Annotated in this window: 43 protein-coding genes (1 of these 43 running past the window's edge); 28 read left to right on the forward strand and 15 right to left on the reverse strand. The window is 32.6% G+C overall.

Annotated features, from left to right (window positions below; genetic code table 11):
- Positions 1 to 156, forward strand: the end of a protein-coding gene (locus tag JBL43_RS18460; protein WP_198842842.1) for a precorrin-2 dehydrogenase/sirohydrochlorin ferrochelatase family protein. 432 nt of this gene lie to the left of the window's left edge; only the last 156 of its 588 coding nucleotides appear in the window; its start codon lies beyond the left edge, outside the window; the stop codon is at positions 154 to 156.
- On the opposite strand, the gene JBL43_RS18465 is transcribed toward JBL43_RS18460, so the two are convergent.
- From JBL43_RS18465 to cobA, 6 genes are all read right to left on the reverse strand, one after another.
- The gene (locus tag JBL43_RS18465; protein WP_198842843.1) at positions 153 to 1,574 is read right to left on the reverse strand and encodes a rubredoxin; all 1,422 of its coding nucleotides are present in this window, start codon (positions 1,572 to 1,574) and stop codon (positions 153 to 155) included. The two genes, JBL43_RS18460 and JBL43_RS18465, sit on opposite strands and share 4 nt — an antisense overlap.
- Before the next feature lie 53 nt (positions 1,575 to 1,627).
- Positions 1,628 to 5,164, reverse strand: coding sequence for a nitrate reductase (locus JBL43_RS18470; protein ID WP_198842844.1), 3,537 nt, complete (start codon positions 5,162 to 5,164; stop codon positions 1,628 to 1,630).
- Between the two features lie 157 nt (positions 5,165 to 5,321).
- Positions 5,322 to 6,002, reverse strand: a complete 681-nt coding sequence (locus tag JBL43_RS18475; protein ID WP_198842845.1) for a response regulator transcription factor — start codon at positions 6,000 to 6,002, stop codon at positions 5,322 to 5,324.
- 149 nt (positions 6,003 to 6,151) lie between these two features.
- A complete protein-coding gene (locus JBL43_RS18480) occupies positions 6,152 to 7,417 on the reverse strand; it encodes an alginate export family protein (protein ID WP_198842846.1) in 1,266 nt (421 codons plus the stop codon).
- 5 nt (positions 7,418 to 7,422) lie between these two features.
- A complete protein-coding gene (locus tag JBL43_RS18485) occupies positions 7,423 to 8,829 on the reverse strand; it encodes an MFS transporter (RefSeq protein ID WP_198842847.1) in 1,407 nt (468 codons plus the stop codon).
- Between the two features lie 187 nt (positions 8,830 to 9,016).
- A complete protein-coding gene (gene cobA / locus JBL43_RS18490) occupies positions 9,017 to 9,793 on the reverse strand; it encodes a uroporphyrinogen-III C-methyltransferase (RefSeq protein WP_198842848.1) in 777 nt (258 codons plus the stop codon).
- 136 nt (positions 9,794 to 9,929) lie between these two features.
- Here cobA and nirB point away from each other — a divergent pair, with 136 nt between their 5' ends.
- Genes nirB through JBL43_RS18510 form a run of 4 tightly spaced genes read left to right on the forward strand, consistent with a single transcriptional unit; the run spans position 9,930 to position 15,294 of the window.
- Positions 9,930 to 12,440, forward strand: a complete 2,511-nt coding sequence (gene nirB, locus JBL43_RS18495; protein WP_198842849.1) for a nitrite reductase large subunit NirB — start codon at positions 9,930 to 9,932, stop codon at positions 12,438 to 12,440.
- Between the two features lie 23 nt (positions 12,441 to 12,463).
- Positions 12,464 to 12,844, forward strand: coding sequence for a nitrite reductase small subunit NirD (gene nirD / locus JBL43_RS18500; protein WP_198842850.1), 381 nt, complete (start codon positions 12,464 to 12,466; stop codon positions 12,842 to 12,844).
- A gap of 30 nt (positions 12,845 to 12,874) precedes the next feature.
- Positions 12,875 to 13,456, forward strand: coding sequence for a DUF4202 domain-containing protein (locus tag JBL43_RS18505; protein ID WP_198842851.1), 582 nt, complete (start codon positions 12,875 to 12,877; stop codon positions 13,454 to 13,456).
- Between the two features lie 20 nt (positions 13,457 to 13,476).
- Positions 13,477 to 15,294, forward strand: a complete 1,818-nt coding sequence (locus tag JBL43_RS18510; protein WP_198842852.1) for a sensor histidine kinase — start codon at positions 13,477 to 13,479, stop codon at positions 15,292 to 15,294.
- A gap of 73 nt (positions 15,295 to 15,367) precedes the next feature.
- On the opposite strand, the gene JBL43_RS18515 is transcribed toward JBL43_RS18510, so the two are convergent.
- Positions 15,368 to 16,555, reverse strand: a complete 1,188-nt coding sequence (locus JBL43_RS18515) for a CynX/NimT family MFS transporter (RefSeq protein WP_233098830.1) — start codon at positions 16,553 to 16,555, stop codon at positions 15,368 to 15,370.
- A 183-nt stretch (positions 16,556 to 16,738) separates the two neighbouring features.
- On the opposite strand from JBL43_RS18515, the gene JBL43_RS18520 reads away from it, so the two are divergent.
- The gene (locus JBL43_RS18520; RefSeq protein ID WP_198842853.1) at positions 16,739 to 19,525 is read left to right on the forward strand and encodes an outer membrane beta-barrel protein; all 2,787 of its coding nucleotides are present in this window, start codon (positions 16,739 to 16,741) and stop codon (positions 19,523 to 19,525) included.
- 7 nt (positions 19,526 to 19,532) lie between these two features.
- Here JBL43_RS18520 and JBL43_RS18525 read toward each other — a convergent pair whose 3' ends face one another.
- The 3 genes from JBL43_RS18525 to JBL43_RS18535 all read right to left on the reverse strand — a co-directional run bounded on the left by JBL43_RS18525 (position 19,533) and on the right by JBL43_RS18535 (position 23,817).
- The gene (locus tag JBL43_RS18525) at positions 19,533 to 21,749 is read right to left on the reverse strand and encodes a DUF7133 domain-containing protein (RefSeq protein ID WP_198842854.1); all 2,217 of its coding nucleotides are present in this window, start codon (positions 21,747 to 21,749) and stop codon (positions 19,533 to 19,535) included.
- A gap of 276 nt (positions 21,750 to 22,025) precedes the next feature.
- Positions 22,026 to 22,976: an MBL fold metallo-hydrolase gene (locus JBL43_RS18530; protein ID WP_198842855.1), complete on the reverse strand. Its 951-nt coding sequence runs from the start codon at positions 22,974 to 22,976 to the stop codon at positions 22,026 to 22,028.
- A 25-nt stretch (positions 22,977 to 23,001) separates the two neighbouring features.
- A complete protein-coding gene (locus tag JBL43_RS18535) occupies positions 23,002 to 23,817 on the reverse strand; it encodes a TPM domain-containing protein (protein WP_198842856.1) in 816 nt (271 codons plus the stop codon).
- Between the two features lie 150 nt (positions 23,818 to 23,967).
- Here JBL43_RS18535 and JBL43_RS18540 point away from each other — a divergent pair, with 150 nt between their 5' ends.
- On the forward strand, positions 23,968 to 27,111 hold the full coding sequence (locus JBL43_RS18540; RefSeq protein WP_198842857.1) for a WD40/YVTN/BNR-like repeat-containing protein: 3,144 nt from the start codon (positions 23,968 to 23,970) through the stop codon (positions 27,109 to 27,111).
- A gap of 99 nt (positions 27,112 to 27,210) precedes the next feature.
- A complete protein-coding gene (locus tag JBL43_RS18545) occupies positions 27,211 to 27,705 on the forward strand; it encodes a mechanosensitive ion channel domain-containing protein (protein WP_198842858.1) in 495 nt (164 codons plus the stop codon).
- Here the strand turns inward: JBL43_RS18545 and JBL43_RS18550 are convergent.
- The 3 genes from JBL43_RS18550 to JBL43_RS18560 form a co-directional block, all read right to left on the reverse strand.
- Complete coding sequence (locus JBL43_RS18550) at positions 27,702 to 29,684, reverse strand: monovalent cation:proton antiporter family protein (RefSeq protein WP_198842859.1); 1,983 nt, start codon at positions 29,682 to 29,684, stop codon at positions 27,702 to 27,704. The two genes, JBL43_RS18545 and JBL43_RS18550, sit on opposite strands and share 4 nt — an antisense overlap.
- Before the next feature lie 87 nt (positions 29,685 to 29,771).
- The gene (locus JBL43_RS18555) at positions 29,772 to 30,404 is read right to left on the reverse strand and encodes a DUF6973 domain-containing protein (RefSeq protein ID WP_198842860.1); all 633 of its coding nucleotides are present in this window, start codon (positions 30,402 to 30,404) and stop codon (positions 29,772 to 29,774) included.
- Between the two features lies 1 nt (position 30,405).
- Complete coding sequence (locus tag JBL43_RS18560; RefSeq protein ID WP_198842861.1) at positions 30,406 to 32,115, reverse strand: M28 family peptidase; 1,710 nt, start codon at positions 32,113 to 32,115, stop codon at positions 30,406 to 30,408.
- A 103-nt stretch (positions 32,116 to 32,218) separates the two neighbouring features.
- Here JBL43_RS18560 and JBL43_RS18565 point away from each other — a divergent pair, with 103 nt between their 5' ends.
- Positions 32,219 to 33,511 (forward strand): aminopeptidase P family protein, encoded by a 1,293-nt coding sequence (locus tag JBL43_RS18565; protein ID WP_198842862.1) that lies wholly within the window; start codon positions 32,219 to 32,221, stop codon positions 33,509 to 33,511.
- Positions 33,512 to 33,694: 183 nt separating this feature from the next.
- Here the strand turns inward: JBL43_RS18565 and JBL43_RS18570 are convergent, their stop codons facing one another.
- On the reverse strand, positions 33,695 to 34,837 hold the full coding sequence (locus JBL43_RS18570; protein WP_198842863.1) for a saccharopine dehydrogenase family protein: 1,143 nt from the start codon (positions 34,835 to 34,837) through the stop codon (positions 33,695 to 33,697).
- 180 nt (positions 34,838 to 35,017) lie between these two features.
- Here JBL43_RS18570 and JBL43_RS18575 point away from each other — a divergent pair, with 180 nt between their 5' ends.
- From JBL43_RS18575 to JBL43_RS18645, 15 genes are all read left to right on the forward strand, one after another.
- On the forward strand, positions 35,018 to 35,665 hold the full coding sequence (locus tag JBL43_RS18575; RefSeq protein ID WP_198842864.1) for a hypothetical protein: 648 nt from the start codon (positions 35,018 to 35,020) through the stop codon (positions 35,663 to 35,665).
- 126 nt (positions 35,666 to 35,791) lie between these two features.
- Positions 35,792 to 36,121, forward strand: a complete 330-nt coding sequence (locus JBL43_RS18580; protein WP_198842865.1) for an ArsR/SmtB family transcription factor — start codon at positions 35,792 to 35,794, stop codon at positions 36,119 to 36,121.
- A gap of 19 nt (positions 36,122 to 36,140) precedes the next feature.
- The gene (locus tag JBL43_RS18585; RefSeq protein ID WP_198842866.1) at positions 36,141 to 37,025 is read left to right on the forward strand and encodes an arsenite methyltransferase; all 885 of its coding nucleotides are present in this window, start codon (positions 36,141 to 36,143) and stop codon (positions 37,023 to 37,025) included.
- 43 nt (positions 37,026 to 37,068) lie between these two features.
- Complete coding sequence (locus tag JBL43_RS18590; protein ID WP_198842867.1) at positions 37,069 to 37,536, forward strand: DUF6428 family protein; 468 nt, start codon at positions 37,069 to 37,071, stop codon at positions 37,534 to 37,536.
- 7 nt (positions 37,537 to 37,543) lie between these two features.
- A complete protein-coding gene (locus JBL43_RS18595; RefSeq protein WP_198842868.1) occupies positions 37,544 to 38,032 on the forward strand; it encodes a GNAT family N-acetyltransferase in 489 nt (162 codons plus the stop codon).
- 12 nt (positions 38,033 to 38,044) lie between these two features.
- Complete coding sequence (locus JBL43_RS18600; protein WP_198842869.1) at positions 38,045 to 38,656, forward strand: arsenate-mycothiol transferase ArsC; 612 nt, start codon at positions 38,045 to 38,047, stop codon at positions 38,654 to 38,656.
- A gap of 1 nt (position 38,657) precedes the next feature.
- Entirely contained in the window at positions 38,658 to 39,707 is a 1,050-nt protein-coding gene (gene arsB, locus JBL43_RS18605; RefSeq protein WP_198842870.1) for an ACR3 family arsenite efflux transporter, read from the forward strand.
- 214 nt (positions 39,708 to 39,921) lie between these two features.
- On the forward strand, positions 39,922 to 40,680 hold the full coding sequence (locus JBL43_RS18610) for a DUF4488 domain-containing protein (RefSeq protein WP_233098831.1): 759 nt from the start codon (positions 39,922 to 39,924) through the stop codon (positions 40,678 to 40,680).
- A 375-nt stretch (positions 40,681 to 41,055) separates the two neighbouring features.
- Positions 41,056 to 41,403 (forward strand): hypothetical protein, encoded by a 348-nt coding sequence (locus JBL43_RS18615; RefSeq protein WP_198842871.1) that lies wholly within the window; start codon positions 41,056 to 41,058, stop codon positions 41,401 to 41,403.
- A gap of 79 nt (positions 41,404 to 41,482) precedes the next feature.
- Positions 41,483 to 41,980 carry a hypothetical protein gene (locus JBL43_RS18620; protein ID WP_198842872.1) on the forward strand — a complete coding sequence of 166 codons (498 nt, stop codon included), beginning with the start codon at positions 41,483 to 41,485 and terminating at the stop codon, positions 41,978 to 41,980.
- Positions 41,981 to 42,144: 164 nt separating this feature from the next.
- On the forward strand, positions 42,145 to 42,648 hold the full coding sequence (locus tag JBL43_RS18625) for a YybH family protein (protein ID WP_198842873.1): 504 nt from the start codon (positions 42,145 to 42,147) through the stop codon (positions 42,646 to 42,648).
- A gap of 192 nt (positions 42,649 to 42,840) precedes the next feature.
- Positions 42,841 to 43,626: a hypothetical protein gene (locus JBL43_RS18630; RefSeq protein WP_198842874.1), complete on the forward strand. Its 786-nt coding sequence runs from the start codon at positions 42,841 to 42,843 to the stop codon at positions 43,624 to 43,626.
- Between the two features lie 90 nt (positions 43,627 to 43,716).
- Positions 43,717 to 44,508, forward strand: coding sequence for a DUF6985 domain-containing protein (locus JBL43_RS18635; protein ID WP_198842875.1), 792 nt, complete (start codon positions 43,717 to 43,719; stop codon positions 44,506 to 44,508).
- Positions 44,509 to 44,595: 87 nt separating this feature from the next.
- Positions 44,596 to 45,114, forward strand: a complete 519-nt coding sequence (locus JBL43_RS18640; protein ID WP_198842876.1) for a DMP19 family protein — start codon at positions 44,596 to 44,598, stop codon at positions 45,112 to 45,114.
- A 61-nt stretch (positions 45,115 to 45,175) separates the two neighbouring features.
- On the forward strand, positions 45,176 to 45,634 hold the full coding sequence (locus JBL43_RS18645; RefSeq protein WP_198842877.1) for a hypothetical protein: 459 nt from the start codon (positions 45,176 to 45,178) through the stop codon (positions 45,632 to 45,634).
- A gap of 185 nt (positions 45,635 to 45,819) precedes the next feature.
- Here JBL43_RS18645 and JBL43_RS18650 read toward each other — a convergent pair whose 3' ends face one another.
- Positions 45,820 to 47,007, reverse strand: a complete 1,188-nt coding sequence (locus JBL43_RS18650) for a glycoside hydrolase family 5 protein (RefSeq protein WP_198842878.1) — start codon at positions 47,005 to 47,007, stop codon at positions 45,820 to 45,822.
- A gap of 350 nt (positions 47,008 to 47,357) precedes the next feature.
- Here JBL43_RS18650 and JBL43_RS18655 point away from each other — a divergent pair, with 350 nt between their 5' ends.
- From JBL43_RS18655 to JBL43_RS18665, 4 genes are all read left to right on the forward strand, one after another.
- On the forward strand, positions 47,358 to 48,470 hold the full coding sequence (locus JBL43_RS18655) for a Fic family protein (protein WP_233098832.1): 1,113 nt from the start codon (positions 47,358 to 47,360) through the stop codon (positions 48,468 to 48,470).
- Positions 48,471 to 48,874: 404 nt separating this feature from the next.
- Positions 48,875 to 48,997, forward strand: coding sequence for a hypothetical protein (locus JBL43_RS20375; protein ID WP_262896276.1), 123 nt, complete (start codon positions 48,875 to 48,877; stop codon positions 48,995 to 48,997).
- A gap of 78 nt (positions 48,998 to 49,075) precedes the next feature.
- Positions 49,076 to 49,486, forward strand: coding sequence for an energy transducer TonB (locus tag JBL43_RS18660; protein ID WP_198842880.1), 411 nt, complete (start codon positions 49,076 to 49,078; stop codon positions 49,484 to 49,486).
- A gap of 716 nt (positions 49,487 to 50,202) precedes the next feature.
- The gene (locus JBL43_RS18665) at positions 50,203 to 50,865 is read left to right on the forward strand and encodes a DUF4145 domain-containing protein (RefSeq protein WP_198842881.1); all 663 of its coding nucleotides are present in this window, start codon (positions 50,203 to 50,205) and stop codon (positions 50,863 to 50,865) included.
- Positions 50,866 to 50,956: the final 91 nt, after the last annotated feature.

Consider the following 50,956-nt stretch of genomic DNA (forward strand, 5'->3'; position numbering starts at 1 on the left):
CAATTTTTTGAAGAAGTGATACCAGAAGATGTAAACATATTTATTGATAATTTGAACACCTATAGAAAAACTATTAAAGGTGATTTTGAAGAAAAAGTAAATGTACTTAACGAACTTACAAAGTCACTTGTTGAAAAAAAAGATCCTAAAAATTAAATTTCAATCAATTTAAAAGCAGTTTTGGGCGAATCGCATACAGAACACTTATAGGTATTGTTTAAATCTTCAAAAGCTGTTCCAGGATCAACATTAGCCTTTTCATCACCACATACGGCACTATAAACTGAAAGACAATCTATACATTGATATGCGGCTTCCTTCTCTTTTATATCAATTTTTTCATTATCGTCATTTATTATTTCATTACCAAAGCCTTCAAAATACTTCTTACTTAATTCCATAAGCAGACCTGATAACTCAATTTTATCAACATCTTGAGCATATACATTATACTTTTGAGTATTAGGATCAAAATTATCGCAATACAGAACATTATAAGTTGGTCTAATATCAAATGCCTTCACAATACTTGGTAAAATATTTTTCTCAATAACTATTGAAGTAAAATAAATAGTATCAGCACCACGATTTGCTATTGAAAAGGTTAAACCATAGGTACTAATATCATTTTGGTCAAAATCCATTACAATGAACTTTTTAAGCGATAACGCTTCTTCATCATTTACAGGAATATGCCAATTCAGTTCTAACAAAGAATGCCTAACATTAATTCCTGATTTACCTAAAAGCTTCTCCAGCATTAATTTACTTGCTTTTGGTATACCTTTTACAATAATTGATTTCCATGGAGTAATACATAATTTACCCACCTTATTATCTAGACAAAAATCACAAAATTCTCTTAGAAAATCTAAGTAGTATTTATTATTTCTCCAATACAAACCAAGCCAATAGTGCGATGTACCTATTTTATTCATACCTTCATAATAAGGAAAAGGATGAAATTCTAATTCTAATTTAGAGTCAATAGTTCTGCTATTAGTTTCAAGGCTATCATTTACAAGTTCAAAAAGTTCATCTACATTTTCTGCCTTTAAGTACACTTCTTCAATGATTTCAGAAATACTAGGAATATCCCAGCTATTGATTAAAACCTTATAATAAACTGACTCCGTCCAATTTGGCAATTTAAGATTTAGATACCAGTAATCTTCATGTTCAGATGCAATGAAATTTAATTGACCACTAAATAATGGAACTAATTGCTGTTTTGGGTCGGTAATATTAATTTTTAACGATGGCTTATACTTAAATGCCTCTAAAATGTATAGGTAAGTTACCCCACTCAACCATCTTGTTGATGGAAAAATATCTGCAGAAACATAAGAGCAAACAATATTCTGACAAGCATCATCAGAAATAATGGTCGAATTTAAACCTAATGCATCATCATCAAAATTTACATCCGAAACATTTTCTGGAAATATAATATCTTGCCGTGAACCTAAATGTATGGTATCTAACCCTAGAGTTTCAGCATAATTAATAATCTGCTTTAGCTCACTAGGAGATATAATTCCACCTTTTATTGACACTCCTTTTAAATCTTTCATCTCCTAAATTCTATTTTTAAATGCTATAATTTTGATTTTCTTCTTTTTCAGTATCAAACCTTAACTGTATTTAGTTTTAAAGTTTCTGAAAGAAAATGTTTAACCTCTGGCTTACAGCTCCCACATCCCATACCTGCTCCAGTGGTTTTACATAATTCTGCAAAATCTGTACATCCTTCTAAGATGGTATCCTCTAAATTACCTGTTCCTATTTGGCTACATGAACATACTAACTTCCCTTTTACAGGCACAGACGCACTATTTGACCTCAGAATTTCGGATCTTTTATCTGATAATTCTATTTCATCCTCAATTAAAACTTTAAACTCAGCAAATTCGTTTTTATCGCCCATCAATATAACCCCTACTAATTTATCATCTTTAATGATACACTTTTTATAATATCGCTGAGAGATATCCATAAAAATTACTTCTTCATAAGACTGATCATTAACTGGAGCTTTTACCATACCGATACTGCATAAATCTAAATCTTCAAATTTTAGAATATTCATAAGCACTGAGCCTGAATAAATACTACTTAAATCTCCAAGTAAATATTTAACAACAACATCTGCTTGTTGTTCAGCAGCTGATGTTATACCATATAAATTATTGTTAAATTCTGCAATTTCGCCAATGGCATAAATATGTTCATTACTAGTTTGTAAATATTGATTTACAATTACACCTCTTCTAGATTCTAATTTAGCTTGTTTGGCTAATTCTATATTTGGCAACGTACCAATAGCATAAACTAGAGCATTACAATTAATAACCTTACCTGTCTTTAAAGTTACCGACAACCCATCGCCAACTTCATCATCAAAAACAGTACTTACTTCATTATCAAAATAAATTTGAATTCCACGTTCAGAAACGTCATCCGCTAAAAGTCTACTTGCTGTATTATCCAATTGACGTTCCATCAACCTTGAAGCTCTTTGAATTATGGTAACTGGAATATTCTTTTTATTTAAAGTTGCCGCAAGCTCTAGGCCTAATAAACCACCACCAACAACTACGACATGTTTCTCTTCATCAGGAAGCTGTGTTTTATCTAAATGTCGTTTTAAATTATCTGCATCTTGTCTACTTCGTAATGTAAACCTACCTGGCAATCCTAAATTGGCATTCGTTGGAACAAAAGCCCTACTACCAGTTGCCATTATAAGGACATCATAAGAATGCTTATCACCATTGCTATCAGTAATAACTTTATTCTCCTTATCTAGCTTATCAATTAACACACCAGGATACAACTGTAATTTAAGTTTCGCTACTTCTCCCTTTTTTAGCTTTTCTAATTCTTTCCAAGTAAGTTCATCACTTACATATTCTGGAAGCAAAACCCTATTATAAAAAATATCATCTTCCTTTGAAAAAACTAAAATTTCATCATCTAAATTCCTTTCTCTATAACTTTGAATAAACCTGTAGGCCGCTGCTCCCGCCCCAACAATACAAATTTTTTGTTTTTCTTTTTTGTATTTAGAGACCTCAACAGCACTATATTTATAATCGGGTTCTTTTGAGACAGGATCAATTAAATTACTCGTTAAATTATTTGCTCTACCAAAGTCTTCTCCTAGAATACGCCCCCAATGCATTGGCATAAAAACTACACCTTTTCTGATATCAAAACTCAACTTAACTTTAACTCTAACTTCTCCTCTGTTATTTTTTATTATGGCTACATCTCCATCTTTTATCTTTCTCAAATAAGCATCCACATTATTCATTTCTAAGTAAGGTGAAGGAATATGCGTATTCAATCTATTAACTGTACCCGTTTTTGTTCTTGTATGCCATTGATCTCTTATACGACCTGTTGTTAAGATAAGTGGGTGCTCTTCTGATAATTTCTCCGATTGATTTAAGGTATGAACTGGAACATTAAACTGAGCATTACCTGATTGCGTAAAAAACTTCTTATCAATAAAAAGTCTTGGCGTACCATTATGAGTACTGTTAGGAACTGGCCACTGAAAACTACCTTCTCCTTTTAATCTTTGATATGACAGGCCTGAAATATCTATCGCAGTACCCTTTGTCATTAAACTATATTCATCAAAAACCTCACTTGCATTTTCATAATCAAAACCATTAAAGCCCATTTTTTGAGCAAATTTCAATAGAATTTCAAGATCAGGTAATGCTTCTCCGGGCGGATCAATAACTTTATTTAAGTAACTAATTCTTCTCTCCGAATTAGTCATTGTTCCTTCTTTTTCTGCCCAACCAGCTGCTGGCAGCAACAAGTCTGCATATTTTGTGGTATCAGAGTTATGAGAAATATCTTGAACAACCACAAAATTTGCTTTTTTAAGAGCTTCCTCTACTTTTAAAGAGTCAGGTAAACTCACAACGGGATTAGTACATACAATCCAAATCGCCTTCAATTTTCCTGAATTTAACCCATCAAACATTTCTGTTGCTGTTAAACCCGGATTTTCTGAAATCTCTTTACTTCCCCAAAAATTCGAGACTTCTTTTCTATGCACGGGATTTGCCAAATCTTTATGAGCTGCTAACAAGTTAGCCATTCCTCCAACTTCTCTTCCACCCATTGCATTTGGCTGACCTGTTAAAGAAAACGGTCCCGCACCAGGCTTACCAATCTGACCTGTTAACAAAGATATATTAATTAACGAAACATTTTTATCTACACCAATAACGCTCTGATTTAACCCCATGGTCCACATACTAATAAAGGCCTTAGATAAGCCTATATATTGTGAAGCTTTTTTAATATCATTCACAGAAACACCACATATTTTAGCGGCCTCTGACATAGAAGTTTTACATGCTTTCTCTTTAAGCTCTTCGAAATTATCAGTATGATTTTTAATAAATTTTTTATCGATTAACTTTTTTTCTATTAATCTTTTTGCAATGGCATTGTACAATACAACATCAGTACCGGGAATAATTTGTAAATGCAAATCAGCGATTGCACAGGACTGTGTTTTACGCGGATCAACTACGACAATTTTTACGTTTGGATTTTCTTCTTTATGCTTCTCTAAGCGTCTAAATAATATTGGATGACACCAAGCCGGATTAGCTCCGGCAATAAGAAAACAATCTGCCAATTCAATATCTTCATATGAAATAGGAACAGCATCATCTCCAACAGATTTCTTATAACCCACCACAGCAGAACTCATACACAAACGAGAGTTTGTATCTATATTATTGGTTCCTAAAAACCCTTTAGTAAGTTTATTGGCTATATAATATTCTTCCGTTAAACACTGACCAGAAACGTAAAAACCAACACTATCGGGTCCATGTTTTTTTATTATGGATTTGAAAACCGCGGCAGCTCTTTCCATTGCCACATCCCATGTTGTTTTTTGTAATGGCAAACCTCTACTCCAACGCATTTCGGGGTGCAAAATTCTAGCAGAAGTATCTTGAACTACGTAATTAAGATTCATGCCTTTTGAACAAAGCATGCCTTTATTTACAGAATACTCTTTATCTCCCTCTACTTTAAGTCCTCCTTTTGAATCTTTATGGACAACAATACCACAGCCTACACCGCAATATGAACAAATTGTTTTATATGAATTACTGATAGCCATAAATAGTTAGCGTTAGTGTGAAATAATATTTACCAAAGATAAAAAATTACGTATTAATACGTAATTTTAATGGTGTTATATATCGCTAAAAATGAGCCTTTAATTTTGATGAATTACCAGAGAATAGCAATTTTTTAAACAGAATAAGTAATAAATACTAGTTTAGACCTAATTTTGATGCTTTTACTGAAAGTTCTATTAAATTTTTAACATTCATTTTTTTCATCAAATTAAACCTGTGCGTCTCAACAGTTCTTTTACTTTTATCTAGCTCTAATGAAATTTCTTTATTGGTTTTACCCAATAAAATTAGTCGTAGAATCTCAATTTCCTTTTTTGTTAAGTGAAATTCATCAGCGGCTACCGTAGAAGTGTTACTTGAAACTTCAGCTGAAATAATTGATGTAGATTTTTTGAGCAGATTATTTACAATTACAGTACTTATGTCTCCACTAAAGTATTTACCACCATTACCAACAGTGTGAATAGCCTTTAGAACTTCCTCTTTACTGGCATCTTTGAGTAGATAACCCATAGCTTTTGCTTCAATAGATTTTAAAATATACTCTTCAGAATCATGCATTGATAATACAATTGCTTTCGTTTTGGTTGGCTTTTCGTTTAATATACTAACAGCATCTATACCATTCATTTCTGGCATTCTGACATCTATTATTAACAAATCTGGCATATACTTTTCAACCAATTGTAATGCTTCTTTACCATTAGCAGCCTCACCAACTACCTCTAAATCCTTTTCATCTTCTAATAAATATTTCACACCATCTCTAACAATTGCATGATCATCTGCTAAAACTATCCTGATTTTTTCCTTCAAAATTATTCTGTTTGGGTCACCAAATATAAGCTATTAATACTTAAATTTAAAAATAGTACTAAGTACATACACTCAATTAAATTTTAAGTATTTTATGAATCACCAAACCATTTAATAGTTTAGCTATATTTTGATTTTTAACAGATTTTTTACAAAAATTTTGGTTTAATTACCAACATTAGCCAAACCCAATTTTGACCATTTGCAGCCAATGATTCATCCAATCCTTTCAATTCATACATACCATCTGACGCGAACATTTGAGAGTAACCCGCCTTTAGTGCATATCCTTTAAATGATTGAGAAAAAACTAAATCCAATTCTGTTCCAAGGTTTTTTTCACCACTAGGAAGTTTTTGTTCTCCTGAGAAGTTTAACGCTTTCACTAAAAGACTTGATTTCTCTCCTAATTTGAAATTTGCACTCACATGCACATCTACTAATCCGATTGAATTGGCATGATTACCAACATAAAAATAATCCATAAATCCATTAAATTTATGATTTGTTCCATACAATGGAAAGAACGCTCCTGTTTCTCCAGCAACTTCATCATTACCACTAATAATCTCAGCTCCTACACCCAAATTTACTTTTTTACCTGCTTTTAAACTCAAATCAAAACTGGCCAAATACGCTCCCTTTACCTCAACTTCACCTTGTCTTTTTCCTGTTTGCAAGTACAAGTTTCCTGCTAACCCTAAGTTACCTTTCTTATATGCTAAATGGGTACCAAAAGTTTGCAAATTACTAACCCCATCTCCTCTTTCACCTGCTTCATCAAATTCTTGAAATCCATTATTTAATGCTAAAAAACTTCCTGAAATTGATTTTCCTGACTTTTTTAGATATACATATTGCATTGTTTTATACGAAAAATATCCTTTTGTATTATATACATTTCCACTTGATATAAATCCCGACGGGTTATCATAGTCTTGATTAAAAGCCAAACCAAGGTCAAACATAAAACTTCCTTTCTTATATTTTAACAAAGCGGCATCATGGTTACGCCCTTGTTGTGCCCAGTCAAGTCCACCCATTATCCTTTGATCATCATAAGCAATGGCTTGCCTACCAAATTTAGTGGATAAATTTTCACCCAATTTTAAATCTACCCAAGCTTGAAATATGGCAAATGAATTGTTATCATCATCTGGTAAAATTTGCCTATTCTCACCCCAAACCATTACATCTTGTAGACTTATAAAAAGGTTGAATGCATCTGTTTTATAACCAAAATTTAATCTTGCTCTAGTAGAAACCCCAAAACCAGGGGCTGCATCTTTAGCAATTAAACTTCCAAAACCATTTCTATATTCAGTTCGAGGTCTTAATTCACCTTCAAGTGAAATTTGTGCTGACATATAAGTTGTAACAAACAACCCTATAATTATTACTATATACTTATTCATATTTTTTATTTATCAGCCAATACCACGGCTAACTGTTCAACTTTACTTTTACTCTCTTCTGTGGCAAACTTAATGGCCAATGAGGATACAGCTGCCAATACTATTAATAAACTAATAATAAAATAACCACTAGAAACTGCTAAAGAAGAAGCGTGACCTTGAGCCATTTCAATAGCTTCTGCCCCCATTCCCTGATTTGAAGCAATAGCAGCTTGCTCGGCTACTGCCGATTTTGATTTCAACAACATAGCTGCTAAAAAAGCACCTACATTACCACCTGCCCCTACTATTCCTGATATTGAACCTATAGCTTTTTTATTGATAAATGGCACTACAGAAAAAGTTGCCCCTTCTGCCATTTGCACTGTCAAACTAAAAGCAATTAAAAATAATATACCAAGAGGTAGATACGTAATTGTAGAAAATATGGAAAGCATTACACCTTCTAATGCCAAGATAAAAGATAAAAATAACACCCTTCCTCTAAGTCCTCTTGATTTACCAAACAAATCTCCAAAAAAGCCACCCAATGTTCTAGCAAAAATATTCATCAAGGCAAAAGACAAAACAATATTACCTGCCATAGACCTTGTTAAGCCAAAAGTATTTTGAAGATAATCATCCATGGTACCATAAACTGTTAATTCAATTCCGAAACAGGCTGCATAAACAAAAAATAAAATCCACACTCTATAATCAGATAAGACTTCTTTAAAACCTACTTGATCTTTTTTAGATGCCACAAACTCACCTTTTGCTTTTAATTCTTTAAAATTCCCAGCAGGCGTATCTTTCGTGAAAAAGTAATAAACAATCCCCATTAGAAAACAAACAACACCAGCAATTACCATTGAATATCTCCAAGCATTAGCCTCATCGGCCAGGCCAAAACTAATTACAGCTGCCGCAATTATTGGCATACCCAATCTATTAGCACCACCACCTAAATTACCCCATCCTGCAGAAGTCGCATTTGCAGTACCCACAATATTTGATGCAAACATTATAGAAGTATGAACCTGTGTTATAACAAAAGAAGCTCCAATAAAACCAATAAACAATCTACAGATTAAGAATTGCAAAGGAGTTTGCACAAATCCTATTAAGATTACGGGAATTGCCCCTAACATTAACAACCATGTATAACAGAGTCTTGGTCCATATTTATCACATAATTTACCAATTACCAATCTGGCAAACACCGTTCCTGTTACCGCCAAAATAATTGAATTCCATTTTTGTTCAGGACTCAAACCTAAATCTCTAACTACATCTGGCATAAAAGGTACAATACCAAACCAAGCGAAGAAACACAAGAAAAATGCTACTGAGGTGATCCAGAATGTTCTGGTAGAAATACTTTTGAAGTTTAATAATTCTAATTTACTGGCTTTTGAATAATTCGAAGTCATAATTAAATATTTACAAGATTAATAACAAAACATGTTACAAATGTAAATATCTACGTATTTATACGCAATTAAATATATACAAAATTACGTATTATTACTCATTTTTATACTATTCTAAATTTAAGCACGATTAAAATAAGTATTTAATAAAATCAAAATGCCCAACTTAGCAATATGAAATTAGTAACTACAAAGACAACTCTAATACTCTTTGAATTTCCTCATCCATAAACGAAGTACTTTCAGATACAACATCACCAAAAACAATAATTCCAGGAACGCTCAAATCTATTTCTTCAACAATATTAGCAGCATTATTAATTGTACTTGTCATTATCTTTTCATCGACACAAGTACCATTCTGTATTACAGCAAAAGGAGTATAACCTTGTCTATATTTCTTTACTTCATCGATAAGCAATGAAAATTTACGTAAGCCCATTAACACCACTATAGTTGCAGAAGACTGTGCAGCAAGGGCAAAATCTTTAGGCAAACTTCCATCAGAAACAGTCGCAGTGATCACCCAAAAACTATTACTAACACCTCTCTTAGTCAAGGGTATGCCTTGAGAAGCTGGAACTGCAATAGCACTGCTTACCCCAGGTACTAACTCTGTTTCTATACCATGACTTTCAACATAATCAATTTCTTCACTACCTCTACCAAAAACAAATGGATCGCCTCCTTTTAAACGTACAACAGTTCCATATTTAATTGCATTTGTTACCAACATTTCATTAATATCATCTTGAGAATATTTGTGATTATTATTTCTTTTACCCACATATATACAGGGTACATTTTTATTAGCATAACTAAGTATTTCTTTATTTACTAGAGCGTCATACAATATGATATTTGCCTGCTTAATGGCATTATATCCTTTTATAGTTAATAAATCTTTATCTCCCGGTCCTGCTCCTACTAATATAACTTTCGAAGTTATTTTATCATTTTTCATAAATATGTATAATTTAAGTGGGTAAAACTTATTATTCCACAATAATACGTATTCGAACTCAAATATTACGTATATTTTTATTATAATTACGTATTTATACTTATTTTTGCTTTGTAGAAATTGAAATATACTAAGTATGAAAACCGTAATAGTTGTTGGAAATGGAATGGTAGGTTACAAATTTTGTGAAAAGCTTGTAGCTAATGAAGAAAGTAAAGACTTTAAAATAATTGTATTTGGAGAAGAACCAAGACCTGCTTATGACAGAGTTCATTTAAGTGAATTTTTTGCAAACCAAGACGCAAAAGCACTTGAGATGGCACCTGCAGAATGGTATATTGAAAATAATATTGAATTAATCATTAGCGAACGCATAACAGACATTCATAGAGCTAACAAAAAAATAACAACGGTTAAAAATCGTGAGTTCTCATATGACTATTTGGTACTGGCCACTGGGTCTTCTGCTTTTGTCCCTCCTATAAAAGGAGTAGAAAAGGAAGGTGTCTTTGTGTATAGAACAATTGAAGACTTAGAAGGAATGCTTGCTTATGCTGCAAAATTAAAAGATAAGAATCCAAATGCAAGGGCCGCAGTTCTTGGTGGAGGTTTGTTAGGCTTAGAAGCGGGTAAAGCTGTTATGGATATGGGATTAGAACCACATATTGTTGAGTTTGCCCCAAAACTAATGCCGAGACAATTAGATTCTAGAAGTAGTCAAGTATTACAATTGAAACTAGAGTCTATTGGCTTAAACATACATTTAAGCAAAGCTACCAATCAAATTTTAGGAGCACATGCCATAACAGGAATGGAGTTTGGAGAAGATGATATTTTAGATGTTGAAATGCTAGTAATTTCTGCAGGTATTCGCCCGAGAGATGAACTTGGAAAATCATGTGACTTAAAAATGGGAGTTCGTGGCGGAATTGTGGTAGACAATAAAATGCAAACATCAGATAAAAGCATCTATGCTATTGGCGAGGTTGCACTTTACAATCAAATGATTTATGGATTAGTAGCTCCTGGCTATGAAATGGCAAATGTTGCTGTATCTCAAATTTTAGGAAAACAAGAAATTGTAATGGCGGCAGAAATAGACATGTCTACCAAACTAAAATTGATTGGAGTAGATGTTGCCAGTTTTGGAGAACCATTTATGCCTGCAGCCAAAGGACACTCTGTTATTTTTGAAAATAAAACACAACACCTTTATAAAAGAATAAACGTAAGTCTTGATGGTAAGAAATTATTAGGTGGAATTCTAGTAGGAGATGCATCTGACTATAATATGCTTCACCAAGTGTATTTAAACAGCATGCCTATTCCTGAAGACCCATCTCAACTAATACTACCTGCAAATGAAGGCGGAGCCTTTGGTAGTGCAATGGATTTACCAGATAACGCTGTTGTATGTTCTTGTGAGAATGTTACGAAAGGTCAAATTTGCTGTTCTGTTACAGATGATGGTAATGAAACCCTTAAAGATGTAGCTAAAGCAACGAAAGCAAGCACCAGTTGTGGTGGCTGTAAACCCATGGTTGACGATTTAGTAAAAGAGACCTTAAAATCTCTTGGTAAAGTTGTAAAAGAACGTATTTGTGAACATTTTGATTATTCGCGTCAAGAATTGTACGATATCGTTAAAATGAAAGAGATAAAAGATTTTGACCTACTCTTAGATACACATGGAACGGGTATTGGATGTGAAACATGTAAACCATTAGCAGCCTCATTATTTGCAAGTATTTTTAATGAAACGGCTAACAAACAGGAAACAATTCAAGATTCTAATGATAGATATTTAGCTAATATTCAACGTAACGGAACCTATTCTGTAGTACCACGTGTTGCTGGTGGAGAAATTAGCCCAAAACAACTCATTGCTATGGGAAGAATAGCAAATAAATATGACTTATACACTAAAATATCTGGTGGTCAACGTATCGTTTTATTCGGAGCAAAACTACATGAACTTCCATTAATATGGGAAGAACTTATAGCAGAAGGTTTTGAAACAGGACAAGCCTATGGAAAATCATTACGTACGGTAAAAAGCTGTGTGGGGTCTACATGGTGTAGATATGGTTTGGATGAAAGTGTAAGTTTTGCTATTGAAATCGAAAACAGATATAAAGGTATTCGTTCTCCTCATAAATTTAAAGGTGGTGTGTCTGGTTGTATCCGTGAATGTGCTGAAGCACGAGGAAAAGATTTTGGTTTTATTGCAGTAGAAGGCGGATGGAATATTTACATCGGTGGTAATGGAGGTGCAAACCCAAAACATGCTGTGTTACTAGCCGAAAAAGTTGACAAGGAAACTGCTATTAAATATGTAGATCGATATTTAATGTTTTATATACGTACCGCACAGCCTTTGATGCGAACCGCTGCTTGGTTAGATAAGCTTGAAGGAGGCATAGACTATGTAAAAGATGTAGTAATAAACGATTGTTTAGGTATTGTTAAGCAATTGGATGAAGAAATGCAGTTTATGGTAGATACCTATAAATGCGAATGGACTGAAGCGGTAGAAAATCCAGAGATAAGAGCGAGATACACTCATTTTGTCAATTCTGATGAAGAAGATAAAAATATAGAATTTGTTAACCTAAGAGAACAAAAAATGCCAACTCCTTGGGCATAAGTTTCCTAATAAAAAACAATACAATGTTAGATACACTATTACAAGATTATAGCACGGTACAATTAGAGCGTGTTAAGGTTTGGTTTAAAGCTGCCAAAATCAACAAATTTCCCAAAAACGGAGGTGCATGTGTAAAATATAAAGACAAACAAATAGCTGTTTTTAATTTTTCTAGAGAGAACAAATGGTATGCGTGTCAAAACCTTTGTCCACACAAAATGGAAATGGTACTATCTCGCGGTATGATTGGGGAAGATATGGGAACTCCAAAAGTAGCCTGTCCAATGCATAAAAAAACATTTTCTTTAGACACAGGTGAAAATTTAAACGGAGATTTAGATTCTATTGCTACTTATCCAGTGAAAATTGAGGATAACTTTGTGTATATCGGATTTTCTGAATAAGTTTGAGGTACAATCATTTCTTATAAAACTGTGAATACAAAATACGAAAATGCAATAGCATTATTTGACAAAGCAAATTCAGATGATCCAAATAAAGAAATTTGGAACGGCACAACGTACCCTAAGGAATTACTTTATGCTCAAAGAATGACTGAAAAGTTAGCTCTTTTTGAGCCAAATGCATCTTATGCTTTAAAATTGGCTGTTAGATGTCAGCATATTTGTAGATGGCAAATACCAAGAGATTCTTATGAAATGAATAGAAAAGGGTATTTAACTTGGAGAAGTGACCTCTCTGTATTTCATGCTAAAACAGCATCAGAAATTTTAAAAAACGTAGGCTATGAAGAAGAATTCATAAATTCAGTTGCTTTTCTTTTAAAGAAGAAACAACTTAAAAAAAATAAAGATACTCAGATATTAGAAGATGTAATCTGTTTGGTATTTTTAGACTATTATTTCAAGACTTTTTCTGGGAAATATTCTGAAGAAAAACTCATAGATATCTTAAAGAAAACTTGGGCAAAAATGTCTGAAAAAGGTCATGATGAAGCAATGAAAATTAACTTCTCAAAAAACTCAATACAACTCATACAAAAAGCCTTAGCTTAATTCATCATAAATTTAACTTTGTGTCTAAACCTAAAAATAACAACATACTCGATAGTGTTATTTTCAAAAAACTAAGAAAGTTATATTTGCTTGCCTTTTTGGCAATAGCCATTACCATTATAATTTCCCAAATCTTAATTCAGAATCATATTAGTACTCAAACAAATGATTCAAGAGTTATAAATATTGCTGGCAGACAACGTATGTTAAGCCAGAAATTAACCAAGGAGGTTTTATTCATAAACGACAGTGATATTTCAGACGAAAGAATAGAAAAAATTAATCAAATTAAAAAAACATTTCAACTTTGGTCATCTTCTCACGATGGTCTAATTGATGGAAACCAAAAATTAAGTTTACCTAAAGAAAGTAATAAAGAAATACTAACTATGTTTTCTGAGGTTGCTCTATATTTCTCACCCATTAAAAAAGCTGTTGAAAATTTAGTATTAAAATTAAAAAAACAACCTAATTCATCAGTCACTTTACTTAAAGACGAAATCAATACTATCTTAATTAATGAAGGTGAATTTTTAAAAGCAATGGATGCTCTTGTTTTTAAATATGACGAAATAAGTAAAGCCAAGGTTACTAAATTAAAATACTTAGAAACACTATTACTAGTAGTTGCTTTACTAATTCTTGCTCTTGAGATCCTCCTTCTATTCAGACCTTTTTCAATAAAAATAAAAGATACAATTAACGATTTATTGAAGACTAAGGAAGAAGCTGTTTTAAAAACCAAACAGCTAAATGAAATGTACATTGCTAAAGAAGAATCATTATTAGAATTACAGCAATTAAATTACGCTATTGATAATGCCGTATTGTTCGTTAGCACTAATTCAGAAGGTTCTATCTTACACATGAGTAAGAAGCTACAAAACCTATTAGGACTTTCTACCAATACTATAAAAGGAGCCTTAGAAGAATTACTTACTACTGACCTTGGGCAACAAATGTATTTAAAAGAACTTTTAAAAAACAAGGGTAGAATATGGACAGGTGAAGTTCAAATAAAAACTAAAGACGACACAGACCTATGGTTAGACATGTCTATCATTCCGCTAAAAAGAGTAAATTTAAAACAAAAAACACTGATTTTATGTACGGATATTACACAACGGAAACATAATGAAACTGAACTAGAACGGATTTCTAAAGAAAAATATCAAGAGGAAATAGAATCACAAAAGATTCTTTCTAGTAAAATTATTGAAGCTCAAGAAGAAGAACGTAAAAGAATTGCCAAAGACATTCATGATGGTATAGGCCAAATGCTAACCGCATTAAAATTTAATGCAGAATCTATCAATTTGAATAATATTGAAGTTTCTCTTAAAAAAATTGAAAACTTAAAGGCCCTTTCTAAAGAAATTATTCAAGGTGTTAGAATGGCAACTTTTAATTTGGTTCCACCAGAATTAACGGAGTTAGGTATTTCTTCTGCTCTACAGACATTAACTGTTCAACTCTCAAAACTTACAGGGAAAAACATTGTATTTCAAAATAAAACGGATTTTGATATTAAATTAGATTCCCTCACAGAGACCAATTTGTATAGAATTACTCAGGAAGCCGTAAACAATGCCATTAAATACGCAAAAGCCAATTATATTTTTGTTTCCATAAATCATAGCTCAGATATCATGAGCATAACCATAGCAGACGACGGTATTGGTTTTGACATTGATCAAGTTAAAACAAATACAGAAAAAGGTATGGGTTTATTATTTATGGAAGAACGTATTAAATATATTAATGGTAGAATATTTATAAACTCTGTAATTGGTGAAGGGACAAATATCACCCTAAATATTAAGTTAGATAAAACTTAAATACAAATCTTATGTATATAAAAGGTTGTTTTCAAAAGCTATTAGCATACTGAACTTCTTCTTTACCTACCAATTACACCTCACCTGGTTTCCCTATATATAATCCTGAAAATAATTTCAATACTGATACTACCAACAACAACATAAGTGCATACACCCAACTTCCTGTAAAATCAAAAATACTAGCAAAAATAAAAGGCCCTGTGGCGGCAATTATATACCCAATTGATTGTGCCATACCAGATAATTCAGTTGCCGATGCAGTGTTATGCGATCGCAAAACGATAAAGAGTAATGACAACCCAAAAGAACCACCTAATACGAATCCAATTAAAGAAACCCAAATAGCAACGCCACCAAATTGAGGTAACATAAGTCCAATAATTCCAATGATTTCCATAATAATCAACACCCAAACAATACTCCGTTGATCTTTTCTTTTACCTGCAATAATGGGTACAATTAATGAAGCTAAAATTCCAGTTGCTTGCGATAAAGAAAGCATCCAACCTGCATAATCAGGATCAAAACCTCTACTAATTAAAATAGCCGGTAACCAAGCTAAAATTACATAAAAGGTTAATGATTGTAACCCCATGAAAATGGCGACTTGCCAAGCCAATCTAGATTTGGTGAGTGATTTCATCGCTTTTATAAAATCATTCTTTATGGGAGGCCTTTTTAATCTGTTAACTTGTGGGAACCAAATGATTGCCGCTAAAAAAGCCAAGAGTGCCCAAACCACTAGTGATCCTCTCCAGCCTACCCCCTTTATATGCGTCAGCGGTACACTTACACCTGCGGCCAATGAAGCACCTACAGCCATTACTGCAGAATACAAACTGGTAACTAACCCTGACTTTTCAGAAAAATTACGTTTTGTTATACCCGGCAATAATACGTTACCAAAAGCAATGGAAATTCCAAATAGTAGTGTTCCGAAATAAAGAAAAAAATTGCCTTCAATGTACCGTACCAAAATTCCGATTATTAAGAGTATCATGGCTCCAAATAAGGTTTTACCAATACCAAAACGATTTGTAAACAAAGGCGTAAGCATTGAAATGACACCAAAAGCAATAAGAGGTAACGTGGTTAATAAACCTAACATCGCATTTGAAAGACCTGTAGCCAATTTAATATCATCAACTAAGGGACCAACTCCAGCAATAGCGGGACGTAAATTTAGTGCAATACACAAAATACCTATTAACAATAAAATATTGGTTGATTTTGATGTAGTATTCATTGAATCTGTCATTGACATAGTATTCTAAAAAATAGAAGTGCGAAAGTATTAAACCTAATCGACAATTAATCATTCATTTCTGCATAACTATCAAAACCACTTTTAAGATTTTTTTAACAAAACTTTAAACTAAATATTTAGTTCACTGAAATGAATTTACGTTTATTTGTTTTTCAATCCATTATCAACCCAATAATGAAAAATCTTATTACCTGCATAGTATTCCTATGCACTGTCGCTATTTTTGCCCAATCTAAACCTTATCAAATTTCAGGAACTATTGTATCCGAAACCGACAATACGCCACTTGAATCTGCCACTGTATATTTAGAGCGAGCAAAAGATAGTACTCTTGTTACGTACACTATTACAGATGAAAATGGAAATTTTAAATTAGAAGGAAAATCGTCTTGGAAAAAATTCAGAATTAACGTTTCATTTATTGGATCTAAAACGTATACTAAACTAATTAACTATCAAAATACTCCAATAAATTTGCAAACTATTAAATTAGCGGATGCCAATTTATTAGATGAAGTGCTTATAAAATCTAGATCGCCAATTACTATAAAAAAGGATACTTTAGAATTTAACGTGAGTTCTTTTAAAACCAAAAAAGATGCTAATGTTGAAGATGTATTAAAAGAATTACCGGGTGTAGAAGTTGATGAAAATGGAAAAATAACAGTGAATGGAAAAGAGGTAAGCAAAATACTAGTGAATGGTAAACCCTTTTTTGGTGATGACCCAACTATTACCACAAGGAGTTTAACTAAAGATATCATTGAAAAAATTCAAATTACAGATACGAAAACAAAATCGCAAGCCTTTACAGGAGAGGAAAGTACCGGTGATGATAAGACTATAAATTTAACCATATCCAAAGAAAATAATAAGGGTATTTTTGGACGTGTTTCAGCAGGTGGTGGTACTGACAAACGCTGGGAAGGTGCCGGTATGTTTAATTATTTTAATAACGATAGGAGAATTAGTGTACTAGCAGGTGGTAATAATATTAACTCATTAGGCTTTAGTTTTGGAGAAATTGAAAAAATGTTTGGAGGTGGAAATACTTCTTACCGGATGGGACCAGGCGGACAAACATCCTTTTCAATAGGTGGAAGATCTTTTGGAGGTGGTCAAGGAATTACAACTTCTAAAAATACCGGATTTAACTATGCTGATAAAATCGGAAAAAAGATAGATATATCTACTGACTACTTTTACTCTAACAGTAATTCAGATGATAAAAGTTCTAAAGAAAGGGAAAATATTTTACCCGATGAAAGGTATTTTACGCGTTCAGAATCCACATCATCCAATCAATCAGAAAATCATAAAGCAAATCTAGAATTTGAAATAAATATTGATACTACATTATACATCAACATTCAACCATCAATTGGGTATTCAACAAACAAAAGAGAATATGATGAATACGAAAATTCAAGTGATGATAATAGTGTTTTAACGAATGAATCTACTACAGAATCTTTCGTCGAAAGCACCGCTAAAAGTTTTGAAAATGAATTCAGTATTACCAAAAAATTCGGCAATAAAGGTTCGTTTCTAAAGTTTGAATTAAACAACGAATTTCGCTCTAATACAAGCGAAGACTTTCTAAATTCTCAAACTGAAATTTATGGAAACACACCTGAAACGATAACGAGAGATCAGTACACTGATGGTAAAAATGACAATAATAGTTTTGATACAGACCTTACATTTCGAATACCCATAATAGGTAAAGAATTCTATATCGATTTACAACATGAGTATAGCAGAGATAAAAATGAGAATATTAAAAGTACGTATGACTTTAACGATACTGCACAAGATTTTACAGATTTTAATACTGATTTAAGCACAAACTATGAATATCTAAACAAAACGAGCGATCAAGGTGTTCGATTAAATTATAGAAAAGATAAAATTTATTTTAATTTGAGAGGTTCTCATGTATATCGAGTGTTGGAAAATAAAGACGTTTTAAGACCAGAGCTTGATTTAAAAAGAAATTTCAACACCTTTTCAGCTTCATCACGATTTAGATATCAATTCAGTTCTAAAAAATCATTTGGATTTCGTTATAGCTTAAGAAGTAGAGTACCTCAGCTAAGTCAATTACAACCCTTTACAGACATCTCAAATCCGTTAAATATTAGAATAGGAAATCCGAATCTAGTTCCATCTAACGAACATAGTATCAATATGAATTTTAATAGTTTTGATTTTCAAAAAGGATCTGGATTTTACAGCTATTTATGGTCAGGTTTAACTAATAATCAAGTTATTGCCAAAACCACAATTGATGAAAATTTTTTAAGGTCAACTACCTACGCCAATGTTAACGGCACCTATCAATTAGGTATTGGTAGTGGTTTTAACAAATCGATAAAAATAGATTCTGTAAAAACGATTAAACTTCGATTAGGCCTAAATGTGAATACAAATAAAAATATAAATTTTAATAATGAAGTAAAATATGCTTCTAAAAATACAACTATTACACCTAATATGTCTCTTACATTTGAATGGAAAGACCTTTTCGAAATAAGACCTAATTATCGTTTGTCTTTTGCTAACAACACTTTTGATATTGATCAATTTAATGACACAAAATTTGTAACGCATTGGTTAGGTATTGAAACAACTACAACCATACCTAAACAATTGGAATGGAATAATAACATAACCTATACTTACAATCCTAATATTGCTGATGGTTTTCAGAAAAGTGCTTGGTTTTGGAACTCTACAGTATCTTATTCTATTATGAAAGATAAGGGTATGATTAGTTTAAAAGCTTACGATTTACTAAATCAGAACACCAATGCAAGAAGATTTACCAATGAAAACTACATTGAAGATTCACAGAGTACTGTTTTACAACAATACTTTATGATTGGGTTTAGTTACAAATTTAATACACTTGGCAAAGCAGGTGAAGTAAGAAAAGGTCGGAGATTTAGACGATTCTAGATTTTATTTACCTAAAAATTGCATTAAGCTCAGCTTCTGTAAATTCTGATCCACTCTTTGATTTCTGGTTACGAAGTTCCTTTATTTTCTCAAGACTTAAAGAACTTGGTTTTTTAGTAAAAGCACTGGTTATATAATTAATAATATCATGTAGATCGTTGTCAGAAATATTCGTGTTATCAATTAAGCCAGGCATTGTGCCATTAAAATTATAAACGGTATTATGAATAGTAACAGGTCCTTCTAATCCATGAAGTAAAACAAGTCCCAATTTTTCCATACTTGACTTCAAATACTCTGAATCTAATAGCGGCGGAGCTAATCCTTCAATCCCTTCACCACCAGAACTATGACAAGCAGCACAAATTTGACGATACAAATTGGCTCCATTTGTCCGTGCATCTTTTGTTGGGCCTATTTTAACATACAATACATTCGGCTTTTTATTTTCAAACTGTTTTATATTCTTGGTTAATACCTCCGCTAATAAAGTATTTTTAATATTCTCCTTTTCAATCAATTCCTCTTGCAAATCAACAGTAGCGTCAGAAAACCCACTGACCAATACTTCTTGAAAAATTTTGTGGTTTTTATATTTTGCAGATAACATTTCAATAAAAGGTAAAAATGCTTCTTTATTTAAAGTAGCCCAATTGCCAATTACAGCACTTAAATAAAAGTCAATCGTAATGCTATTTTTACCAATTAGCTCTTTGAAGACCAGAGAAACAGCATTTGTATTTTCTTTCGTAACATAATCTTCTAATAAAATAACAGCATGTGCACCAACCTCACTATTTCCATTTTTAGCGATATCTACAAGTGCTTCAAAACTTAAGGCATCTAAACCCTGTAATGCATACATGGCGTGAAGCTGAGCCAATGGAGATTGTACTTCTTGCACCAACTCATTCAATAAGTTTATAATTCTCTTATCTCCTTTTAAAATAATTAATTGTTGAGCTCTATCTCTTAACCAGCCGTTTTCACTTTTTAATAAATTCACCAATGCTTCATTTGATAAACCATTTAAATCAGGCAATATTTTGTTTTTCACTCCAGTCTTTGAAACTTTTAAAATACGTCCAAAATCAACTAATGAGTCTAACTTTTCTTCTTTAGATTTCTTTTTTAAATATGGGCTTAAGTACACGTGATGTTGTATAACACCTCGGTGCATATCTACAATGTACATATTTCCATCAGGTCCATTACTTAAATTAACAGGTCTAAACCCTTCATCAGTTGATGCTAAAAACTCTTTATCTTGGTATGCCTGATTGGCCTCCGTATATACACCATTAAAAGTTAAAATATTTCTTTTCACCAGATTGGCAGCCGGTTCACAAACAAAAACATTCTGGTTATAATTATCAGAAAAATTATTACCACGATATACTAAAGGTCCACAAGCCGCAGTGAAATGAACAAGTAGACTGTCCTTATCTAAAACTCCTTTTACATAACCACGATTTACGGGTGTTGGATATAATGGATATACTCGTTGATTATCTGTCAACACTTTATTTAGCCCTTCTTTTGGGGTATAAAATTTATTTCTAATTAACAAATTTGGCAATACATAATCACCTAATAGCTGCCGTGAATTATCATTAAAATAAAGTCGTCCGAAATCATCTTTTGTAATGCCCCATTGCCCACGAAAAGATGTTGGTTCTTTTATCCATTTACCATGTTTTTTCTGATATCTAAAATTAGATTTAGCACTATAAATCCAATTGTCAATATTCATTATTAAACCATTAGGTTGATGTTCTGGATTTCCATCAGGAGCGTATAGTGAATCAACTAGTATTTTATTTTTTAGTTGATCATTCTCAATTTCAGCAAACCATAAATTAGGCGGTTCAGCATATAATAACCCACCATAAACTAAAGCTAATGCCCTTGGCATAACTAAACTATCTAGAACAATTTTAGCATGATCAGCTACGCCATCATTATCTAAATCTTCTAAAATTTTAATAGAAGCAATAGGGTCCGTTTCTCCATTCATAAATCCAGGCATATCCACCACCCAAATACGACCCTTATTGTCAAAATCAATAGCAACAGGAGCGTCTAACAAGGGTTCAGAAGCTACTAATTCTAAAGTAAAGCCTTCCTCTATTTTATAATCATCTAATGCGATAACTGGTTCCTCAAATACAGGTTTACAACTTAATAAAACAAGACAGAAAACAAGACAGGATAAAAATTTCATTTATTAAACAGGGTGAGTTAATGGGAATTTTACAATTGTAATACAAATTAATAGAAATACTTTGACTTATACGATAATGTAGCGTCTAAATTTGGACGGACACCCCTAAAGTCCCGTCAAAGGGACAATCGTAATCGATTATATTTTGAATAAACTCAACCTACTTTAAGTTCTTATAAACTAAGTTCATTGTTTTTATGAATTCTAATTGCGAAAATTATCACCTAGAGGGGACCTCAGGAGTGTTTTATCTTGTGATTTAATATTATGGAGAAATTAAAACGAAATCACCAAACCCTGTTTAGCAATATTAAACCCTTTATTTTGAACCAACTTCTGAGCATCACTCCCTTCAATTAATAATGGATTTGTATGGTTAAAATGAATAAAAAAGACTTTCATTTTGTCGCCTTCAGATAGGTTTTCAAACAATGCCAGACTTTCTTCAACAAAAGGATGTGGCACTTCGCTCATATCTCTGTTAATTTCTCCTTCTTTAAAAAAGGTGGCATCTACTATGGCGAGGTCAACTTCTTTAATATAATCTGTTATTTTTCTATTCCATTTTTCCCACTTATCAATATCAGGAATATAGAGTGCCTTTTTATGCTGATTCTTAATAATAAAACCAACCGTTTCAGAAAACTCATCACGATGTGGAACTTGAATAGGTTGTACTGAAATTCTACTATTCAATATAATAATGGAGTCTTTCTGCAAGGGTTTTACATCAATATTTTCGAGCTCTATTAATTGACTCCAAGGTCCATTTTCTGTCAAAAACTGTTGCATTTTCGGCATTGCAAAAACGGGCATTTTTATCGCTCCAAGAGCTTCTCTACCTAAGAACATTAACCCTGTATAATGCCCAATATGAGCATGAGTTAAAAAGATGCCATCAGGCAAGGGTTTATCCTTTACATATCTTGATAAAAGTTTAGTTTGGGCAGTAAAATCGGGTGTAGCATCAAAAATCCAACTTTCATTTGAAATGGGATCAACAACAGCTATAGAACTCACAAATCTTTTTAATTCTGGGTTTAGACTTACCCGATTGCAGCATTCTTTTTGACAAGCAATTTGAGGGTAACCGGCATCTTGAGCATTACCTAATACTAAAATATAAGGATTATTTGATTTCGCTGGAACTGTAGACTTTTCATCAACTTTATCCTTACAGGAAAAAAGAGTAATCAAAATAATTACAGATATGATACCTTTTTTCATAAATTACATTGTAACAATTCGTTTCTTACCAACTACCGCCAGCACCACCACCGCCGAAACCGCCACCGCCGCCAAAGCCACCAAAACCACCACCACTAGAGCCACCGCCAAAGCCACCGCCTCCAAAGCTGCCACCACCAAATCCACCTCGGCCAGCACGACTTAAAATAATAGCTTCTAATATTGATTGCGTAGCTCCATTTCGTTTATTCCCACCATTTCCGCCATTTCGTTTATTTCGACCAGAAAGTATAATTAGCAAAACAATAACAAAAATGATAATAAATACAACAGGAATGCCATCTCCTCCATCACTCTTCGGAGTACCTTTATATTCACCATTGAGGATTTGCATAATTGCAGAAGTAGCTCTATCTAATCCCTCATAATAATTTCCTTGTTTAAATTGAGGCGTTATAATCTGCTCTACAATTCTTTTGGAAAGTGCATCCGTTAATAAATGCTCCACTCCATAACCTGTAGCAATCCACAATTTTCTATCATCTTTTGCAACTAGAACAACAACCCCATTATCCTTTCCTTTACCTCCAATTTCCCATTTATGCCCTAAATTTATTGCATACATAGCAACATCTTCTCCATAAGTGCTATTTATAATCATCACCAATATCTCTGTTGAAGTGGTGTCATTATAGATTTTCAACTTATCGTATAATACTTGTTTTTCATTACTTGACAGTGTATTTGTACTATCAATAACAGGAGGAATAAATGATGGTTTCGGAGGAATATCGGTTTGCGAATATGAGTTGTCAATTACAACAAATATAAAAATACATGTAATTAAAAAAAGTAACTGTTTTTTCTGAATTATTCGCATATTCTTCTTGTGGAGAATAAAAATTATTGAACCTGCAATATACTAAAAAGTACGCACATTATTAGCGTATTTAGCTCAACTCTATTAAGTGAAAATTGTATTTCATAAAAATAACAATTACTTTTATAATCTTTATAACTAACCGACACCATGAAAAAATTTACCCTACTTGCATTCTTTATTTCTGCATTGCTAAATGCACAACAATTAGATTTAGAAAAACTAAAAAGCATGAAACCTCGTAATATTGGCCCAGCCGGTATGAGTGGTCGTATTACTTCAATTGATGCTGTACATAGTAATCCTGATATTATCTATGTTGGAGCTGCATCTGGTGGCGTTTGGAAATCGGAAAGTGGTGGTATTGACTGGAAACCCATTTTTGACAAACAACCTATTCAAGATATTGGTGCCATTGCTATTCAACAGAGTAATACAGATGTTATTTGGGTTGGAACCGGAGAAGGGAATCCAAGAAATAGCCTAAATGGCGGCTATGGAATTTACAAAAGCCTTGATGCTGGAGTTACCTGGAAACTTATGGGGTTAGAAAAAACGCGGAATATCCATAGAATAATTATTGACAAAGACAATCCCAATACTGTTTATGTAGCGGCTATCGGATCTCCTTGGGGTGAGCATCCTGAGCGTGGTGTTTTTAAAACTACAGATGGTGGTAAGACATGGACAAAATCACTTTTTGTAAATAATAAAACAGGGGCTGCCGATTTGGTAGTTGATGCTAATAACCCTAATAAATTAATTGCAGCCATGTGGGAACACAGACGTAAACCATGGACTTTTAATTCAGGTGGTGAAGGCTCGGGATTATATATCACCTATGATGGTGGTGAAAATTGGACAAAAAAAACAGATAAAGACGGACTTCCAGAAGGCAATTTAGGCCGTATTGGATTGGCCATTTCTCAGAGCAACCCGAAAGTTGTTTATGCCTTAATAGAATCGAAGAAAAATGCCTTGTACAAATCAGAAGATGGGGGTATTAAATGGAAAAAAATAAATGACAAACCTGAAATTGGCAATCGTCCTTTTTATTATTCCGATTTGTTTGTAGATTCTAAAAATGAAAACAGATTGTACACGGTCTATACCTATGTTAATGTAAGTGATGATGGCGGAAAATCATTCAACGAATTAATGCCTGCATATAATTCAGATGCAGGTATCCATCCCGATCATCATGCATGGTATATCAATCCTAACGACCCTAGTTTTATGATTGATGGTAATGATGGTGGTTTAAACATAACGCGAGATAAAGGTAAAACTTGGCGTTTTGTAGAAAATCTACCTGTTGGGCAGTTTTATCATATCAATTACGATATGGATTATCCGTACAACCTTTACGGCGGTATGCAAGATAACGGTTCATGGATTGGACCAGCATACGTATTAAAAGCTCAAGGAATTAGAAATTCATATTGGCAAGAATTGATGTTTGGCGATGGTTTTGATGTAATTCCCGACCCAAAAAATTCTCGCTACGGGTACGGAATGTCTCAACAAGGTTCTGTGGGTCGATATGATAGATTAACTGGAAATACGAAAATGATTCGTCCTACGCATCCTGATCCTAATGTAAAACTTCGATTTAATTGGAACTCAGCAATTGCTATGGATCCATTTGATAGCGAAACCTTATATTTTGGAAGTCAATTCGTACATAAAACCACCAATAAAGGGCATGAATGGGATGTTATTTCTCCAGATTTAACAACCAATGATCCTGAAAAGCAAAAACAACACGAAAGTGGTGGAATTACGATGGACGCCACCGGAGCTGAAAATCATACTACTATTTTAGCCATAACCCCAAGTACTTTAGAGAAAGGATTACTTTGGGTGGGCACCGATGATGGACAAATACAACTGACCAGAAATGGTGGTGAAACATGGACTAATGTCACGCCAATAAAACATAAAAAATTCCCAAAAGAAAGCTGGGTCACTCAAATTAAAGCTTCTACATTTAATGCTGGTGAAGCGTATGCGGTTATCAATAATTATAGAAATTTTGATTTTAAACCTTATTTATTCAGAACCAAAGATTATGGCAAAACTTGGGAAAGTTTGTTAGATAATCAAGAGGAGACGTTTGGGTATTCTCTAGCCTTAATTCAAGACCCAATAGAAAAGAAATTAATATTTCTTGGTACAGAAAACGGATTGTATGTAAGTTTAGATGAGGCCAACACATGGACCAAATGGACCAACGATTACCCGAGTGTCTCCACCATGGATTTAGGTATCCACCCTCGTGAACACGATTTAGTTATTGCCACTTTTGGTCGTTCTATGTATGTGTTAGATGACATTAGACCTTTACGTGCATTAGCTAAAGAAGGCAGTCAAATTTTAAATGACCCATTAAAAGTTTATGATTCGCCCGATGCATTTATCAACCTCATCCAACAACCATCAGGTACTCGTTTTGGTGGTAACGCAATATTTAATGGAGAAAACAGATCACTGAGAGGAGCAAAAATTAATTATAGTATTAACAAACCAACGGACACTGCAAAAAGTAAAAAATCAGATTCCATTACGTTGAATGTCTATAATTCTAAAAATGAATTGATAAGAACACTAAAACAAAAAGCACCAAAAGAAAGTGGACTGCAAAAAGCGAGTTGGAATTTAGATGAAAAAGGTGTTAGAGGTCCTTCTAGAAAAATAGCCAAAAAAAATGGTCCTGAACCCCGAGGTGTAGGTGTTTTACCTGGCAATTACAAAATAGTAATTCATTATAGAAACGAGAAAGACTCTACGAGCATAAAAGTCGCCTACGACCCACGTATAGAAATGCCATATGATGTTTTAAAAAGTAAATATGACTTACAAAAACAATTAGAAAAACAGATGGAACGAACAGGGAAAGCAATTGCTCAACTGAACCAATCTAAAGAAATTGCAACTACATATAAAAAGCAGTTTAAAGATATAGATGCCAAAAAATTTAAAGAAGTCATTAAAAAAAGTGATTCTATTGTTACGTCTATTAATAATCTGATTGATGCTATGATAGGCAAAGAAGACAAGCGACAAGGTATTACACGAAACCCAGAACCAACCCCAATGAACTTTTTAAGTACCGCCAGAAGATATATGGGAAGTTTACAAGAAAAGCCAGGAAAAACGCAACTACAATTGATAAAAAATGCAGATGAAAAAGTTGATGAAGTAATGAAAAAAATAGATGATTTCTTTGCGACTGAATGGCCAGCATATAGAAAGGAAATTGAGGGAATTGATTTTTCATTGTTTAAAGATTAAGTTTTGTTGATAGAAAACTTTCTAATAAAAAAAATACGTTATTAGCATATCATTAAAATCTGATTGTTTTATAATTACACACCATCAATAAAAAAATGAATGAACTTATTAGAAATTAAAATACTCCAAACGTCAATCGCAATAGTACTATTTTTTCTGCTCCGATTGCTAATGAATAAGCTCATTGAGAGAACTGTTTCTAAAAATGTTTTACAAAAAACGAGAGGTAAGATCATTAAAAAGATTGTTTTTATTGTACTTGTAACAATTACAATCATTTTTGTGCTTACCGTTTGGGGTATTGATCAGGCTGAGCTATTTTTATTTATGGCTTCTGTATTAACAGTTATTGGGATAGCACTATTTGCTCAATGGTCACATTTATCAAATCTAACTTCAGGTCTGATTATCTTTTTCAATCATTCAGCTAAATTAGATGACACGATTATCATCATTGATAAAGACTTTGAGATAGAAGGAAGAATAAGTGATATTGGGCTTTTTTTTATTAAATTAAAAACAAAAGAAGGGGAAGAAGTTTTATTACCCAATAATGTATTCTTACAAAAGATGATAAAAAAGAAAATCACTTAGTTCACATATTTCCTAAAATTCTCAATATTTTCTGAGCTACCTTGTATGTATAACAAGTCATTTTGGTAAATTTTCTGGTCAGGACGGATATCATCTATAATGGTACCATCATGAGATATTGCCAAAATACTAATCCCATATTTCGCTCTAATATTAGCTTCTTTTATTGTTTTACCATTAATTTTACTACCATCACAAGTTACCGTTACACAGGTTATATTAAAGTCAGGTATTTGAGCATTAATAAAAGTCTTAGGCAGTTTTTTCTTCATTTGAAAAATGTCATAATTATTAGAACGCACATAATCAACAAGATTATCAATGGTACTTTCTGGCACTAAAAAGTTATGCATTACCCTTGAAAATATTTCAATTGACGTCTCAAATTCTTCAGGTATTACATCATCAGCACCTAAGGCTAATAATTCGCTAATTTCTCGCACATATCGTGTCCGTACTAAAATATGAACTGACTTTGAAATAGACCGTATATTTTTAATTACTATTTTGGTGTCCTCTTTATCGGCAATTGCTATAACAACTGATCGTGCTTTTACAATATTTACAGTATCTAAAATATGAGGTAACGAACCATCTCCAAAAATAATAGGAATACCCTCTTCTTTGGCTTTTTTAACTTTTGCCGCATCCATTTCAATAACCACATAGGGTATATTAGCATATTTTGCTGCTTTCGCTAAATTTGAACCATTGATTCCATACCCAATAATTATTAAATGATTTGTCATATCATTATCTATAACACTTTCATTGTCTTGTTGCCCAACAAGATTTTTATCCATTCTTTTACCCCATTTCGTCTTTAAAATTCCATTTGCAAACCTATGGGAAAACATAATTACAAAAGGGGTTAAAATCATCGATATAATAGACACTGATAAAAAATACTGATTCGTCTCTACACTTAATAGATTGTATTGCACTCCAACTTTAGACAGAATAAAAGCAAATTCCCCAATTTGAAACAATGATAAAGCCGTAAGTATAACCGTTTTTGGCGGATATCTTAACACAGCAACCGCAACCGTAATAGCAAAGGTTTTTATTGCAAATACTATTGCTACAAGTAATAGGACAATTCCGATATGATTCAGAAAAAAGGTAACGTCTAACAGCATACCAATTGAGATAAAAAAGATACTGGTAAACAATTCTCTAAATGGTAAAATAATACTGGTTGCCTGATGCGAATATTCAGATTCTGAGATAATTAATCCCGCTAAAAAGGCACCTAAAGCTAAGGATAAGCCTGCTTCTGAAGTTAAATAAGCTACTGCAAAACAAATGGTAATTGTCGTTAATAAAAATAGTTCTTTACTTTTTGTTTTTGCTACTTCAAACATCAATTTAGGTACAATATATCTTGCACTTACTATAGTTACAAGTACTACAATTATTGATTTTACAACTAAAGTAATCACACTCATAGTTACATTTTCAGAAGCTCCTGATAATATAGGCGTCACTAACATCATGGGTACCACAATGATATCTTGAAATATAAGTATGGCCAAAGCATTACGACCGTGGGCCGTCTTCATTTCGTTCCTATCTTGTAATATTTTTAAAACAATTGCAGTACTGGAAAGTGAAAATAGAAATCCTACAAAAACAGCTTCTTCAATCGTATTTCCTAAAAAGTAATAGGCAAGTCCGGAAATTAGAATGGTGAGTCCCACCTGTAATGAACCTCCAATAAAAACCGTATTTTTAATAGATGCCAATTGTTTTAATGAAAGCTCCATACCAATCACGAACATCAATAAAATAACCCCAATTTCTGAAATCACTTCAATTTGATCACTAGCGGCTATTAAGCTAAATCCGTGAGGACCAATAATAATTCCTGTAATTAAAAAACCTAAGATAGAAGGCAGTTTTAAGCGTTGTAATAGAAAAACAATCAGAATAGAAAACCCTAATAGAATTACAAAGTCTTGTAAAAGTGGTAAATGCATAATAAGTATGGTTAAAAAGGTGTAATAGCTCCTACAAAAATTCTAAGCGAAAGTATAAAAAACAGGACTAAACTACAGCATGTTAAGTCATAATTTATGGGTAGGTATCAGACATTTATTATTTTCCCAATTCCCTTTTAGAGCTTCAATTGAAAGAATTTGTCCTTGACAGTCAAAAAAATTACCTGCAGCATCTTTTTTTAGCATCTTTAGTTTACCATCAAGAATGGCCTCAAACAAATAATTTATAATTGTACTTTTTGAAGCTGTTTTATACTTTTTACCCAATTCAGCTCCCACTTCGTTATTAAATAAATCCATATCTGAAGCTGGCTTATCAGGTAAAATTCCATCTTCCAATTGTCTTTTTTTGTAGGTTAGATAATTACCCTTTTCATGAGCCTTTCCTAAACCTAATGCCGCACTTTTTCCAATATACTGTGCAGATCTTGCCATCCAAAAACTATGTTTAAACGCATCTAATTGTCCACCATTAATATCTTTACCAATTGTATTTGTTTTAGCAATAGAATCAGTGGTAATTAATGCTTCTTTTGAAATTTGATATGCTTTTTTTGCTTTAAAAGGATGAAAAATAACCCAATTCCTTTCTGGCTTAGACAATTTTAAGAATGACTCTTTTAACCGTGGCGAACAATTTAAAAATAGAGCAAACAATAAAAAAGAAACTAGTATTTTTTTAGCAATAGTAAATAGCATTTTATTTCAATGATTTGATATAATTTTCGGTTTGCTTTTTCAGTTGTTCTTTACTCTTATTTATGGCGTTCTTTAAATCACCGTTTGAATCAGATGCCATATCATTTAATGAGTCCATTGTTTTTTGATACCAACCGTTCCAAGCGGTAAGAATTTCTATTTCCGTTTTAATATTGTTTCCATCCGCTAAGGATTTTTGAGACAATAAAAACTCATCTTTCAATCTTTTTTCAGCTCTTATGTTGACATTTTCTAATTCTGCTAACCCTGTTTTTGAATCTGAATTTAATAGCACAAAAGCACTTACCAAGGCTCCTGTACCGACATTTTTTAACGTTTCTTGAGACACCTTATCTATCCTATCATTATCCGTATGATAAAATTGATCTGTAAAATGCCACAAGAGCAATCCCGGAATATCAGCTTTTAAAAAGGGTGTATGATCGCTACCACCTTCAAATGGATTGGTATGCACTTCCCATTTTGCAAATTTACCTTGTTCTTCAAAGACGTTAAGAATAAAGTCATTCAAATAATGTGGTTTCATGTCTTTTAATTGCAATGGTCTACCTCCCCACTCTGTATGTTTATCATTTCCACGGGTCCAAATTGCACTCGGGTCTGGCATCTTTTCAATTAAAAAAGTACCTCCCGTCAAGGCTGTATTTTCGCCAACCATATCTAGACTAATTCCCCATTTTATATGAGAAGCCCTTAGACTATCTTCTTCTATATACCTTCGGGTAGAAACAATTTCATCTCCCCACAAAAAAGTTAATGTTCTATTTAAATTTGCAAGTTTATCACTAACAAGTTTAGCGGCTATTTGTGCCATTTCCAATTGAACACCAACCCCAGAAGCATTGTCATTTGCACCAGGCTCTTGAATATGGGCACTAAAAACAAGTCTTTCTTTAGGTGTAAGAGCTCCCTTTATTTCCGCAACAACGGTCAGTTCTTCTGAAGGATATATCTTTGTATTAATTTCAGCATGTACCTTTACGGGCCCTTCACTTAAAGCCTTTTTCAAGGTCTCTTTCGCTTGATAAGACAACGCCATACCCCAAAGGTTATTTTCGGCATACGGAATACTTCTAAACTGAATAGAGGTTACATTTTTTTCTGGTTGCAAATAATCAGGCATATTATAGGTTAACATTCCTAAAACTCCTTTTTCCATAGCCATTTTATAAACAGCATAAGGACTCATTTCTGCAAAAATTATTTTACCCTTTACATCCGTTTTTTCTAAGTCTTTTTTATCTTTTATATAAACTACCTCTGCTAGAACACCACCTTTTGGTGTTGAAGGTGAATTTAAATAGGTCATATTTCTATTGGAAGTCGATTCTAGCAACGGCAATTTTTCTCCTTCAATAGTTAAATGAGCATCAACAGGTTCCCAAGTAGGATTTTTTAGTGGTCTTTTTTCAATCCTATAGGTTAACCTATCCAATTCATTGGCATTCTCTTCTAAAACATAACCTGCTTTTTCCAACGTTTTGGCAATATGATAAACACTTTCATTGAACCCTTTATTACCAACTACACGCCAATATTGCTCTACAAAAGCAGTGGTTTCATAGGCTTGATTACCAGTAAATTCAGACCTCACCAATGAGAAATATTCTGAAGTCTTATCATTTGAATTTTGAGCAGTACTAATCGTAAAGAACAATACAGCAACGTAAAAAATAAAATTTTTAAACATAATATAAATTAATAACCGAAAACTACTAAATAAATATGAATTCTACAGCTAATACTCTCTAATATTTAATAAATTTGTAAGACTAATGTGAAAAAACAAGACCATGAAATACCATCCTATTGACAGCACTCTTTTTATAAAAAACCGCAAAAATTTCATGGCTCAAATGAGGCCGAATAGTTTAGCCGTATTTAATTCTAATGATATTTATCCGATAAGTGCAGATAGCACAATTCCTTTTGAACAACATCGTGATATTTTCTACTTAAGTGGAGTAGATCAAGAAGAAAGTATTTTAGTACTGTTTCCTGATTGCCCAAAAGAAAAGCATAGAGAAATTCTCTTTTTAAAAGAAACGAATGAACATATTGCCATTTGGGAAGGTGAAAAACTAACCAAAGAAGCCGCTTTTAAGACCAGTGGTATTAAAACCGTGTATTGGTTGCAAGACATGGAAAAAGTGCTCTTTGAATTAATGACTCAATGTGATACTGTTTATATTAACACCAATGAGCATTATCGTGCTTCTGTTGAAACTGAAACACGTGAAGACCGTTTTACAAAATGGTTAAAAGATAAATACCCAGCTCATAGTGTAGCTAAGAGCAACCCTATTTTACAACGCTTACGTTCTGTAAAAGATCAAATTGAAATAGACTTAATTCAGCAAGCTTGTGATATTACAAATAAAGGATTTAGACGCGTATTAAATTTTGTAAACCCTGGTGTTTGGGAATATGAGATTGAGGCTGAATTTATGCATGAATTTTTGATAAACAGATCTAAAGGTTTTGCCTATACACCAATTATTGGTTCTGGTAATAATGCAAACGTATTGCATTATATTGAAAACAACCAACAGTGTAAAGCCGGCGAATTAATCTTAATTGATGCCGGTGCTGAATATGCAAATTATGCAAGTGACATGACGCGTACCATACCTGTTTCTGGAAGATTTAGCAAAAGACAAAAAGAAGTTTACAATGCGGTAAATCGTGTTAAAAATGCAGCTACAAAAATGTTAATCCCAGGTACTGACTGGGCTGAATATCATGTAGAAGTAGGCAAAATTATGACGTCAGAATTACTTGGTTTACACTTATTAGATAAAGCTGATGTTCAAAATGAAGATCCAGACTGGCCAGCTTATAAAAAGTATTTTATGCATGGCACTTCTCATCATATGGGATTAGACACTCATGATTATGGTATTTTAACAGAACCCATGCAAGCGAATATGGTTTTTACGGTAGAGCCAGGTATTTATATTCCTGATGAAGGTTTTGGTATTAGAATAGAAGATGATGTTGTTATTCAAGAAAAAGGCGAACCTTTCAATTTAATGAGAAATATTCCTATTGAAGCTGATGAAATTGAAGCGTTGATGAATAAATAATTTTTTAGCCATTCAGAGCGTAGTGCAACGAAGCGAAGAATCTCAAGCAATAGTTAAAAATGTTCGAGATTCCTCGTCGTTCGTGCTTCGCTCTGTCGGGATTACAAAAGCCTGTTTTTAACTTGTTATAATTAGTGTATTTGTCATTGCGAGCGTAATGCAACGGAGCGATGAATCTCTCTTTTACACTTCCCCATAAACACGTTTAATATATTCCCCATTTAAAAAAGATTTAGCTTCTAACTCACTTTGGAGCGTGATACCTTTTGTTTTATTTTCTAACAACCATTGAATAGATTGCACCAAAGGTGCTGCTGTGGTCGTCTGAATTGCTCTGAGTAGATGTTTGCCTACCTTTTGAGGTTTTATATTATTAGCAACTTCATGGCGACGTAAAATGCCTTTCGCATCTTTACCCTCTACAGCCGCATAAATTACGACCTGATCATCTTCTATATTTGGAATTGTAGCTAACATATTTTTTTGCAAATCAGCAATTAAAGTATCTTTGTTTTTTAGCTCTTTCAATTGTGTATCTACCCAGTGGTAATGCCCCGGATGACGTAATGTTTTATAATCCAATTTACGTACTTTTCCACTTAGGGCATCTGGCAAATCAGCAGCTCCCCCAGAAGTCAAATCTTCCTCATAGGAAATGCCATCAATAATGATCGTTGCTCGTTCTGATAAAGCAGGAATTGTAATCTTTTTATAATCACGAATTGCAATACTATCTTTTATATATTCTGTAGCCACGCCCACGGGACTCCAAGTAAAACCATAGTAATGTGGTGCCACTGCATTTTTGGTTAAAGCACCCACTTTAAACTCCAATATATCAACGTTGTCAACATCATACTTTTTGCAAAAGTCTTGAAATATATAATTGGCTAACACATCAATATACCCTGGAGCCAATCCTGTTTGCAAGACAAAACCTGTATCGGCATTTTCAGCAAGCTCCATAATCTGATTAGTTTCAGCTACATATTCGGTAAGGTTGGCATAATTGAGCTTATAATCTTTCGCAAAACCAGCCATTTTTGGAGCCAATTTACCCGGCAAACAATCTAAAAGAGCATCACCTTTGCTAAAAATGCTAATCATCTCCTCCGTAACGTCATCTGAACTCAGATGAAAAGGAATTATTTCGCACTTTTTTGTCGTACCATTTTCTATCCACTTTGCAACTTTTTGAGCTTTAGCTAACGTCCTATTTCCAATATAAATTGTAGGTGTTATCGTGCTCCACTCTGCTAATATAAGTCCGGCAGCTTTTGCTATACCTCCCGCTCCGGCGATAATGATATTAAAATGTGTTTTCATAATTCGAAGTAATTAAGAATTACATTAAAGATAAGCATAATCTTTCAAGTTTACATTTTAGAACCCTCAAAAAAGTAAACCTTTCAATCTTAAAATATTGACCTTAAAATTAATTGTATACTATACAATAAAAACATTCGTTTGTGCGTTAAATATATATAATCGCTAAACATTTATTTATTGCATAAAATTACTTCAATAATAAGTATTAAACTCGTTAATTTCACATTGCTGATACTTCTCATAACAGCAACTCAGATTGGTTATGCACAAGCTGAAAAGAAAATTGGAGACATTGAGTCACTTAAAGTACCCAGTATTGAAGAATATGAACAACTTGTTTTTGAAGCTACTCAATATCTTCTCAGTAATCCAGTTAATGAAAAATCGGCCAAATTTGTAAGTTCCTCTAAAATTGTTTGTTTTTGGATGAATCAAGATACCGGTTATGGCATTCCGCTAGGAGGAAATTTCTATTATAAACTGAGAAATACCGACAACCAGCAGTATTTTTATGCGGTAAGTATTGTAAATTACCTCTTAGATCAAAAAATTAATCACAATCGCATCTTATCATGTATTGCCATTGAAGGAGAAACTTATAAACATCAAGAAGATGTAAAAGAAGTACGCCTTAAAGCCGCTGAAATATTTTTAGGCTTCGCTAAGAAACCTAAAAATAAAATTAAATTAACGGTTCGGTCTAAAAAGTATCTTAAGTTTTATAGAAAAGGGACACTCAACGAAAAGTTTCAAGAAGAGTTGGACGAATTACCTACCAAAAAAGACGTAGCCTCTCCGTTTATTACCTCTGTGCGACCTAACTAATTTTCAGTTACTACATTCACTATTCCCATCTTACGTTACACATCAATATTTAAAAATTTTAAAAAAAAATATTTGTTCATCTAATTATTAATCGTAATATTGCAATGAACAAATTAAACAACTAAAATGGGAGTATCTAAAACCGAAATGTTTACGGATTCACAAAATGAAATTGCAGTATTCGCCAAAGCCTTTGGCCATCCGGCAAGAGTAGCTATTTTACAATACCTATTTAAACTAAACGCATGTGTTTGTGGTGATTTGGTAAATGAAATAGGATTGGCTCAACCCACTATATCTCAACATTTAAAAGAGTTAAAACAGTTAGGTTTGATCAAAGGAAACGTAGAAGGAACTAGTGTTTGTTATTGCATTGATACCAACAACTGGACTAAAATGAAAAAACTGATGTCCGCCTTTTTAGATCAAGATATTACAAAAGAAAATTGTTGTTAACCTTAGATTATTATAAAAAATGAAAAACGAACAAGAATTAAAAGACATCGTTAAGGAACGTTATTCAAAAATTGCTGAACAAGGCAAAGCCGAAAACGCTTCATCATGTTGTGGTGCAACAACACCATCAAACAAAGTGTACAATATTATGATGGATGACTATTCTGAAACCGAAGGCTATAATGAAGATGCCGATTTAGGTTTAGGATGTGGATTACCAACACAATTTGCAAAAATAAAAGCAGGAGATACCGTAATTGATTTAGGTTCTGGTGCAGGTAATGATTGTTTTGTAGCTCGACATGAAACAGGTGCTGAAGGAAAAGTTATTGGTATTGATTTTACACCAATTATGATTGATAAAGCGAGAATAAATGCAGAAAAGCTCGGATACAACAATGTTGAATTTAGAACAGGTGATATAGATGATATGCCCGTAAGTGATAACATAGCTGATGTTGTTGTTAGCAATTGCGTTTTAAATCTTGTACCTAATAAAGAAAAAGTGATTGGAGAAATGTACAGGGTGCTAAAACCAAATGGTCATTTTAGTGTTTCTGATATTGTTTTAGTGGGTAATCTACCAGAGGCCTTAAAAGAAGATGCCGAAATGTATGCAGGTTGTGTTGCAGGTGCCATTCAAAAATCAGACTACCTGCAATTAATAGAAGCACAAGGTTTTCAAAATGTACAAATCCAAAAAGAAAAACCTATCGTTATTCCAGATGATATCTTAAGTAAATATCTTTCTGAAGAAGAGGTAAAAACGTTTAACCAAAAAGCAGTAGGCATTTTTAGCATTACGGTTTATGGAGAAAAGCCTGGATCAAAAGAAGAAAAACCAAAATTAAAGTTCTCTGAAATTGAAGGTGAATCTTGTTCACCAAACAGCGGTTGCTGTTAATTAGAAATTTTGAATTAATAAAATACAAACGCACACTAAAAATATGAAACTCTCAGAAATTAAAAACAAATTAAGTCAATTAGATAACATTGCCTTTCAATTGCCAAACGGCGAATTAGTGCCAACAAATTTTCACGTGACTGAAGTCGGTAAAATCACAAAGAATTTTATCGATTGTGGCGGCACCGTACGGAAAGAAGAAGTAGCCAACTTTCAACTGTGGGATGCCAATGATTATGACCATCGGTTACATCCAGAAAAATTAGTAAAAATTATTGAGCTTTCTGAAAAGGTCTTAGAAATTGGCGATTTAGAAATCGAAGTAGAATATCAAGGAGAAACCATTCAAAAATTTGGACTCGATTTTGACGGAAAAAATTTCTTACTCACTACAAAACAAACAGATTGTTTAGCAAAGGATAAATGTGATATTCCTGAAGGAAAACTCAACGTGAAATTATCAGATCTAAATAGCGAAGCTGCTTGTACGCCTGGAGGAAACTGCTGTTAATACGATCATGAAATTTGAACATATTAACGAAGATAATTTCAACCTTGTTTTAGAAATTTACAACGCAGGTATAACAACAGAAAAAGCAACTTTTGAAACGGAAATGCCCAACTTCGTAAAATGGGACAATGCACACCTTACTTTTGGTCGTATTGCTCTTTTTGACAACAAAATAATGTTAGGTTGGGGTGCTTTATCAAAAGTTTCAAATCGCAGTGTTTATATTGGTGTCGCAGAAAACAGTTTGTATGTTTCTCCATCATATCAAGGAGTGGGAATAGGTTCAAAAATTTTGAAAAAACTCATAGAAATTAGTGAAACCAATGGTATCTGGACATTACAATGTGGTATTATGCCTGAAAATAGTGCAAGCATCCATTTACACAAAAAGTGCGGATTTCGAGAAATTGGATATCGCGAAAAAATAGGTAAGCTTAATGGAGTTTGGAAAGACAACATTATAATGGAAAGAAGAAGTAAAAAAATAGGGATCTAATAACCAAAACTTATGAATAAATTAGTAGCAGAAATTATAGAAAATTTAGACCCATCACGTATCAATGGGCAACGTAAACATATATTACAACCACTTATAGATTTTATCCAATCTAAAGTAGATAACAGTGAAGAAATAAGGTTAAATTTTATTTGTACGCATAACTCACGTAGAAGTCATTTATCGCAAGTTTGGGCACAAACAATGGCCTTTCATTTTGGTATTAAAAATGTGTTTTGCTATTCTGGTGGTACCGAAGCTACAGCATTGTTTCCTATGGCAGCAACAACCTTACAAAACTCGGGTTTTGAAATACAGAAAATTTCTGAAAATGACAATCCTGTGTACAGTATCAAGTATGCTAAAAATGAGCATCCTATAATTGGATTTTCAAAAAAATTCGATGATGCTTTTAATCCTGAATCGAGTTTTGCCGCTATTATGACTTGCTCGCAAGCAGATGCTGGCTGTCCGTTTATTGCAGGTGCAGAAAAGCGAATTCCCATTACTTTCGACGATCCAAAAGCATTTGACAACACACCTCAGCAAGCAGAAAAGTATAACGAACGTAGTTTGCAAATAGCTACTGAATTACACTATGTATTTTCACAAATAAACTTCTAACATGGCAGCTCCCAAAAAATTAAGTTTTCTAGACAGTTATCTTACACTATGGATTTTCATAGCCATGGCTCTAGGTGTAGGTATTGGTTATTTTGTACCTTCATTTTCGGGCATTATCAATTCATTTAATAGCGGTTCCACAAATATTCCCATTGCAATCGGATTAATCGTAATGATGTATCCTCCTTTGGCTAAAGTTAATTATGCTCTGTTACCAAAAGTATTCAGAAATACAAAGATTTTATCCATTTCATTAGTATTAAACTGGATAATTGGTCCGGTATTAATGTTCTTTTTAGCCATCACATTTTTGCATGACTATCCTGAATATATGGTAGGGTTAATTTTAATAGGATTGGCTCGTTGTATTGCCATGGTTTTGGTTTGGAATGATCTTGCTGAAGGTAGTGCTGAATATGGTGCTGGATTGGTCGCTTTAAACAGTATTTTTCAAGTTTTCGCTTACAGTTTCTACGCATGGCTTTTTATAACCATTTTACCTCCTTATTTCGGATTTGAAGGTGCTATTGTAGATATTTCCGTAGCCACCATTGCAGAAAGCGTAGCCATTTATTTAGGTATTCCGTTTTTGTTAGGTATTTTAAGTCGACTGATTTTGGTAAAATTAAAAGGTGAAGATTGGTATACTCACAAATTTATACCGGCCATTTCGCCCTTAACATTAATAGCTCTTTTGTTTACCATTGTAATCATGTTTTCTTTAAAAGGAGAAATGATTGTAGAAATACCAATGGACGTATTACTTATTGCAATACCGTTATTAATCTATTTTACAGTCATGTTTATTATTGGCTTTTTCTTTACAAAAGCCATGGGTGCAGACTATGACAAAACTGCAGCCGTTGCGTTTACAGCAGCTGGTAATAATTTTGAATTGGCCATTGCAGTTGCCATTGCAGTTTTCGGACTCAATTCCGGACAAGCATTTACAGGGGTTATTGGGCCTTTGGTAGAAGTACCCGCTTTAATTTTATTGGTGCGAGTTTCCTTTTGGTTACGTAAAAAGTATTTTAAAACACCAATAGTATAAGTATAAAAAAATAGTGTCTACATTATAATAAATTACATAAAAAGAGACTTCACTTGGTGGAGTCTTTTTTGCATTACACTTTTTAAATCCACATGAATTTAATTCGAAAACGGATGTGTGAGGTTTTAAATGACTTTTATTTAGTAAATTTATCGTTTTAACAGCTAATATATAGACAATTAGCACATTATAATTTAAACGCTAAAACAATAATATGAAATCTCTAAATATAACCACAAACAATACTTCTAAAGTAAAGCGTCTTCAACTTAGTATAGCACTGCTGCTCTTTACTTTTATATCTTTTACAAGTACTTCCCAAAGTATTATTGGAGCATGGGAAGGTATTTCTACTGCAAAAGCCGATGACCAAATGAAGATTGTTGTTATTTATACTGAAGGATATAAAGTATTAACCGCTTACAATTCAAAAACTGGAAAGTTTATTGGTACCACTGGAGGCACCTGGAAATTAAATGGTGATACCTTAACGGAAAAATTAGAATTTGACTCCAATCTTTCAGAACGTGTAGGCCATGAAAACATTACTAATGTAACCATAACTGATTCAACAATTACAGCAGCAAATAGTCCTTTGAAATTGAAAAGAATTGATAGTGGAAAACCTGGTAAATTACAAGGGCCATGGCTGATGTCTGGTCGTGTTAAGGATGGTGAAACACAACAAAGAGACACTAGCAAACCCAGAAAAACGATGAAAATACTCTCAGGTACTCGTTTTCAGTGGATCGCTTACAATACAGAAACCAAACAGTTTATGGGTACCGGTGGCGGAACCTACACTACTAAAGATGGTAAATACACCGAAAATATTGAATTCTTTTCAAAAGATGATACCCGAGTAGGCAACAGTTTACAGTTTGATTATGAATTAAAAGAAGGCAATTGGCATCATTCCGGTTTATCAAGTAAAGGAGCACCTATTTACGAAATTTGGAGCGTACGAAAGTAATTTGGTTCTAACAACCTAATAGAATTCAACGTCAGCTCTAGTGTTATTTGTGTAATAAAATGAAACAAAAAAGGTATCGAGAACCAGTTCAATTATCACGAAAAGCCACTTAATTTATTTTGTTTTAATTAAAATAAAAAAATATATTTGTCGCAGATCGCTAAGCAAAATTCAATTTTCTATCTACACCCCAGAAGCTTTAAAATTTACACTTGTTTGCGAACTAAATGCTATCGCTATTCAAAGAGATCGCTAAAATCAGGTTTTATAATTGTACTATAAAACACAAAAAGAAATCGTAAAAAAGAACAAAATGCAGTTGTTAGTCTTCATCTGAAAAGCTGAAGTTACCAACCTTTAAAAATTTGATTATTTATGGAAATAAAATTTTCAATAGAACCTGAATTTCTTAAAGTTGAATTAAACGGAAGTTTTACGCAAGACGCTTTTGTTGACTTTTTAAAACTATTAGGAAAAAAAGATTCAGAATTCATTTATATTGATGCTTCTCAATTACAAAACACCAATCTTACCTACCAAGAACGTTTTGACATTGTAAATGTTTCCGTAGCAAATCTCAACTTCATTGCGAAAATTGCCATTGTATGGCCAGCCAGAGATATTAATAATTTTATAATTGATAATATGCAACGACACGGACACAATATTCAAATTTTTGGAGAACCAAACCAAGCGAAGCGATGGTTGCTAAAAAAAGGGTAAGAAAACACGCTTATTTTAGCAATTAATAACTTGCAAATATTGTAGATAATTAAAATTTAAACGCCCAAAACAAATACCGATGAAAAAATTAATACTCGGATTATTAGTAACAGTACTATTCATTAGCTGTAAGAAATCGAATGAAATAGATAATTTAAAAGAATTCTGTAACTACACTATTGCATGTTATAAAAATGATAATAGATCAGAAGCCATTGCATTGAGAATAACAAAAGACGATTTAATGAACGTCATAAGCTCAATGACGATGCTAGAACCCAATAAAACAAAAGAATTAGAAGTCACAGAAAATAGAGCCAAAGACGGTTATTTTGACAATACAAAATTAGAAAAAGCGTATTCTGAATTTAGAACGAAACAAAAAGAAGATTTTTGGAAAAACTGTTCCATTGAAAGTTATGGTTATATGGAAACTGAAGATTTTTTTGGGTTTCAAATGGCAGAACCTATGGTTGTTTTAAAAAATGGAGAAAGAACCGCAAACTTCAAAATAGGCGAATTAATAAAAACCGACAAAGGATGGAAAATTCTTGGAGGTGGACCCGATTGGAAATAAAAACCGCATACAACACTTGCAATATATAAATATGGTAGATTTTTCCTTTGGAACACCAAAAGGTGTGGGCTTATTTATTAAATTTATAGCAAAATCAAAAAAATTAACCGTACACCTAACGCTTGCAATAATATAAAATGACGGTGCACTCCAAAAGTAATTAAATGAAAAAAAATATTTCTTATAAATTACTATTTCTTTGTTTATTAATAATTGGCTTCAGCTCTTGTAACATAAAGCAAAAGGAGTCTGAGAAAAATGAAATTTCAAAAATTGAGAATGAAAAGGCATTTAATTCATTAATTTTAAAACATTTAAATGCAGTACAAAATAAAGACTTAAATACTTTAAAATCTACAATGTCTCCAAAGGGCAATATGGAATTAATTCAACCAAGTTCTGAAATTGTATATTCAGTTGATGGATTTATGAAATTTCATCAAGAATGGTTTAAAGTACCTAACTGGACAATTAGCACAAAAATATTGAGTACTGATATTGGAGATAAATTTGGTGTAGCCACAACAGAATTTTTGTATAAAGAACCAGAAAGAAATGGAAAACCATATTTTAATAGACTAATTGTTACTTATACTTTAGAAAAAATAGATAACAATTGGTATATCATTAAAGACCATGCGAGTTCAATTGAAAAAACAATAAATTAAATACTTTTTCCAACAAATAACTTAGCTTACAGAAGTCATTATCACTAAACAAAAAACCCATTGTTATCCATTTACCAAAAAAGCCTTAACATATCTATTGGTTTACCTGCTAAATGACAACATTGGTAAGAGAAATAACCCTCCAGACACTTTAGGAGTGGTTAAACGTAAGTTGACAATAATTTAAACAAAATGAAAAACATAATCTTTATTATAATAACTTCTATTACAACCATCTACCTATCAAATACTGCAATAGTTGATACATCATTAATTACAAAACAAAGTGTTATAAACGGAAATTATATTTTAACAATCGACTATCAGTATGATAATGAAGGAAGGATAATAAAGGAATCTTTAAATAATTACGAAATTAATAAAGATGGAGATTCAATACAGACAACTTATGCAAATGTTAAGCCTGCAGTTTATAAGTATTTTACTGACAGTATTTTAATTGAAGTAAACAACACTTGGAGGAAATTAGTTTTGAACAAAAAAACCCTATTTACTAAAGATATAAGTCCCAATAGTTTTTCAAAAGTAAAAAAGCTAACAACTCGTTTAAGACATACTTACAATTCAAATGGTTTTGTAATTAAGACGGTTTTATTTGATGATTATATAACCTACTCTTACTCGACAATATATGACTATGAGTATTCAAATAAAAATCTAGTTAAAGAGACACAAACTAATCGCAATATTGGGTCAGACAATACAGTTACGGAAGACTCTTATTACATCGAATACGAATATTTTAAAAATAAACTCAATTCAATTGGAAACATCAATTTCGGAAAAAAATATCTTGGTAAATCCAGTAAAAACTTAATCAAAAAGGAAATAGGCTCTAATGGTTATATTGCAAATTATGAATATGAATTTGACAAAAATGGAAATGTTACCAAAAAGAGTATTTTCAATAATAAGGATGGAATAAAGACTAGAGAATTTAATTACGAATATAACTAACCAATATACGTATAGATAACTGATTGTCCCATTAAAATACAACCAACAAGAATTGAAGATAGAACATATTAAGTAACATATTTTGAAATTATGAATACGTATCGTTTTAATGGAGACTGGAAATTTAAATTGGAATTAGAAGAGTTTTCTGAAATTTTCACATTTGACTCAATCGATGCTCTTAAGTGGAAGAGAGATCAAATTGATATTAAGATACTTGATGTACATAATGAAAATCCATGTCCAGAATCCGAACAGATAAATGCGATAAATTATGTAATCATTAATCAAGAGAAGATTGTAGAAGAAGTTTTTAAAATAGTAAGAGATCAATTAATTCCATATTATAAATCTATACTTGGAGATGATTCTGAAACTTTTATCCCCATTAAAAGTAAAGAAGATTTGTCAAATTATCTCGGTATTAGTTCTATCAATATATTTAATCACTTTAAAAATGATATTGCCTATGTAATGTTATATTTCAATTCATTTCGTTGCGATTCAGAACACGGTATAAACTTAATCTTTCATAAAGACAGATTTATAGGAACTCATGAGGATTTTAAGGAAGCTTATGAAGATATTGGACTCGACTATAAAGAAACTTTAAGAGAAATAAGCAATAAGAATCAAAAGCAATTTGAGAATAAAGATTATAAATTTCATGAATCTACATCTGATAGATATTCTTTAAAACCATGGCAACAACAAGAAAATAGCATTTACCCATTTAGACTTCTTCAAACAGACCAACAAGATAAGTTTGTTGCATTTATGGAAAATAAAGGGTTTCATTTAAATTATGGCATAACTTCATTGATGAGAATTGCAGAAAATAATGGTCATGAAAAAGCAATAGCTATTCTAAAGAACAAATAACGCCAAAAACAGCTATAATTTATTATGGTTATATGTATATTGTAGGTAAGCTATAAAAAATGACAGGAATATAACTAACTCTAAACTATGGAAAAAGATTCTTTTAGTGGGCTTTCATGGATGACAAAAGAAATGAAAGATGAAATACACAAGCGAGATAAAATTGTAAGTGATGAAGATATGGAGGGTCTCTTTTCATTAAGTGATGATTCGGATTTTTCCATTGCATTACATGAAATCCTTATAAATAGATACGCTAAAAACCCGGACTCATTAAACCCAATCCAATTAAATTTATTTTTATGTATGCATTTGGAAAATGCAGGTCAAGCTGATAGTATACTAACCTTTTTACAAGAATGGTTTCCTGACAAGGAACAACAAATAATAAAATCGCTAAATGAGATTGGAGCAATTAAATCTGCTAAAATCATAAAACAAGCAGTTGAATTACTTCCCCAAAATGGAAGTTGGTTTTTTGAAAGTTCAGATGAAAATTCTGAAAGACTAATGAGAAAATTTGACATGGAATTTTCAAATTATCCGGATGGCCCAATGAGAGATTTACATCGAAAGTATGCTGAAAAACACAAAAACCAATTTTGATTACCACATGCTACGCAACCATACAATGCATTTAGCGTCATTCTTTTAAAATAAGTAAAGTATGAAAACCTCTTCTTCAATCAAAAATTTGACACTTTTACTCGTTACACTATTCATATTCAATAGCTGCACAAAAGATGACGATACCATCTCCTATGATTTGACAGGTAGTTGGAAAGTGGTTTACTTTAGAGACGGAAATAAGAAAATTACGAAATCAGAAGACAATACATGGCCCGATATTAATAATGGTGACATCACTGCTATTTTTACGGCTCCGGACAGCAATGGAAAAGCAACCGTTTCTGGAATTACGGTTTCTAATGGATACACTGGAGACTACACAATTCAAAAGACTGGAGAAATAGAAATTGGCCCCATTACAACTACATTTATAAATGAACCTGAGTGGACAAAATTATATAAAATTAGTTCGGTTCAAGAGTTTGAAATTAGAAACACAAACCTTTTTATGTATTATAACAACAAGAAAAATACGATTGTGTTTGAGCGGAATTAGGCCAACTATATTTTTAGAATTACACTGTTAAAAAAAAATACCTAAACCTCTTACTACCAAACATTTATTCGCTATTTGTAACTTTTTTACAACTTAGCTTACATCAATTAATAACGCTAAACAAAAATCACAATTTTCTCCCTTCCTACCGAAGTCTTAAAAGTTAGATTGCCTTTAGTTGTTAACTACTTAACCGCGTTTTCAATTATTGTTTCTGCCTGTTCTGTTGAAGTCCAAGTTAAAGTATTTCGATTAAACAATTGAAAATCACCGCCATCATCCCACAGAATGGTTAATAAATCCCTTGCAGTTGCTTCTTTAGCATAAAACGCAGCATATTCAATACGATTTTTAACCGCTATAGTCTTTTTTGTTGCCCATTCTCCCAATATAACAGGGCGTTTTTCTTCAACAATCCATTTTTGTCTAATTTTATCAAACTCGGCTCTCAAATCTGCTTTGTCTTGATCAGACCCCCATGTTCCTTGACCTTCTAAGGCAAACAAATAGGGAAAATAAGAATGTAATGAAACAATAATCTTTGGGTCATTATTTGGAATAACTAATCCGTTCATTGCGTCAGGGCTAGTGCTTGCAGCCCATGTAGGTATCATAAGATGCCTTTTAGCATTGTTACCACCAGTTGCTCTTATAGCATCTACTGATGTTTTAAGAAAATCGTTAATAATATTTCGCCCCTCAAGAGTACCTCCACTCCATTCCTCCGGAATGTTTTTGATTCTAGGTTCGTTCATTACTTCAAAAATTAAAGATTCATTGTATTCTTTAAAATAGGTAGCAACTTGTGTCCATAGACTGTGCATACGCTTTTTAACATTCACAGCTAAGGAGGGTATAGGTTTGGCCCACTCATTATCATGGTGTAAATCTATTATTACATGCATTTGATTCTCTAAACCATAATCGACTACCTTTTTAATTCTTTCAAGGTAATTCAATTCAATTTGATAAGGTGCTATAGCACTTTGATTCCACTCCCAAGTAACAGGTATTCTTAGCGTTTTGAATCCCATCTCACTTACCGCATCAATTATTGCTTTATTGGGAAGTGGATTTCCCCAATCGGTCTTATCTTTGGAAATCACATCAAAACTATTTCCAAGATTCCATCCTACACCCATTTCAGCTACCAATTCAAAAGAACTTATATCACGAGCTTCACCAATTCCGGGCATACTTGAGTCTACCGTAGCAGTGGGCAAGTCGGGTTGTAAATCTTGTACAGGGATTGGCTCAGTAATCGTTGGTGTTTCATCTGATTTACCACAAGAAGAAAGGCATACGAACAAAGCAGCTACTCCAATAATCATAAGATTTCGATTAGTGGATTTTTTAAAAATTTTTGATTTCATATCATCATTTTATTTCTAATCAAATTTAAGAATTTATTCAAAGATTATGTCATCATTAAGAAAATGATTACCATTTATTTTATGATTTTAATCGAAGTGAAACAACCGATTGGTATTCTGACAGAATCGACCGTTAGAAAGAGTTCAGCTAATGCCATTTTTGCTCAATTAAAGTGTATTATCACGATAACTATCGAGATCAATTACTCATAATTTATGACGTACACATTACTGCAATTATTTATAATACAGCAATAGCACACATTAAACGACGTATAAAGTACGTCAATTAACTTGTGTTACGCCAATTAATGCGTATATTTGCCGTGAATAAAGCGTCAATTATAAAAATGTACTTACATCAAAACAAAGACTGGCCAAACTTTAAATGGGATAATGACACTATACTGCCATACGTAAGTAAGGTTCGTAATCTACAAGGCAGATTAATAGGGAAAATGGAAGGTATAGGGTTCGAACTTAGAGAGGAGGCGGTACTTGAAACTATCACAGAAGATGTCATTAAATCAAGTGAGATTGAAGGAGAGTTATTAAACCCTGAAGAAGTCAGATCTTCGGTGGCTAGAAGGTTGGGAATGGAAATATCAGGGTTATCTAATGCAAGTAGAGGTGTTGAAGGTGTAGTAGAGATGATGTTGGATGCAACTCAAAAATACAAGGAACCCTTAACTAAGGATAGAATATGCGGATGGCATGCTGCCCTATTTCCAACGGGAAGAAGTGGAATGTACAAGATTACTGTAGGAGATTGGAGAGGTGATAAGGGTGGTCCAATGCAAGTAGTATCAGGTCCAATGGGAAAGGAAAAGGTACATTATACGGCTCCGGAAGCTCCAAGATTAGAAGAGGAAATGAATCAGTTTATATTGTGGTTCAATTCGGACACAAATATGGAACCAGTAATTAAATCGGCCATAGCACATTTGTGGTTTGTAAGCATTCATCCTTTTGATGATGGCAACGGAAGAATTGCAAGAGCTATAGCAGATACTCAACTAGCCAGAGCAGATAGAACTAATCAACGATTCTATAGCATGTCTGCACAAATAATGAAATATAAGAAGGGCTATTATGATATTTTAGAATCTACTCAAAAGGGAAGCATAGATATTAGCCAATGGCTCGTATGGTACTTTGAACGCCTTACAGATGCACTTGAGATAACCAATCATACTTTAGCTAAAATATTAATAAAAGCTAAGTTTTGGGAGCTGTATAAAAACACTCAATTTAATGAGAGGCAAATCGAAATGATAAATAAACTCCAAGGCGATTTCGTTGGAAAACTACATTCATCCAAATGGGCTAAAATAACAAAAGTACATAGAGACACCGCACGGAGAGATATTCAAGATTTAATAGAAAAAGGTGTCTTATCTGATTCAGGTGAAGGTGGTAGAAGTACAAACTATATTTTAAATCTTCCTAACCTTGAATTATAAATTCTGAAATAAAGAATGTTAAAAACACATAACAAAAACTACCTCAACACAACCGATACCCAAATATTTTTAGCAAATTCATTATATTTTTGTGCAAATGCATTTAAAATAGTTGTACTTCAAACAACTCATGTCCTACATAGAATAGCACTAGCAACGATAAACCCAACCTAACACCCTAACATTTACATCTTTATTAGTTGTTTTATTGCACTTTTTTTCTAACTTAGCTTGCAAGTATGTAACGCTAAACAAAACCCCAATTTTCTCCCTTCACCCAGAAGCTATAAAATTTCGATTTTCTTTAGTAATTAATAAATTAACTACATATACGCTATAACGCTCTCGACTCATTGGTAATCGTTTTATAGAGGTTAGTAAATAGTACAGATAAAACTTAAAATATGAAAAAGGACAAATTGAAAATTTTCAAAATTATCGGAATTACCTTCTCGATTATAGTAATATTATTATTCCTAGATTTTGCTATCGGAGAAATTTCAGAAGGTTGGACGAATCCAAAATAATTTGAAGGCAAATACAAATTAATCCTCCCAACACTGCGGAAGGCGTCATATGTACACTTTAACTAAATACATACACTTATGAAACAAATCATATTTATACTAATCTCGTTTTTCTGTTCATTTTCTTTTGCTCAATCCAACTATGATGAAATCATAAACAAAACGATTGAAAATCATGACAAGTCAAGAAGTGATAGTATAGTAAGAGCTTTAGGTTATAAAGGTGGAGACAAAATAAAAGTTTATGCAATATTTCAGGTAAATAGCAACGGAGAAATACATGACATTAGAGCAAGAGGACCTCATAAACATTTTGAAGAAGAAGCCATAAGAGTTGTTAGTGAAATTCCGAAGCTAGACCCAAATAATAGCCTAAAAGAAGGTCAGAGTATGAAGTATACTTTACCCATAACTTTTGTTATTGAAACTGATGCTGAAAAAAAGAAAAGGGAAAGAAAAGAGCAACGGAAAAAGGAAAAAAATAACTAGTTAAAATACGAGCGAAGCTAAATTTGAAAATTTAACAAATGGGATTCCAAAATCTATTAGAAATTAAAGGAGAATTTAATATCGTCAAACAACACTTTTTTGACGATGCAAAAAATAACAATTCCAGTCGAATCTATGATGCTGGAAAGAAAACACCATTCTATTTTCTTTGTCCTAATTGTAAATTAATAAGTACAAATATAAATCACATGGATTTATTGAATTCTAGTGAATTTAAGATTTCCGAAAAATCGTTTAAGAGCTTTGGAATACACAAATTGACAGACTATTTTAAAATAATAAAATGCTCTGAATGTAGAAATCAATACTATGTTGGAATCGAATATTCTGAACCAAATAATTGTCGAACGGTTTATTCTGTAAAAATAATTTTGGAGATTGAAAATTCAGTGAAATAAAACCGTCCAACAGCTCTGCATAAAAACTAGTAAAGTTTACTTAGACCATTCAAGTTTTGAATAAAAATTTGAAAGCAGCTATAACCCCCTAACATTTACGCCTTTATTAGTTGTTTTATTGCACTTTTTTTCTAACTTAGCTTGCAAATATGTAACGCTAAACAAAACCCCAATTTTCTCCCTTCAACCCAGAAGCTTTAAAATTTCGATTTTCTTTAGTAATTGATAACTTGAAGACATATACGATAGATCTACAATGTAGTTATACATATGTTGTAGGCAATATAAAAACAAACTATGGGAGTAATTCAAGCTTTAAATTTTACAGGAGGTTCCAATCAAGTCGGATATAATACTGAACCGAATGAATGTCCTTTTTGTCATAAGAAAATAACATCAAGAATTTACCAAGCATTCATTAAAGACGAACTTTTGGAAATAATATATCGTTGTCCTGATTCTGATTGCGGAAGAACATTTATTGGAGTTTATCAAAACGAGTTAATAAGTGGAAATACTTGGCGATTTAATTTAAAATCAACATCTGTTGGAACTTTTATAGAAGCCAATTTTTCAGATAATGTAAAAGCCTTATCTGCAAATTTTGTTGAAATCTTTAATCAAGCGTCTAAAGCCGAATCTCTGAGTCTTAATCATATCGGTGGAATAGGCTTTCGAAAAGCACTTGAGTTTTTAATCAAAGATTATTTGATATCTAAAAAGCCTGATGAAGAGGCAAATATAAAAGCCAAATTTTTAGGCAAATGTATTAAAGATGATATTGACAACGTTAACGTTAAAGAAATGGCGGAAAGAGCGACTTGGTTGGGTAATGATGAAGCACATTACGTGAGAAAATGGGAAACCAAGGATATTGATGACTTGAAATTACTCATTAAAGTTACTCTACATTGGATAGAAATGGAACTTTTAACAGAACAATACAGAAGTGAAATGTAATAAATACTGCCTACAACAAAGAACTGAGCTAAAAAACAAACAATTTCTTCATTAAATTTACACACTATTATTCTAGGCTCAAAATACGATT

The organism is Aureibaculum flavum, assembly GCF_016406085.1.
Taxonomy (GTDB): Bacteria; Bacteroidota; Bacteroidia; order Flavobacteriales; family Flavobacteriaceae; genus Aureibaculum; species Aureibaculum flavum.

Bases quoted from the DNA above. Each gene is read 5' to 3' on its own strand.
- JBL43_RS18465 (WP_198842843.1), bottom strand. From the start codon at position 1,574: ATGAAAGATTTAAAAGGAGTGTCAATAAAAGGTGGAATTATATCTCCT.
- JBL43_RS18470 (WP_198842844.1), bottom strand. From the start codon at position 5,164: ATGGCTATCAGTAATTCATATAAAACAATTTGTTCATATTGCGGTGTA.
- JBL43_RS18480 (WP_198842846.1), bottom strand. From the start codon at position 7,417: ATGAATAAGTATATAGTAATAATTATAGGGTTGTTTGTTACAACTTAT.
- JBL43_RS18485 (WP_198842847.1), bottom strand. From the start codon at position 8,829: ATGACTTCGAATTATTCAAAAGCCAGTAAATTAGAATTATTAAACTTC.
- cobA (WP_198842848.1), bottom strand. From the start codon at position 9,793: ATGAAAAATGATAAAATAACTTCGAAAGTTATATTAGTAGGAGCAGGA.
- nirB (WP_198842849.1), top strand. From the start codon at position 9,930: ATGAAAACCGTAATAGTTGTTGGAAATGGAATGGTAGGTTACAAATTT.
- nirD (WP_198842850.1), top strand. From the start codon at position 12,464: ATGTTAGATACACTATTACAAGATTATAGCACGGTACAATTAGAGCGT.
- JBL43_RS18515 (WP_233098830.1), bottom strand. From the start codon at position 16,555: ATGACAGATTCAATGAATACTACATCAAAATCAACCAATATTTTATTG.
- JBL43_RS18520 (WP_198842853.1), top strand. From the start codon at position 16,739: ATGAAAAATCTTATTACCTGCATAGTATTCCTATGCACTGTCGCTATT.
- JBL43_RS18525 (WP_198842854.1), bottom strand. From the start codon at position 21,749: ATGAAATTTTTATCCTGTCTTGTTTTCTGTCTTGTTTTATTAAGTTGT.
- JBL43_RS18530 (WP_198842855.1), bottom strand. From the start codon at position 22,976: ATGAAAAAAGGTATCATATCTGTAATTATTTTGATTACTCTTTTTTCC.
- JBL43_RS18535 (WP_198842856.1), bottom strand. From the start codon at position 23,817: ATGCGAATAATTCAGAAAAAACAGTTACTTTTTTTAATTACATGTATT.
- JBL43_RS18540 (WP_198842857.1), top strand. From the start codon at position 23,968: ATGAAAAAATTTACCCTACTTGCATTCTTTATTTCTGCATTGCTAAAT.
- JBL43_RS18545 (WP_198842858.1), top strand. From the start codon at position 27,211: ATGAACTTATTAGAAATTAAAATACTCCAAACGTCAATCGCAATAGTA.
- JBL43_RS18550 (WP_198842859.1), bottom strand. From the start codon at position 29,684: ATGCATTTACCACTTTTACAAGACTTTGTAATTCTATTAGGGTTTTCT.
- JBL43_RS18555 (WP_198842860.1), bottom strand. From the start codon at position 30,404: ATGCTATTTACTATTGCTAAAAAAATACTAGTTTCTTTTTTATTGTTT.
- JBL43_RS18560 (WP_198842861.1), bottom strand. From the start codon at position 32,115: ATGTTTAAAAATTTTATTTTTTACGTTGCTGTATTGTTCTTTACGATT.
- JBL43_RS18565 (WP_198842862.1), top strand. From the start codon at position 32,219: ATGAAATACCATCCTATTGACAGCACTCTTTTTATAAAAAACCGCAAA.
- JBL43_RS18570 (WP_198842863.1), bottom strand. From the start codon at position 34,837: ATGAAAACACATTTTAATATCATTATCGCCGGAGCGGGAGGTATAGCA.
- JBL43_RS18580 (WP_198842865.1), top strand. From the start codon at position 35,792: ATGGGAGTATCTAAAACCGAAATGTTTACGGATTCACAAAATGAAATT.
- JBL43_RS18585 (WP_198842866.1), top strand. From the start codon at position 36,141: ATGAAAAACGAACAAGAATTAAAAGACATCGTTAAGGAACGTTATTCA.
- JBL43_RS18590 (WP_198842867.1), top strand. From the start codon at position 37,069: ATGAAACTCTCAGAAATTAAAAACAAATTAAGTCAATTAGATAACATT.
- JBL43_RS18595 (WP_198842868.1), top strand. From the start codon at position 37,544: ATGAAATTTGAACATATTAACGAAGATAATTTCAACCTTGTTTTAGAA.
- JBL43_RS18600 (WP_198842869.1), top strand. From the start codon at position 38,045: ATGAATAAATTAGTAGCAGAAATTATAGAAAATTTAGACCCATCACGT.
- arsB (WP_198842870.1), top strand. From the start codon at position 38,658: ATGGCAGCTCCCAAAAAATTAAGTTTTCTAGACAGTTATCTTACACTA.
- JBL43_RS18610 (WP_233098831.1), top strand. From the start codon at position 39,922: ATGAAATCTCTAAATATAACCACAAACAATACTTCTAAAGTAAAGCGT.
- JBL43_RS18615 (WP_198842871.1), top strand. From the start codon at position 41,056: ATGGAAATAAAATTTTCAATAGAACCTGAATTTCTTAAAGTTGAATTA.
- JBL43_RS18620 (WP_198842872.1), top strand. From the start codon at position 41,483: ATGAAAAAATTAATACTCGGATTATTAGTAACAGTACTATTCATTAGC.
- JBL43_RS18625 (WP_198842873.1), top strand. From the start codon at position 42,145: ATGAAAAAAAATATTTCTTATAAATTACTATTTCTTTGTTTATTAATA.
- JBL43_RS18630 (WP_198842874.1), top strand. From the start codon at position 42,841: ATGAAAAACATAATCTTTATTATAATAACTTCTATTACAACCATCTAC.
- JBL43_RS18635 (WP_198842875.1), top strand. From the start codon at position 43,717: ATGAATACGTATCGTTTTAATGGAGACTGGAAATTTAAATTGGAATTA.
- JBL43_RS18640 (WP_198842876.1), top strand. From the start codon at position 44,596: ATGGAAAAAGATTCTTTTAGTGGGCTTTCATGGATGACAAAAGAAATG.
- JBL43_RS18645 (WP_198842877.1), top strand. From the start codon at position 45,176: ATGAAAACCTCTTCTTCAATCAAAAATTTGACACTTTTACTCGTTACA.
- JBL43_RS18650 (WP_198842878.1), bottom strand. From the start codon at position 47,007: ATGAAATCAAAAATTTTTAAAAAATCCACTAATCGAAATCTTATGATT.
- JBL43_RS18655 (WP_233098832.1), top strand. From the start codon at position 47,358: ATGTACTTACATCAAAACAAAGACTGGCCAAACTTTAAATGGGATAAT.
- JBL43_RS20375 (WP_262896276.1), top strand. From the start codon at position 48,875: ATGAAAAAGGACAAATTGAAAATTTTCAAAATTATCGGAATTACCTTC.
- JBL43_RS18660 (WP_198842880.1), top strand. From the start codon at position 49,076: ATGAAACAAATCATATTTATACTAATCTCGTTTTTCTGTTCATTTTCT.
- JBL43_RS18665 (WP_198842881.1), top strand. From the start codon at position 50,203: ATGGGAGTAATTCAAGCTTTAAATTTTACAGGAGGTTCCAATCAAGTC.